Annotated in this window: 38 protein-coding genes; 18 read left to right on the top strand and 20 right to left on the bottom strand. The window is 43.1% G+C overall.

Features of this window, described 5'->3' with window-relative positions:
- Window positions 1–91: 91 nt before the first annotated feature.
- On the bottom strand, window positions 92–1,405 hold the full coding sequence (locus ACO1R6_RS11355) for a Gfo/Idh/MocA family protein (protein WP_486264829.1): 1,314 nt from the start codon (window positions 1,403–1,405) through the stop codon (window positions 92–94).
- Between the two features lie 407 nt (window positions 1,406–1,812).
- On the opposite strand from ACO1R6_RS11355, the gene ACO1R6_RS11350 reads away from it, so the two are divergent.
- Both ACO1R6_RS11350 and ACO1R6_RS11345 read left to right on the top strand, forming a co-directional pair.
- Window positions 1,813–3,753, top strand: a complete 1,941-nt coding sequence (locus ACO1R6_RS11350; RefSeq protein WP_486264827.1) for a PAS domain-containing sensor histidine kinase — start codon at window positions 1,813–1,815, stop codon at window positions 3,751–3,753.
- A gap of 439 nt (window positions 3,754–4,192) precedes the next feature.
- On the top strand, window positions 4,193–4,627 hold the full coding sequence (locus ACO1R6_RS11345; protein ID WP_486264826.1) for a cupin domain-containing protein: 435 nt from the start codon (window positions 4,193–4,195) through the stop codon (window positions 4,625–4,627).
- 115 nt (window positions 4,628–4,742) lie between these two features.
- On the opposite strand, the gene ACO1R6_RS11340 is transcribed toward ACO1R6_RS11345, so the two are convergent.
- Together ACO1R6_RS11340 and ACO1R6_RS11335 are read right to left on the bottom strand one after the other, a co-directional pair.
- Window positions 4,743–6,209, bottom strand: a complete 1,467-nt coding sequence (locus ACO1R6_RS11340; RefSeq protein ID WP_486264824.1) for a Gfo/Idh/MocA family protein — start codon at window positions 6,207–6,209, stop codon at window positions 4,743–4,745.
- Between the two features lie 580 nt (window positions 6,210–6,789).
- The gene (locus ACO1R6_RS11335) at window positions 6,790–8,340 is read right to left on the bottom strand and encodes an alkaline phosphatase D family protein (RefSeq protein ID WP_486264822.1); all 1,551 of its coding nucleotides are present in this window, start codon (window positions 8,338–8,340) and stop codon (window positions 6,790–6,792) included.
- 524 nt (window positions 8,341–8,864) lie between these two features.
- On the opposite strand from ACO1R6_RS11335, the gene ACO1R6_RS11330 reads away from it, so the two are divergent.
- Complete coding sequence (locus ACO1R6_RS11330; protein ID WP_486264820.1) at window positions 8,865–9,719, top strand: MBL fold metallo-hydrolase; 855 nt, start codon at window positions 8,865–8,867, stop codon at window positions 9,717–9,719.
- A gap of 235 nt (window positions 9,720–9,954) precedes the next feature.
- Here ACO1R6_RS11330 and ACO1R6_RS11325 read toward each other — a convergent pair whose 3' ends face one another.
- Window positions 9,955–12,414 (bottom strand): TonB-dependent receptor, encoded by a 2,460-nt coding sequence (locus tag ACO1R6_RS11325; RefSeq protein WP_486264819.1) that lies wholly within the window; start codon window positions 12,412–12,414, stop codon window positions 9,955–9,957.
- 444 nt (window positions 12,415–12,858) lie between these two features.
- Between ACO1R6_RS11325 and ACO1R6_RS11320 the strand changes: the two genes are divergently transcribed.
- Window positions 12,859–13,113, top strand: coding sequence for a hypothetical protein (locus tag ACO1R6_RS11320; protein WP_486264817.1), 255 nt, complete (start codon window positions 12,859–12,861; stop codon window positions 13,111–13,113).
- A 272-nt stretch (window positions 13,114–13,385) separates the two neighbouring features.
- On the opposite strand, the gene ACO1R6_RS11315 is transcribed toward ACO1R6_RS11320, so the two are convergent.
- From ACO1R6_RS11315 to ACO1R6_RS11305, 3 genes are all read right to left on the bottom strand, one after another.
- Window positions 13,386–13,784 (bottom strand): response regulator, encoded by a 399-nt coding sequence (locus ACO1R6_RS11315; RefSeq protein ID WP_486264815.1) that lies wholly within the window; start codon window positions 13,782–13,784, stop codon window positions 13,386–13,388.
- Window positions 13,785–13,811: 27 nt separating this feature from the next.
- Window positions 13,812–16,316, bottom strand: coding sequence for a PAS domain-containing sensor histidine kinase (locus ACO1R6_RS11310; protein ID WP_486264814.1), 2,505 nt, complete (start codon window positions 16,314–16,316; stop codon window positions 13,812–13,814).
- Window positions 16,317–16,662: 346 nt separating this feature from the next.
- Complete coding sequence (locus tag ACO1R6_RS11305) at window positions 16,663–18,117, bottom strand: alanine/glycine:cation symporter family protein (protein WP_486264812.1); 1,455 nt, start codon at window positions 18,115–18,117, stop codon at window positions 16,663–16,665.
- Window positions 18,118–18,438: 321 nt separating this feature from the next.
- On the opposite strand from ACO1R6_RS11305, the gene ACO1R6_RS11300 reads away from it, so the two are divergent.
- Together ACO1R6_RS11300 and ACO1R6_RS11295 are read left to right on the top strand one after the other, a co-directional pair.
- The gene (locus ACO1R6_RS11300; protein WP_486264811.1) at window positions 18,439–18,777 is read left to right on the top strand and encodes a hypothetical protein; all 339 of its coding nucleotides are present in this window, start codon (window positions 18,439–18,441) and stop codon (window positions 18,775–18,777) included.
- Between the two features lie 329 nt (window positions 18,778–19,106).
- A complete protein-coding gene (locus ACO1R6_RS11295) occupies window positions 19,107–19,685 on the top strand; it encodes a pseudouridine synthase (RefSeq protein WP_486264810.1) in 579 nt (192 codons plus the stop codon).
- A 77-nt stretch (window positions 19,686–19,762) separates the two neighbouring features.
- Here the strand turns inward: ACO1R6_RS11295 and ACO1R6_RS11290 are convergent, their stop codons facing one another.
- Both ACO1R6_RS11290 and ACO1R6_RS11285 read right to left on the bottom strand, forming a co-directional pair.
- A complete protein-coding gene (locus ACO1R6_RS11290; RefSeq protein ID WP_486264808.1) occupies window positions 19,763–21,385 on the bottom strand; it encodes an AGE family epimerase/isomerase in 1,623 nt (540 codons plus the stop codon).
- Window positions 21,386–21,675: 290 nt separating this feature from the next.
- On the bottom strand, window positions 21,676–23,385 hold the full coding sequence (locus ACO1R6_RS11285; protein ID WP_486264807.1) for an alpha-amylase family protein: 1,710 nt from the start codon (window positions 23,383–23,385) through the stop codon (window positions 21,676–21,678).
- A gap of 225 nt (window positions 23,386–23,610) precedes the next feature.
- Between ACO1R6_RS11285 and ACO1R6_RS11280 the strand changes: the two genes are divergently transcribed.
- From ACO1R6_RS11280 to ACO1R6_RS11260, 5 genes are all read left to right on the top strand, one after another.
- Complete coding sequence (locus ACO1R6_RS11280) at window positions 23,611–27,018, top strand: methylmalonyl-CoA mutase family protein (RefSeq protein ID WP_486264805.1); 3,408 nt, start codon at window positions 23,611–23,613, stop codon at window positions 27,016–27,018.
- A 224-nt stretch (window positions 27,019–27,242) separates the two neighbouring features.
- Entirely contained in the window at window positions 27,243–27,371 is a 129-nt protein-coding gene (locus ACO1R6_RS11275; RefSeq protein WP_486264804.1) for a hypothetical protein, read from the top strand.
- A 609-nt stretch (window positions 27,372–27,980) separates the two neighbouring features.
- A complete protein-coding gene (gene bamJ / locus ACO1R6_RS11270) occupies window positions 27,981–28,604 on the top strand; it encodes a BamJ family beta-barrel-assembly machinery protein (RefSeq protein ID WP_486264802.1) in 624 nt (207 codons plus the stop codon).
- Between the two features lie 336 nt (window positions 28,605–28,940).
- Window positions 28,941–30,887: a KUP/HAK/KT family potassium transporter gene (locus tag ACO1R6_RS11265; RefSeq protein ID WP_486264801.1), complete on the top strand. Its 1,947-nt coding sequence runs from the start codon at window positions 28,941–28,943 to the stop codon at window positions 30,885–30,887.
- 98 nt (window positions 30,888–30,985) lie between these two features.
- Window positions 30,986–31,606 carry a C40 family peptidase gene (locus ACO1R6_RS11260; protein ID WP_486264800.1) on the top strand — a complete coding sequence of 207 codons (621 nt, stop codon included), beginning with the start codon at window positions 30,986–30,988 and terminating at the stop codon, window positions 31,604–31,606.
- A gap of 487 nt (window positions 31,607–32,093) precedes the next feature.
- On the opposite strand, the gene ACO1R6_RS11255 is transcribed toward ACO1R6_RS11260, so the two are convergent.
- Window positions 32,094–32,477 (bottom strand): hypothetical protein, encoded by a 384-nt coding sequence (locus tag ACO1R6_RS11255; RefSeq protein WP_486264798.1) that lies wholly within the window; start codon window positions 32,475–32,477, stop codon window positions 32,094–32,096.
- A gap of 270 nt (window positions 32,478–32,747) precedes the next feature.
- On the opposite strand from ACO1R6_RS11255, the gene ACO1R6_RS11250 reads away from it, so the two are divergent.
- Window positions 32,748–33,176, top strand: coding sequence for a DUF2147 domain-containing protein (locus ACO1R6_RS11250; protein ID WP_486264797.1), 429 nt, complete (start codon window positions 32,748–32,750; stop codon window positions 33,174–33,176).
- 111 nt (window positions 33,177–33,287) lie between these two features.
- Here ACO1R6_RS11250 and ACO1R6_RS11245 read toward each other — a convergent pair whose 3' ends face one another.
- Window positions 33,288–33,770, bottom strand: coding sequence for a hypothetical protein (locus ACO1R6_RS11245; protein ID WP_486264796.1), 483 nt, complete (start codon window positions 33,768–33,770; stop codon window positions 33,288–33,290).
- 653 nt (window positions 33,771–34,423) lie between these two features.
- Window positions 34,424–35,062 (bottom strand): cytochrome c oxidase subunit 3, encoded by a 639-nt coding sequence (locus ACO1R6_RS11240; protein WP_486264795.1) that lies wholly within the window; start codon window positions 35,060–35,062, stop codon window positions 34,424–34,426.
- Window positions 35,063–35,696: 634 nt separating this feature from the next.
- Here ACO1R6_RS11240 and ACO1R6_RS11235 point away from each other — a divergent pair.
- Together ACO1R6_RS11235 and ACO1R6_RS11230 are read left to right on the top strand one after the other, a co-directional pair.
- Entirely contained in the window at window positions 35,697–38,240 is a 2,544-nt protein-coding gene (locus ACO1R6_RS11235) for an alkaline phosphatase D family protein (protein WP_486264793.1), read from the top strand.
- An 82-nt stretch (window positions 38,241–38,322) separates the two neighbouring features.
- The gene (locus ACO1R6_RS11230; protein ID WP_486264792.1) at window positions 38,323–39,420 is read left to right on the top strand and encodes a D-TA family PLP-dependent enzyme; all 1,098 of its coding nucleotides are present in this window, start codon (window positions 38,323–38,325) and stop codon (window positions 39,418–39,420) included.
- 68 nt (window positions 39,421–39,488) lie between these two features.
- On the opposite strand, the gene ACO1R6_RS11225 is transcribed toward ACO1R6_RS11230, so the two are convergent.
- The 8 genes from ACO1R6_RS11225 to ACO1R6_RS11190 all read right to left on the bottom strand — a co-directional run bounded on the left by ACO1R6_RS11225 (window position 39,489) and on the right by ACO1R6_RS11190 (window position 51,111).
- A complete protein-coding gene (locus tag ACO1R6_RS11225; protein WP_486264791.1) occupies window positions 39,489–40,640 on the bottom strand; it encodes a glycerate kinase in 1,152 nt (383 codons plus the stop codon).
- A 55-nt stretch (window positions 40,641–40,695) separates the two neighbouring features.
- Window positions 40,696–41,994: an MFS transporter gene (locus ACO1R6_RS11220; protein ID WP_486264789.1), complete on the bottom strand. Its 1,299-nt coding sequence runs from the start codon at window positions 41,992–41,994 to the stop codon at window positions 40,696–40,698.
- A 154-nt stretch (window positions 41,995–42,148) separates the two neighbouring features.
- Window positions 42,149–42,919 (bottom strand): 3-ketoacyl-ACP reductase, encoded by a 771-nt coding sequence (locus ACO1R6_RS11215; RefSeq protein ID WP_486264788.1) that lies wholly within the window; start codon window positions 42,917–42,919, stop codon window positions 42,149–42,151.
- Window positions 42,920–43,166: 247 nt separating this feature from the next.
- Window positions 43,167–44,318: a Gfo/Idh/MocA family protein gene (locus ACO1R6_RS11210; RefSeq protein WP_486264786.1), complete on the bottom strand. Its 1,152-nt coding sequence runs from the start codon at window positions 44,316–44,318 to the stop codon at window positions 43,167–43,169.
- A gap of 107 nt (window positions 44,319–44,425) precedes the next feature.
- Entirely contained in the window at window positions 44,426–45,256 is an 831-nt protein-coding gene (locus ACO1R6_RS11205) for a sugar phosphate isomerase/epimerase family protein (protein WP_486264784.1), read from the bottom strand.
- Window positions 45,256–46,638, bottom strand: coding sequence for a glycoside hydrolase family 88 protein (locus ACO1R6_RS11200; RefSeq protein ID WP_486264782.1), 1,383 nt, complete (start codon window positions 46,636–46,638; stop codon window positions 45,256–45,258). The genes ACO1R6_RS11205 and ACO1R6_RS11200 overlap by 1 nt, the downstream gene beginning before the upstream one ends.
- A 360-nt stretch (window positions 46,639–46,998) precedes the next feature.
- Window positions 46,999–49,971: an FAD-binding and (Fe-S)-binding domain-containing protein gene (locus ACO1R6_RS11195; protein WP_486264781.1), complete on the bottom strand. Its 2,973-nt coding sequence runs from the start codon at window positions 49,969–49,971 to the stop codon at window positions 46,999–47,001.
- A 111-nt stretch (window positions 49,972–50,082) separates the two neighbouring features.
- The gene (locus ACO1R6_RS11190) at window positions 50,083–51,111 is read right to left on the bottom strand and encodes a nucleoside hydrolase (protein ID WP_486264779.1); all 1,029 of its coding nucleotides are present in this window, start codon (window positions 51,109–51,111) and stop codon (window positions 50,083–50,085) included.
- 463 nt (window positions 51,112–51,574) lie between these two features.
- Here ACO1R6_RS11190 and ACO1R6_RS11185 point away from each other — a divergent pair, with 463 nt between their 5' ends.
- From ACO1R6_RS11185 to ACO1R6_RS11170, 4 genes are all read left to right on the top strand, one after another.
- A complete protein-coding gene (locus tag ACO1R6_RS11185; protein ID WP_486264777.1) occupies window positions 51,575–53,884 on the top strand; it encodes a glycoside hydrolase family 65 protein in 2,310 nt (769 codons plus the stop codon).
- An 85-nt stretch (window positions 53,885–53,969) separates the two neighbouring features.
- Window positions 53,970–55,802 carry an alpha-amylase family protein gene (locus ACO1R6_RS11180; protein WP_486264776.1) on the top strand — a complete coding sequence of 611 codons (1,833 nt, stop codon included), beginning with the start codon at window positions 53,970–53,972 and terminating at the stop codon, window positions 55,800–55,802.
- 238 nt (window positions 55,803–56,040) lie between these two features.
- Entirely contained in the window at window positions 56,041–56,901 is an 861-nt protein-coding gene (locus ACO1R6_RS11175; RefSeq protein ID WP_486264774.1) for an N-acetylglucosamine kinase, read from the top strand.
- A 176-nt stretch (window positions 56,902–57,077) separates the two neighbouring features.
- Window positions 57,078–57,671 (top strand): DUF2279 domain-containing protein (locus ACO1R6_RS11170; RefSeq protein ID WP_486264772.1); only part of this gene is annotated, 594 nt, incomplete at its 3' end.

The following is a 57,671-nucleotide window of genomic DNA, read 5'->3' as shown; positions in this document are numbered from 1 at the left end:
CATCTAAATGCAAGAGGTATCATTTTAAATTTACAAATCCATAACGTAAAAACATCCCAGATAAAATACCGGTAGTTACCGCCTCTTTTAGTTAAATTTTAATGGCCCACTCCTCCCGCATATTGCGGCCACGCAAGGCATTCGCTTCTTTATCGCCTTTAAACTTTTCATTTTTCGGATTCCATTTTAAGGGTCGTTTTAGTTCGTAGGCAATATTGCCCAGGGTACATACGGTGGCCGTGCGGTGGCCAACTTCTACATCGCAGATTGGTTTTTCGCGGGTGCGTATGGCTTGCAGAAAATTTTTATAATGATCTTCGCTTAAATAAACATGCTTTTCGTTGGGGCCAATAACCTGGGTTTCTAATGTGCTGGGCGTAGTTACTAATTTACCGCGTTGTACATCTATCTGGCCTTTAGTACCAATAAACCGGATGGCATTATTTTTACCAAAATCTTCGTGGGTCATGGTAATGCCGTTGGCGTATTTGTAAGTTAAATATTTAATTTCTTTGCCGTCGGGCGGAATAATGGCCACCGGGCCGCTGTTATCCATATCTAAAGCCCATTGCCCAATATCAAACATGTGTGCGCCCCAATCGGTCATGCCGCCGCCGCCAAAACCTTTGTAATCGCGCCACCGTGCCCAGAATGTAGCCGTGGGGTCGGGTGCCAGGTAATTATGGAAAGGTTTGTATTCGTTAGGCCCCAGCCACATATCCCAGTTTACGCCGGTCGGTACCGTTTCGGCCCCTAATGTATACGGCAACGGCGGCCCACCCACATTTACTTTTACCGTTTGTATATCGCCAATGTATCCATTTCTGATTAACTCTACGGCCTGCCGGAACTCTTTCCAGGAACGCTGCATGTTGCCCGTCTGGAAAACCCGGTTGTGTTTACGGGCAGCATTTACCATAGCGCGTCCTTCTTTTATGGAGAGCGAAAGCGGTTTTTCGCAGTAAATATCTTTACCGGCTTCGGCTGCCCGTACCGCCTGTACTGCGTGCCAGTGATCGGGGGTTACAATTACGACTGCATCCACATCAGGGCGAGCCAAAACTTCCCGAAAATCATTGTAAGTTTTACAACTCTCGTACTTTTCCTGCCCGGCTTTTTCGGCATAGAACTGATTTACTTTGCTGGTAAAACTATCTAATTTACTTTGGTAAACATCGCAAGCCGCTACAATTTGGGCTTCATTGGTTTTCAGAAAATTACCCCGCAAACCATTACTTTGCCTACCCGTGCCAATAAATCCCAGGTTTATCATGTCGCTGGGGGCTACGTAGCCTTTACCGCCCAATACATAACGGGGCACAATCAGAAAAGCCGAAATGGCCGCTGCTTTACCAATGAACTGCCGCCGGGAAATAGAAGCGCTTTTGTTGTAATCTTTTTGCATGATTTATTATTTGGTGGATATAAGAAAGTTTAAATTAAATAATTTAAATATAATTCGCCAATTATGAATGAATGTATCTTAATCCAATATAATCTAGCGTACTTAGTATCGGCATAGGCGTCGCCAAGCTTTTAAATAAAACCTTTCACCTTATTTATCCGTAACATAAAAGTTTTATTCAAAGCCATAATGCTTAGCCCAAAACTCAAAATATTCAGCATTGTTTATCAATGCAATATTTTTAATAGCAGGTTAATCTAATTTATTTCTGGTTAGCACAACTTGTTCAAAATATTTACCCGCATGACTTAGCTAAAGCTGGTATTCTTTAACCTTAGGGAAAATTCCCCACTACTTCCCTTTACAATTTAATTACCAGTAAAACCAACTTCTTCAATTAACTTTATATGGGCACAGACCTAGTTATTACCGCTTTACCATTTTCGAAAAACAATGATGAAATTTACCGTTTGTTGGTAGAAAATATTACCGACTATGCTATTTTTCTGTTAGATCCGGATGGTTATGTAGCAACCTGGAATGCCGGCGCTAAACGTATTAAACAATTTGATGCCGAAGATATTATTGGCCGGCATTTTTCTACATTTTACACCCCCGATGCCCAGGCCATTGATTATCCGGCTTATGAACTACAGGAAGCCACCAAGTTGGGCCGCTTCGAAGACGAAGGCTGGCGCATACGAAAAGACGGTACTATGTTTTGGGCCAATGTAGTTATAACACCACTCTGGGATGAGAATAAACGATTACTGGGCTATACCAAAATTACCCGCGATTTATCGGAAAGAAAAAAAGCCGAAGATGACTTGTTTAAGGCTTACGAAGAATTAAAAGATAGTGAAGAGCGCTACCGCCGCCTGGTTAGTGGGGTAAGCGATTACGCTATTTTTATGTTAGACCCGGCCGGCAATGTAACCACCTGGAACGAAGGAGCCCGTAAAATTAAAGGCTACGAAGCGCATGAAATCATAGGCAAATACTTTTCTAAATTTTATAGCCGCGACGCCATAAAACAAGGTTACCCGGAATATGAATTAAGAAAGGCTAAAGCCGACGGCCGCTTTGAAGACGAAGGTTGGCGCTACCGCAAAGATGGCTCGGCTTTTTGGGCCAGTGTAGTTATTACGGCTATTAGAAACCACCGGAACGAGCTAATTGGGTATTCTAAAATCACCCGCGACCTGACCGAAAAAAAACAACTGGAAGAACAGCTTTACCGGATAAACGAAGAGTTAAAAGAAAGCGATGAAAAAGCCCGGCTGTTAATAAACAGTGTGCAGGATTACGCCATTTTAATGCTAAACCCGGACGGTTTAATTGTAAGCTGGAACGGTGGGGCGCAGCGCATAAAAGGCTATGAACCCAAAGAAATTATTGGCCGACATTTTTCAATTTTTTATTCGCGCGAAGCCATTCAGAAAGGTTTTCCGCAGTTTGAGTTAAGCCAGGCGCTCGAAAAGGGTCGCTTTGAAGACGAAGGCTGGCGCATACGCAAAGACGGCACCGCCTTTTGGGCTAACGTAGTTATTTCGCCGGTTTTTAATTCAGATAAACGCCTGCTGGGCTACGCCAAAGTTACCCGCGACTTAACCGAACGCCGCCGCAACGAAGAGCTTATGCAAAAAAACCAGGAATTGAGTAGCATAAACAACGAACTGGATAATTTTGTATACACTGCCTCGCACGATTTAAAAGCCCCCATTGCTAACTTAGAAGGTTTGTTAATGGCCTTGCGCGAAGACTTAAGTGAGAATGTGTACCAGCACGAAGAAGTGCTGACTTTAATGGCCAACTCTTTGCATACCCTTAAAAATGTAATTACCGATTTAACCGAAATTACCAAACTACAGCAGAAAAGTGACAGTCCTGAAGATGTAAATATTCTGGATTTGATTAATGAAATAAAAGAAAGCTTAAGAGAACCTATCGCCAACAGCCATGCCGAAGTAATTATTCAGAAAGTTGATTGTAAAAGCCTGAATTATTCCCGCAAAAACTTACGCAGTATATTATTTAACCTTATTTCCAACGCCATTAAATACGCCGCCCCGTCAAGGCCGCCGCAGGTACTTATTAATACCCAAATATTACCAAATAAAACCTGCCTGATTTCCGTTGCCGATAATGGCTTAGGCATTGCCGCAGATCAGATAAACAAAATATTTACCATGTTTAAACGGGCTCATACTCACGTAGAAGGCTCAGGCATTGGGTTATATCTCGTTAAAAAAATATTAGATAATACCGGCGATAAAATTTTGGTACAAAGCGAAGAAGGCAAAGGCTCGGTGTTTAATGTTTATTTTAAACAAAATTCATATAAGTAATAATTACATATTTGGATTTATGCAATCAATTATTTATTCACAGGTATAAATAAGCTTTATTTTGCTTTAGACTTTAAGTAGCGGTTATAATTTATTCAGAAGTATTAAAAATAAAGGCGCTGGGTGTACAGCGCCTTTTCTGTTAAAGAGCTTGTTTCGTGTTTTCCTAAATAGACTAACCGCTGCCATTGGTGGTGTTATCACTGCCAATTATTTAGCTTTTTCTCAACTACTTGCCGGTGAAAACACGCGGCAAGGGCAAACGTTCATGCTATTTCCAAAACGCTAAATAACTTCCAAGTAAATATTAATACATTTTCTTCTTAGATAAAACCCTATACTGTTTAATAGAGAAGTAAGAAGTTTTAAATTTCATCCACTGTTTATTTTTATTAATTTAAATAATCGCATTTTAATTTCTAAAAATTTATCTTTCTGTATGCTTAAATATTATGTATTTCTTCTTTTGGTTGTAGTACTAAATATTGCTACCAATACCAATGCCCACGCCCAGCAAACCGAAACGGGTAAATATATTTTTGAACAGGATAAAAAAGTAGTTAAAGAGCAAGCGGGTCCGCATGCCGGCGGCGGCACGAGCGTAGGCTATAGTTTTTTTGATGATGTTAAGGATTTTTATACTGCTTTTAAAAAACGCGTGTTAAAACCCGGCTCCTCTATTGGGTACCATTTGCAAAAAGAAGATGAAATATATTATATCCTGAGCGGCACTGGCCAGATGAAAATGAACGGTAAATCTTTTGCGGTTAAACCCGGCGATGCTATTTTAACCCGCCCTGGCAGTTCGCACGGCTTAACACCCGACCCGAATACGGAATTAACCTTAATTATTGTTTATCCTAAAAATAAATAAGCGCTTTTTGGGCATAAAAAAAGCTCCATAGTTTAACGGAGCTCTTTTATGTAGATTAACTTATAATATTCTTAAAATACTAAGATTATATATTCCTATCTCTGCAAATGGCTAATTAAGCCAATTTCCAGCCATTTTGGTACTCACGTTTTACAAACTGGTTGGCTTCTTCAAAATTGGTAATGCGGGTATTGGCACCATCCCACAACAGCTTTTTACGGCCAGGGTAAGTAAAGCCTTTACCATCGGCAGTTGGGTTACGCAAAGTATAACTCCGGATAGCCAGGTTACCCATGAGCACCGTTTCGGTAAGCGGCCCGGCATAATCGAACGAAGATGTTAACGCTTTGTGCTGCGGACTGTTGTAACCGGCTTTACACGCTTCCTGCCAAGATAAATTATGTCCGAATTCGGGCACATTGGGCGTAGCCGGTACCGGCGTGCTGTTTATAACTTGCCCATTATTTAAAAATACTTTTGGGTTAAGGCCATAAGTGCCGCAGTTCATTACTCCTTTGGTACCAATCATAAATACCCCGTTAGCTCCATCGGGTTCGCTTAACTGGGCATCGGCCGGTATAATATCGGGCCGGAACGCGCGAATACCACCATCAGACCAGGTCATGGTAATCGGGGTTTTATTTTTAGCGGTAGCCGGAAATTTTAACTGCACGTGCGACGATGGCGGTGCACCTTCGGGTAAATATTCGGGAGTCCAGTCTTTCAGGAACACTGAACCAACACTAGCTTCTACTTCGGTGGGGTAACCTAAACCCAATACACGGAAAGGCGGGTCGATGAGGTGACAGCCCATATCTCCCAAGGCACCGGTACCAAAGTTCCACCAGCCACGCCACTTAAACGGGTGGTAAGCCGGAGTATAACCTACTTTAGTAGCCGGACCAATCCATAAATCCCAGTCTAAAGTATCGGGCGCTACGCCGCTTGGCTGCGGTACCGGAATACCTTGTGGCCAAACCGGCCGGTTGGTCCATACGTGTACCGTATGCACATCGCCAATTACGCCATCGTTAAACCACTGCATCATTTGCTTTTGCGTGGGGTTAGAGGCGCCCTGGTTGCCCATTTGGGTCACCACTTTGTATTTACGGGCAGCTTCGGTTAGTAAGCGGGCTTCATAAATATTATGGGTTAAAGGTTTTTGCACGTACACGTGTTTGCCCAACTGCATAGCGGCTAAAGCTACGGCCGCGTGTGTATGGTCAGCGGTAGATACCGTAACGGCATCAATGTGCTTCCTTTCTTTTTCCAGCATTTTCCGGAAATCTTTGTAAGGCTTGGCTTTGGGGTGTTTGGCAAACTGATCTTTGGCGAAGTTCCAGTCTACATCGCACAAGGCTACAATGTTGTTGGCCCCGTTGTTAAACGCATTATTTACGTCAGAAAAGCCTTTACCCGCAATACCTACACCGGCAATATTTAGTTTATCGCTGGGGGCAATAAATCCTTTACCCAATACGTGGCGCGGGAAAATAAAAAAACTACCGGCAGCAGCCAAGGCGCCGGTTTTAAGAAAATCCCGACGCGAAGTCGTTGTTTTTTCTTTTTCTTTATGTGTCATGATTTAAATAAGGTGGTGATGAGCAAAATTATTTTGTGATTCTGTAGAAAATTAGAAGAAAACTTTGAAAAAAACAGAAAAAATAAAATCCAGGTTTAAATTTTAGGAGGCAATATAATTAATAATCTAAAAAATAACCTTGTTTACATTAAAGTTTCAGAACATTAAAAATGTATTAAAAGTTTATAATTAAATAATACCATTTGTTGGTGAAAGAAACAAATGGCTTATAATAGGATTTTCTACCCTTTAGTTTAAGATTACCTTTATTTAAAGTTATTTTTATCAAACCTATCGCTATTAATGTTCCAATAGCTTAGACTAAAACCTTGATTATCTGCATTGATTGAGTTACTTAACCAGACAAAACATATCTTACATTATTGATTAGTTAATGTTCCGCAGCTGGCGCATTAGAATTTAATTTTAGGGTTCACTCTTCTACTTCAAGAATGATGGTTGAGAGGGTTTAAGCTGATTCATTTGTTGTGTAACATCAATTATTTATATAAATATCTTAATAGCAAACTCATAAGAGCTTATACTTTAAAACTGACTACTTATTTCAGAATTAATCATTTTAAACAGATGCTTGTTTGATGGGATTAATAATATCGGCAAAGGGCTGCTCTGCTCCTTCTACGTACCATTTTACATCAATACAAAATTGTTTATTTAAGGTTAAGGAAAGCCAGTTACGTGCCCCCAAGATGTGGCGCTCCGTACCCGGAAAATTTAATAAGCGAGCAGTAATATCCGGATCTAAAACTTCCGTTTTCCCGGCTAATAATTTTTCCATCATATACACTACTAAGGCCGGCGGCGGCAGGTTAACCATGGCCGAAGAAGTAAGCTGATTAATAATTTTAGCTTCGGAAGGTATATTTGGCGTAGCTGTGTTTTGTAAATAGCCCCTGAAAGCCACGTGCGCATCGCCGGAAACCAGGGTTACCCGGCAGCCAGTTTCTTGCATAAACTTAAATAAAGTTTGGATCAGGCTAAGTCGTTCGTGCTGGTGGGCGCGGCTGAGCCACTGGTCTTTTAAATCGTCTTCCATTCGTTGGCGGTTCGGCCAAAAATCAAGAAAAGATTCGAGTAAAGTTAAATCGGCGTTTACAATGGGTATGCCCGACATAACCAGCAAGTGCTTGCAAGCCGATTGGTCATTATTATCAGGTAAAGTTTTTTTGGTTAGTGCTCCGTATAGCCAGGTTTTTAAACGCTGCCAGGTTTCCGGGCTCATTACCTGCTGCAGCGTACGCTCCGAACGTAAATCCAGGGCTACAATCGCCAAATCGCCCAGGCGGTAAGCATAGCTAAAACCCTTGTGACCCAATAAAGTTGCCTCACCTAAGTCGTCGTCGTGTTTGGCTTGTAACTGAAACAACCGGAAGTGCTCCCGTGCCATGTTATAAATTCCTTTAAACACCGGACTATTCTGCAGTGCAGGTTCATAAGATCCCCAGCCATCAAAAATATTGTGGTCGTCCCACATCATCAACGTCGGAATCTGGCTTAAAATGGCGGCCGGTAGTTTCTGCTGCCACATTTGCAGGTACAATTCGAAATAAAATTGTGCTACCTGGCGCTGCATGTCGTCGGTAAAAGAAATTGGTAACCGCTTCTTTAACTTTATATTTAGCCAATGGCGCAGAGCCGGTACGTTTTCCCACAAAGAGTCGGAGTAAATTTGGTCGCCGCCTAAAAAGAAAAGATGATAAGGATGCTGCTGGTGTACCTTTTGTAAGTTTTTCCAGAGAGCATTTTTATTTTTAACTTTGTTTACATCTTGCAAATTGTGTACGCCAAAGCAGGAACCATAACTGATACGCAGCGCCAGGTTAGTTGCCGGCACTACATACTGGAAAGGTTGGCCACCATTTACGGTGTAATTAACTGTTTGCTCCGTATTATTTTGTTTAACCGACCACTCCAATCGCCAGAGATAATACCCGTTAAAAATTTTTAGCAGAACAGTTTTCGCAGCTGTGTAGGAATGGCCCAGAACCGAGAAGGTAAGCTGGGGCGGCTCCGGTGTATCGCGTTGTACCACCAGCGCCGAGGTACACCAGCAGCCATCTTTAATTCCGCGAAACCCCAAAACTGGGCCCATTAATAATTTACCCGACATAAGCTAAGTTTTTCCGGTATAAGCTTTTTGCCGGCAATTGTTACAAGTTTCTTTAAATGATTTGCGGGAGTATTTGGCTTTAGGCTTTTATCAGGGTAAAAGGAATATTGATATCGTGTGTTCTTAAGAACAATACTAATGAATATTAGTACTGATTTAGCAAGTTTATATATGCTTAATAATGCGGCTAAATTTCTATAATCAACCTAGAAATATTAAATCTTAAAAGAACTTAAATAATCAGAAGCAGTAAATTTTGCGTTCCGAAGCAAATAATACAGCTGTAACTAACTTTAGGTCCATTAGCTTGTGATAATTATAATATTGCTAGCTTTTTAAACGGGTAATAAAGTTGATGCTGATAACAAACATAAACTGCTACTGGCATTTATTTTTAATCAATTCACGTCTTCTTTATTTCTTTTCGTGTTATAAGCCAAGACCTGGCTAATCCGGCTTATGGGTTGCAACCCCTCCTATACTTTGGCGTTAAAATATTCTTAAACTCATAAAACTCCACAACTATGACCGAAGAGATGCACCAAAGTAAAGACGATAAATTTATTCCCATGACCTCGGTATCGAGCGGTAAAGGCCGCGAAGTGCGACCCGATGTTTATTATTACACAAACCAAATTGTAAACTTTGTATTAATTGGTAACCCGGCCAGTGGTAATTGGGTGTTAGTAGATGCGGGCATGCCCAAGTCAGCTAAAGAAATTCTGGCAGTATGCCGTAACCGGTTTGGGGAGAACAGTCGGCCAGCGGCCATTATTCTGACCCACGGCCATTTTGACCACGTTGGCGGCTTGGTTGGAATATTGGAAGAATGGCCGGTACCGGTTTATGCTCACCCTTTGGAGTTTCCGTTTTTAACCGGAGCCCAAGCTTACCCCGAACCCGACATTACGGTAGAAGGAGGACTATTGGCTAAAATTTCGGCTATTTACCCCCACGAGCCCATCAATATTTCTCCGGCTTTACAACCGCTGCCTGCCGATGGGTCCATTCCTTTTCTGCCGGACTGGCGCTGGGTACCCACACCTGGCCATTCGCCGGGGCAAGTAGCCTTGTTCCGCGATCAGGACCGTACGTTAATTTCGGCGGACGCTTTTATTACTGTACAACAAGACTCGATGTATAAAGTCTTGATCCAGAAAGAAGAAGTTTGCGGACCGCCGGTTTATTTAACCACCGATTGGGCTGCCGCGTTCGAGTCGGTGAAACGTTTAGAAGCTTTAAACCCCAATTTAGTTGTACCGGGGCACGGCACTTACATGGAAGGCGCAGCCCTAACCCAGGGCCTGCACCGATTGGTTCAGGAATTCCAAAAAATTGCAGTACCGGACTACGGCAAATTTGTCCCGAAAAATAGTTAAGTTATACCAAATCGTATTTATAAACTTCCATAGCTATTTTGTTCAAAGCGCTAACCCGCCAGGTTTTAAAACCTGGCGGGTTTAGATACGGCAGCTTCTTTTCACTATTGGGTGTTATCTAAATATTGCTTTAAAATAAAAAAGCACCGGCTTCCAGTAGCGGTGCTTTTTTATTGGAGTTAAAAAAGAAAAGCTGCTATTGGTTTAACAATCGGCTTTAACTTACTTATTATTTTTACAGGTTACGCTTAGGTCCGTTTACACCAAAAGTAAGGGTTCCGCTGCCCGGTTTACCATCGGCCGAAATACCTTCGGCAATTGCCCGGTAAGTAGTATTGCGGTCGGCGGTATAAAAGGTAACTTCAGCAACACCTTGTTCGTTGGTTTTAACGGCCGGGTTCCAGTACAGCGTAGTGCGTAAATCAGGTTCAGTTGCGCTGGGAGTAGGCGCTATATAGCGCGGACTGTAAAACTCCCGCACTTTGCTATAACCTTTAGCCTGGTGGGTAATAATGTACGTACCGGGCCGCACCTCTACGGGCTCCTCGTTGCCTCGTTTGGTAAATAAAGCAATAACCCCGCCCGAAGCCTGGCCGCCGTAAATACTGGCACTAGCCGCATTTTTCAAAATTTCGACGCGGCTAATATCAAACTGGTTGATGCTACCAACGGTACCTTCCGAAACCGGCATTCCATCCAGCAAATATAGCGGCGATTCCTGCTGTCCCCGAATACTGGCCCGGAACTGATTAGGCCCCGAGCGGTACACTTGCAAACCAGCTACGCGGCCCTGCAAACTTTCAATAATATTGCCGGAGGGTGCTACTGGTAAAGCATTGCCACTAATTATGGCATCGGCTTGCTGGTGTAATTTAAAAGGCTGCACCATATCTTTCTCTCCTTTTATTTCTACTGTTTTAAGTAAAACGCCCCGTAACGTATAAGCCTGGTCGGTTTGCGCAGCCGTTGCTAATTGCCGGTAACTGGCTTTTAAAAAATCGGGGCTGGTGCTGGCCATTAAGCCGGAAGTCCAGGGTGTAGTAAAGGACGGTAAAGCCGGCACAAAGGTATTATCAGCCATTTTAACTTTTAGGTTTTCCCGGCGGCCACGGGCATCGGTACCCTGTACTACAACATCTATAGTGCCGGTATAATCAAAACCTTCGAAGGCAAATCGGCCCTCTTGGTCGGTTTCGGTAGTAATAAAAGTTAGGTGCTGGCCTTGCAGGTATAATAGCGCTTCTCCTTCTGCGATTGCTTTTCCTTTGTTGGTTACCAACTGCCCCCGGATAGCTAGATCTAATTCGTTGTTGTATTTGATAGCCGGGAAATTACCAGTTGTAATCTCTTGCCAGCCAAACCGGCGCCAGCCCTGGGTAAGTAATAAATTAGTAAGGGCTTGTTTTCTGGCCAGGGTATTTTCCGCAAAATAATAACCTGGTTGCTCTACCTGGCCTTTTAAGTCAGAAGTAAGTAATAAATGCGTTTTTAAGTTAAGGCTATTTTGCGCAGGTTTAACCAATTCATCGTCGGTTATGGCCAAAGCAAAGTCGGTACTAACGGGTTTGCCTTGATTATCTTTTGCCGTTAAGCGCAGGGTTACCTGGTCGCGGCCCGCATACGTTTTTTTATTAGTGGCTAAGGTTAACTGCAAATCATCCTGCCGATCGACAAAAACCAACCTTTCGGCCAAAGGTTCGCCATTGGTGCGGGCCAGATTAAACTGCACAATTCCGGTCGGAAAATCTTTTTTAGCCACAGTAACACGGTAAGGCTCACCGGCTGGCACTTTAATTTGTTGGGCAAAAGGTAAATTTTGGCGGCTAATACCGGTTAATACCAATGCATCAGGCTTACCAGTGTTGCCAGTAACAGTAATCAAAATATTGTCTGCGTCGGCATTCTCCTCTATAGCCAACACATAACCGGTAGTCTTAACCGCTGGCAAAGAGAATTCCAGCGTTTGGCCAGCTTGGTTGTTAATCCGGGCTACATACTTCTTTCCCGCCGCCGGCTGCAATAAAAACGAACCCATACCCAAGTGTTGAACGGCAAAATCTACTACTTTTCTATTTTGATCGTCGTAAACAGCCCCTTTAATGGCAGTACTGGCTCCGTTACTACCAATCGCTTTAAAAGCTACCCGGCTATCTAAACCAGCTACCAAATCACCTCCTTCGGGAAAAAACTGCAAATCTATATTATTTGTATTTAGTGTAGCCGTGTTGGCTGGAGTATTGGAGCCCAGAACAGTTAACTCCCGACTAAAGAAATTCTCTTCACCAAAGTTGCGCATCCATTGGGTGTAAGCTACTAAACGGTAATTGCCCGCCGGTAAATCGGTAGGTAAAGCTATATCGCCGGTAGCGTGGCCATTTTCGGCTTTTAAGGTTAAACGTTCTACGGGTTGGTTTTGGGCGTTAAGTAAATCTACGTATAGTATGCCGCTTTTACCTGAAGGACGCAAACTACCGGCATCCAAGACGTAACCTTTCAGCCAAATATCCTGGCCCGGTGCGTAATACGGTTTATCGAGCTGCACGTAAACTTTCTCGGGGGCATACTGGCTGCGCCAGGTTTGCAGGTTAGCCTGAATCTTTTTTGTTATATCTCCCGGAGGAGCTACAAAAGCAGTTAATACCAAAAATAATATTGGTATTAAATATATTAATTTATTTAATTTAATTTTTTGCATATCTAAGTATATTAATAAACCCAAGGTTTGTATTTACTTCTTTTTATATACTTATACGTGCAATAATCATTCCTTAGTACAATATTTTTAAATTATTGAATACATATTTAAATCCTTACTTTCTCTAAACTGATATTAATAGGAAATAGTAAATGAAGTTAATATTTTGTGTTGTTCCTGCTGATGAAGTTTCAGGCAAAGAAGCTGTTTAGCATTTTATAAATTGAGTGGAGCAGCTGCACTTTGTGGTGTTTTTTACGAGTGGGTATGCTGGCAGTAGCGTTAGAAAGTAAATTTGATACACCTATTTTATTACTAATAAATGTAACTACATGAAAATTTAATATCATTTCTGATTGTAGTATTTATTCCGTTTCCTGTAGGTACCCAAATAAAGGGTCTTGATTTCAACTATCCTGAATCTAAAATAAATTTAGAATATTTTTGGGTTCACATATTAATACCGAAGATTTTCTTGGCGAAATAAGAAGACAACATCTTGTATTTGCGCTGGCAAAATTTACCATAACCCAGGAGGAAAAAGTAGAAGATGTTCAGGTATATTTAAGTACTTCCGATAAGCTAACAGAAAAGCTAATAGCTGCGATTAAGAAAAGTAGTGGCTTTTGGCAACCTTCAGATTCAACAGGTAAAATGTTAGCGAATAAACTTTATTTCTCCCCATCACTTACTCCGTAATGAGTGGCCTAATAGAAATAAGCACGCTCAAAGAAAGTAGCGCCTTCATGTACAACTATATTCTTAATATTTGGCCCCAATGTAAAGCAGACGAGTCTTGTTATATTTTTGATAAAATGAATTGATATAGTTTTAATTCATTAAATTAAATAACGCCCTTATAAGAATAGGCGAAGCTGGCGGAAGAATTCAGGTAAATACTAAAGCCGGATAGCAGCATTTTTACAACACTTCTTTAACCTGATTGTCTTTTTTTCTTTGCAGATACTTCGTTAAGCAAAATGCTCCGCCATAATTTCTTCCAACACTTTTTTGGTAAGGGGTTTATTTACCAAGCGGGCAATATTAGCCTGTTTTACTTTTTCTACATCGTACGGGTTTAATGAGGTAGTAAGCATAATAATTACAACGGTCTTTTTCTGGTCGAAGTTGAGATCTTTATAAGCCTCCAAAAATTCAAAACCGTCCATTACCGGCATATTAATATCCAGCAAAATAAGGTTGGGGCAGCTTGTACCGGGACAATTATCCTGAATAACACCCAATGCTTCTAACCCATTGCGGGCAACAAGCAATTTTTCGGTAGCGTCTAATCTTTTAAAAAGCAATTCATTTAAAAAATTGGCGGTATCATCGTCGTCTACCAGCAAAGTACAGGCTATTTTATTCATTTTAAATTAAGTTAAAGGGTATTTACTTCAGGTACACTGCAACTGGTTCGCAACAATGGGGAAATAAACATAAAAAACCGATCCTTCCCCTACTTTACTTTCTACTTCTATTTTGCCGCCGGCGTTTTGGATAATTTTTTTCACCATGTATAACCCTATGCCGGTGCCTTCAACGTGGTTGTGCAACCGCTTAAACATGGCAAAAAGCTTTTGTTCTTTTGCTAAATCAATGCCTAAACCATTATCCCGTACCGATAGCACCAAGAAACCTGGTACATTCCGGCAATATAAGTGTACCACTGGTTCCCGCAACGGAGACGAATATTTAATTGCATTGGATAGTAAATTATAAATAATACTACGTAAGTTTTTCCGGGAAAAACGTATGGTCGGGCATAGCCTTGCATCTACTTCTATCCGGGCCTTGGCCGTTGCAATTTGCGGAGCCAAGTCTAGCTGTACATCGTTTATTACCGCTAACAAATTAACCGGTGAAGCCGTCGGATTGTTTTCTTTTTGCAATTTGGTTATTTCGGTTAAATGGCTGATGGTCTCTTTAAACCGTTGCACCGACTCCTGAATTAATTCTATGGTACGCTGTACGGTTCTGGGTTGTAGGTGTTCGGCGGGTAAAAGATCTACTAAGGCTGCCATTAAGCCTTCTATATTCAGAATAGGTGCTTTTAAATCGTGTGATGCGGTATAAATAAAATTATCTAAATCTACATTGGTACGCATTAATTGCTCATTGGCATTGCGTAACTCGTGGTTTACCTGGGCCAATTCATCGGCTAACTGCTTGGCTTGCTGCTCACTTTCTTCTACGGCCTGGCGGGCCAGTACCTGGTCGGTAATATCGTGCACCATGGTATAAAAACCAATTACTACACCGTTTCGTACATCGGGCACATAACTGGTTCGGATATGTTTCACAAAATCTGGCCGGTAAGGCATATTGGCCTCAAAATCGAGCCTTTCTCCGGCCAGGGCTCTTTTAATATAAGCTTGAACATTCGCGTACGCTTTTTCGCCTATAATCACTCTGATTGGCTTACCCAAAAGCGCTTCGGGTTTTAAATTAAACCAAGCTTCGTAAGCCTGATTGGCAAACCGGTATTTCTCTGCCTGATCCAGATAACCGATTAATACGGGTAAGGCATCGGTAATAAGGCGCATTTGGCGGGCACTTGCTTCAATAGATTGGCGGGCAACAACCTGGTCGGTTACTTCAAATACAAAAACCAGAACGCCATCTATTTGCCCCTGTTCATTAAAACGTGCCTGCTGGATGTATTTAAAATAGCGGTCTTCTAATTTGCCGTCGCCAGGCCGGGCTAAGGGCACGAGCAATTCTTTTTCTACATGCGTATTGCCGGTTTCGTAAACTTCCCGAAAGGTTTTGTAAACCGGATGATGTTCTATTTCGGGTATTACCGCCAGAATAGGTTTACCCAATATACCGCGGTCCGGAAATAACGCTTCATACGCTGGATTAACCAATTCATATACCAGATCAGGGCCACTTAAGATAGAGATAGCAGTAGGCGCTTCCATAAAAAGCCGTTCCAGGCGTTTGCGTTGGTGGTCGGCTTCGGTCCGGGCCTGCTGCATGGCCTTGGTTCGTTCTACTATTTTGGCTTCCAGCTGCTCATTCAGGGTTTGTACCTGCCGGCGGGCCAGTACTTGTTCTGTTACTTCGTAGGCAAAAACCAGAATACCATCTATTTCGCCATCGGGGTTATGCGTAGGCTGATAAATAAAATTATAAAAATTCTCTTCTAAAGGTTTGCCCGTATTATCGTGGTCTAATTGTACCAATCTTTCGTGAGCACTAATGGTTTTTCCGGTTTGATAAACATTGTCCAGGAGTTCAAATATTCCCTGACCGGCTAATTCTGGCATTGCTTCGGCAATAGGTTTACCAATAATAGACCGGTTGCCGACTAAAGCCTGGTAAGGCGGATTAACTAGTTTAAAAACATGATTCGGGCCGGTTAAAATGCAAATCATAGCCGGCGTATCCATAAAAATGCTATAAAGCTGTTGCAGTATAAAATCAGCATCGGCCCGGGTGGCTTGTGATCTTATGTGACTATCGCGTAAAGCTTTGTCCAGAGCTTCCCGGTTCTGATTAAATACATCGGTATAGGCGGCAACCAATAACTGGCCACTACGATGCGCCGCCACATGGAAAAAGATCTCCTGCCCTTCGTTTATATAACTTATATCAAACTGGCTAGGAATATTTGTTTCAAAAACTTGTTTATAAAAATTAAAAACGCCGGTCTGATCGGTGTCCGGATAAGATTGTAACAATGATATTCCGGGTTGCTCGGGTAAACCCAACATACGTTGCCCAGCCGGATTTACGTACTCCATTATAAAATCAACAACTTCTCCTGCAGGGCCAAATACCGGGCGTAAAATGTTAACTGCCGTAAGCGAAACATTCAGGAGTGCCTGCAGCATATCTTCAGCGTTTGTTAAATCGGAGAGCAATGCTGTTAAGGGGTTAGCAAAGGAGTCAGGCATTCAATAATTAATTATTCAGTAAAAAGCGGTTGTAAATGGATAAAAATAAATCAGAAAGTTTTTGCGCAGTAGGGTTCATAAACCCTTCTCTTTCTGACCTAAATCTAAATTTTACTGTGTTAATTAACTGATAAAAGAATAAAATGTTTTTAAGAATTTTATTTTAATGCCTTAAGGAAAGGCATTGGTTAACTTCAGACTTTAAAATCTTCATGCACTAAGGTTTAAAGCCATAAAGCAGGCTTAACCAAATAATTATTTTTTAGAAATGTATTTTTGATAAAACAACAGTAACCGCTTAATTAGCGAGTTCTCGTTAATTCTTACAATGGTTGTATCAAACCCATTAAGCTGGAACTTTTTGGATTTCCGGAGCGGGCTTATGCCACTCATCAGCGTTTTTAATGCCTAGTTTCTGGGCATCGAATACCGGATCTAAGCCAGCTTTTTTCTGATTTTGATAATCTTTTAAGGCCTTTAAAGCTGGCTTCCGGAGTAAAATGATAGCAATAATATTTAGCCAAGCCATTAAACCGACCCCAATGTCGCCCAATGCCCAGGCCGATTCGGCGGTTTTAACGGAGCCGTAATAGGTAGCAACTAAAATAAGCGCTCTTAAAAGCCAAATCAGGTATTTGTTTTCTTTTTTAGCGGTTAAGTAACTTAAATTGGTTTCGGCAATGTAGTAGTAAGCCATAATGGTAGTAAAGGCAAACAGCAATAACGAAATGGCCACAAAGCCGCCACCCATGGCCGGGAAATGAACGTTTACCGCTTCCTGGGTAAATTGCGGGCCAACGGCTACGCCCGGCAGGTTTTCTACCAGGTAGCCGCCCGCAGGGTTCTGCACATTGTATTTGCCGGTAAATAATATCATAAAAGCCGTGGCAGTACAAACAAAAAGGGTATCTACGTACACCGAAAAGGCCTGCACCAAACCTTGCTTTACCGGATGACTAGTTTCGGCGGCGGCCGCGGCGTGAGGGGCGGTTCCCTGGCCGGCTTCGTTCGAATAAATTCCCCGCTTTACTCCCCAGGCAATGGCCATCCCAAACACGCCGCCAAAAGCAGGCTCCAGGTCAAAAGCCGACCGGAAAATAAGACTTACCACCGATGGTACCTGCCCAATATTTATTCCGATAATAATTAAAGCCATTAAAATATAAGCACCGGCCATAAAGGGCACGGCTATTTCGGCTACTTTTCCAATTCTTTTTACGCCCCCCAAAATTATGAGAGCAAGTGCCAAAGTAATTGCCCCACCCGTAATAGCTGGGTTTATGGCAAAAGCATTGTGCATGCCTAAAGCAATGTTGTTGCTTTGTACGCCCGGTAAGAGTAATGCCGTACTAATAACGGTAGCCACTGCAAATACTACGGCATACCATTTAATTCCCAAACCCTTCTGGATGTAATAAGCTGGCCCGCCCCGGTATTCTCCATCCTGTACTTGCTTGTAAATCTGGCCCAGTGTAGCTTCTATAAAAGCCGAAGCACTTCCTAAAAAAGCAATCATCCACATCCAGAAAATAGCCCCGGGTCCGCCCATAGCAATGGCCGTAGCTACTCCGGCAATATTGCCGGTTCCTACCCGTCCGGCAATGGCTATTGAAAAAGCCTGAAAAGAACTAACCCCTTTATCCGAAGATTTACCCTGGAACAATAAGCGGAGCATTTCGCGAATATACCGCACCTGCAAAAAACGGGTAACCACCGAGAAATAAATTCCCGCTCCCAAGCACAAAAATATTAACGCATTGCTCCAAACAAGATCATTAAGGGTATTAATAAAATTTTCCATTGAATGTAATTAATAGGCTTAATTTTTTAAGGCAGGATTATAGATTTCAGTTTATTTAAACTGATTTGCTTCATTTTTGAAACGAAATTAAGCAAAATATTTAATAGTATGTTTAAACGCAGCCGGTAGATTTAATGGTATACAGGTAATTTGTGGCTATATGAAACAGATATTTAAAAGCCAGTTTAATAACCTTTAATTTATGTTAAAAAAATTTGAAGAACAGTTTGTATAACCTTAAATTAGAAAATACCCGTACATACTACACCGGGCATAATCCGGAGCATTCATTTGTAAAATATTAAGAGAAGGAGAAAAACGATGAAGAATACAGATGGCAACAGACCAGAACAACAAAATGACAATTTTGGTAAAGGTGGCGTGAGTGGCCAACCAGTAGGGCCGCACGAAGGACCAGTAGCAGGCGGTGCCGATAATACCCGCGGTGAGAATGTACCCAGCCGCGAAGGCAGCAGCGGCGGCGCTAAACACGGTAAATCGCGACCCAACTCAGATTACCCGCAGGGTTCTAAAGCTAATCCGTCGGATACCTCGCGGGGTGCCGATAGTTCTGACAAAGAATTCCGGAACAACCAGCCCAATGCCAGTACTTTAAAAGGTAGTAAGAGCAACGAAAATTTAGGTTTAGATAAAGAATAATCTGTTACATAATTTAACTATATAAAAGAACCGGGCTAGTTCCGGTTTTTTTATATAGAACTTGTTTAGTGTTTTGTAAAATAGCAGTAACCGCTCCCATTGGTGGTGTTATCACCGCCAATATTTTAGCTTCTGCCGGACTACTTGCCGGTGAAAACACGCGGCAAGGGCAAATGCTAATACCATTTACAAAACCCTAAACAGCTTCATAGTTAAATTTTAAATTTATTTCGCCTGAGATAAATTATCAGGTTAATTTCACCAATTGGGTAAATAAGTAATGACATAATTAGTCACTAAAATTAATTTCTACTGTATAAATTTGCCGGATGAACCACCGGCATTTTATTTTACATAAACCTTATGGTTACCTAAGCCAGTTTGTGGGCGAATCTAAAAAGAAAAAGCGATTAGGCGAATTGTATCCTTTTCCAGCGGGCACCATGGCCATTGGCCGTTTAGACGAAGCCAGCGAAGGCTTATTGCTTTTAACCACCAATGGCAAAATGAGTAGCTTTGTAACCAGCCGGCACATTACCAAAGAATATTACGCTCAGGTAGATGGCCAGATTACCCCCGAAGCAATTACCCAAATTAGCAATGGACTGGAAATAACGGTAGAAGGAAATAGCTACCTAACCCAGCCGTGTGTAGCCCGCTTATTAGATACCCCGCCGTTACTCCCACCGCGTACCCGCAAAATTCGCGACGACCGTCATGGTCCTACCAGTTGGATTTCGGTAACCTTAACTGAAGGCAAAAATCGTCAGGTCCGGAAAATGACTGCAGCTGTGGGCTACCCTACTTTGCGCCTGGTTCGGGTTAGAATTGGCAATATTTTATTGCAGGATTTACAACCTGGCGAAGTACAGGAAGTGTCAGATTTTGGCTTTGATATAACACCATAATTCTGACTTACTTCCATTGGTTTCAAATCAATTTCTGAATATTTTATAAGAAATCGCGTGGGTATAAAAGAATATTATTAGAGAGAAACACCTGGGCTAAAACCTGATTGGTTGCCTTGATAATCTACGGCTTTCAGGGTAAATATATGCAATTGATTTTTACCAGGATGAGGTAAGGTAAACTGGGTAAGCGGAGTAAATCCAATCTTTTTTCCGTTCAGGAAAATATTATAGCCAATTAAATTTTGGTTATCGGTGGCTTGGTTCCATTTTAAGGTAATAACCTGATTGTTAACCAAACGGGTCAGGTTTTTAGGAACCGAAGGCGCTATTTTATCGGGGCGTAAGCGTTGTACCACGTTGGCCAGCGCTCGAAACTGGTGGTACGAGGCTTTCCAGATTTGGCCTTTTTGCGCCATTTTCATTTCGGGTTGTTTATCCAGCCCGCCCATAAACCACTCGCCGTGTTCATGATCAATAATATATTTACTTATGTAGGCCCACTGCTTTTTAAACAAGCCAAAATAATTTAGCTCGTCTTGCGGGAAATGATCAGCCATTAACAACAGCGTATTTAAACCCTCGGCCTGAGCCCACCAATTTTTCGTATCTTTTACAATCGTAATGCCCGGCTTATTTTTGAAGTAATAACCCGCATCATAAAAGCCGCCCACTTGTTTGTCAAACCCATTCTGGATGGTGTGGTCGGTTAATTTTTTGGCTACAGCCATGGTTTTAGCATCTTCCTGTAAACCTAAAACGTGCGAAGCTTCGAGTAATAAATAAGCGGTCTCAATATCGTGTCCGAAAGAAACTTCATCAAGCGATAAGTGCTTTTTTATGGCTGTTTCTCCTGAATCGCGGAAAGAAACGGGTTTCCAATCGGGTGTGAAAAATAAAGTTAAATGACCTTTTGGCGTTACCAAAGTATCGCGTATCAGCAAAAGCATTTCGGTTAAGCGCTCGCGCACCAATGGGTCCGGCCAAACTAAGTAAAGCTCGGTAAAAGCTTCTAACAAATGAATAGAACTGTTTTGGTCTTTGTAACCAATATCAGCAGTTGAAGGAATATTGGGGGTTCGAAGAATGGGTGTACCATCTTTAGCTAAAGCCTGGAAGTAACCCTTGTGTACCGGATCGTGACTGTGTTTTTCGAGCCACCAGAAAGTTTTCTTAGCCAGGTTTAAGGCACTGGTATCGCCGGAAGTTTGGTAATAAGCCGCTAAAGCGTAAATAGCAAACGCATTGCCGTAAGCATTTTTATAACCGCCGGCGTAACCACTGGTTTCTTTTACCTGACCTTGCCGGTTAACCAAGGTATAAAAACCACCATTTACCGGGTCCCACATTTTATCGCGTAAAAAAGCAATACCGTGCTGGGCGCTGCTCAAATAATGTTTTTCAGAAGGGTACAATTGGGCGGCTTTGGCATTCGACCAAATATGGCGAGCCTGCGTTACAATCATTTTATCTTGTGGCCCGGTGGGTTGCCAGTTGTACGTAAAGGTGCTCAGGAAGCCGCCAAATTCTTTATCTAGCGCCTGTGGGTACCACTTATTCAGCAGCTCGGTTTTGATTGATTTTTCTATTTCGGTGGCTAACTTTTCTTTTTCCGTTGGAATCGCCGCTGGTATGCCGGCTAAGTTTACCCAGGCCAACAATACTAAAAACAAGGCCATACCTAAAGCTTGAATTTTCATCTGGCAACCATTATATTAATTATTATCAAGGTAAAATATCAAGCACGCACCTGTCTGCTGCCAAACATCTCCCAACCTGGCGCTGGTAAGTGAATAAACTATTTCAAATTCAAATCAATCTGTTATGCAACTTATTAGTAGGCTGAATAAAATAGTAAAGCCTTAACTTGAAAGGAAATTAGCACCAGACCAGCTAAATTATCAGCAAACTCATCTATCAGATAGAACAAAAGTGGTTGTACGGATGCTAATTTTTAATGCATCATTTCTGATTTTTCATTCGAGCAACATTACCGCATAACATTATTTACCCGGTACCATTTGTAACCGTGGCCGGGTAAATCAACTTTAAATATTCCGTTTTGCAGGTTTACCTGATTTTGCTCCCACAAATTATACAAAATTTTATCGGTACCGGCGCTGGCGGGAATATTTATTTGCCGGGATTGCTCGCTAAAATTATGAACCATAATTACGGAACGGCCCTGGTAATCGTACCGGATGGTGAGCACATCGGGCGCGCCGGTATTCAGGATCTGCCATTCGCCTAAACCAATTTCCGGACATTCTTTCCGGAGCCGGATAATATTTGCCGTCCAGTTTAAGAGCGAACCAGGATCGCGGCGCTGGGTGGCCACATTTATTTTTTTGTAACTAAACTCCCTGTTGTCTATAACCGGCCGGAAAGGTTTTGGCCCTGTGGTAAAGCCAGCATTTATTACCTCCGACCATTGCATAGGGGTTCTTACGGCCAACCTTTCGGGCAAGCGCAAATCATCGCCCATGCCAATTTCTTCGCCGTAACGGATTACGGGGGTGCCGGGTAAAGCAAAAACCAAACTATAAGCCAGCTCTAGCATTTGCCGGTTATTGCCCAACATGGGTGCCAGCCGCCGCCGGATGCCGCGGTCGTAAAGCTGCATATTTTTATCGGGGCCAAAGCGCTGGTAAACTTTTCGGCGTTGTTCTTCGGTTAACCGGCCTAGATCTATTTCGTCGTGGTTGCGCAAAAAGTATGCCCATTGAGCGGTAGTGGGTTTTAACCGGGTGTCGGTTAAAGCTTTTACCAGCGGCTGAATATCGGCGGTAGCAAGGCCATAAAATAAATATTGGTTCGCGTAAAAATTAAACATGGTGTGCATGCGGTCGCCGGTTTCGCCAAAATATTCCTTGTTCTCGTCGGGCATTACATTGGCTTCGCCTAAAATTACGGCATCGCCTTTGCGCCACTGCACAAAACGCCTAAACTCCGAAATCAAAGAATACATGTGCTCTGGTTTTTCGGCACCGGTTTTGGGCAAATCAATAATAAAGGGTACCGCATCGAGCCGGAAACCACTTACGCCTTGGTTTAACCAAAAGCCCAGTATCCGTTGCGCCTCGTTTCGTACGTCGGGGTTTTCAAAATTTAAATCGGGCTGAAAATTATAAAACCGGTGAAAATAATATTCATTTGCTTTTTTGTCGTAGGTCCAGGTTTCTTTTTGCACGCCCGGGAAAGCCATGCCTTTGTTCCAGTCGGCCGGCCGTTCTTTAGACCAAACGTACCACGAGCGGTATTTGGAGTTTTTATTTTCGCGGGCATCTTTAAACCACGGGTGCTGGTTAGAAGTATGGTTTAATACAATATCCATAATTACCCGGATGCCGTGTTTACCGGCCTGGTACATAAACTCGGCAAAATCGCCGTTGCTGCCGTATTGGGGATCAACGCTGTAAAAGTCCGCTACATCGTAGCCATCGTCCTGGCGCGGCGAAGGATGAAAAGGAGCTAACCAAATGGCATCTACACCTAATGCTTTTAAATAATCTAACTGGCCGGTTAAGCCTTCGAAATCGCCGGTACCATCGCCGTTGCTGTCTTTAAAGGTGCCTACCTCTAAACTATAAATTACACAGTTTTTGTACCAGAGTTCTTCGTTTATGTCGGGGGCGGTATTCTGCGCTTGGGTTTCCCGGAAGAATAAGAAGAAAAGGCAACTTAAAAATAATTTCTTCATTAATTATTTAAGTTATACAGGCCGTTTAACGGCAAAAGCTTAGGTTAAGGTTTTGTATTAAGGTGAGTAGTTATTGGAAAGCAGCGCTTAAACAGGATTTCTATATTTGAAATAATTTATCTGAAACGTTCTTAAAGCAGCAGTTTTGAATATTTTTAAAATTCCGTGACCATTTTACTTATTTTTGTTCGTTTAATAGAATATACAGAATAGCCCAAGCCTGAAATGCCAGCACTACAAACAAACATATATAAACCTGTTAATCATATTCGGATTGTAACCGCCGCTTCTTTATTCGATGGGCATGATGCCGCCATCAATATTATGCGGCGCATTATCCAGGCGTCCGGGGCCGAAGTCATTCATCTGGGCCACAACCGCTCGGTGCAGGAAATTGTAGACTGCGCCATCCAGGAAGATGTGCAGGCTATTGCGCTAACCTCCTACCAGGGCGGGCATTTAGAATATTTTAAATATATGTACGATTTGCTGCAGGAACGCGGCTGCGGACATATTAAAATATTTGGCGGCGGCGGCGGCGTAATTCTGCCATCTGAAATAGCAGAACTGCACGGTTACGGCATTGCCCGCATTTATTCTCCCGACGACGGCCGCGCGATGGGCTTACAAGGCATGATTAATGATATGCTACAACGCTGCGACTTCCCGACCGGCCAAAACCTGAACGGCGAAGTAACGCACCTGAAAGAAAAAGACGCCAAATCGATTGCCCGCTTAATTTCTGCGGCCGAAAATTTTCCGGAAGAATACGAGAAAGTAAAAGCCCAATTAATAAATATCGAGGAAACCCGGACAACGAATAACGAACAACGAACAACTCCGGTCTTAGGCATCACCGGCACCGGCGGCGCGGGTAAATCTTCTTTGGTAGATGAATTGGTGCGCCGTTTCTTAGCGGATTTCCCCGAGAAAACCATTGCCATTATTTCCGTGGACCCCTCCAAACGCAAAACCGGCGGCGCTTTGTTAGGTGATAGAATCCGGATGAATGCCATTAGCAACGAGCGGGTGTATATGCGCTCGTTGGCTACCCGGCAAAGCAATTTGGCTTTAAGTAAATATGTGCAAGATGCCGTAGATATTGTAAAGGCCGCCAGTTTTGATTTAATTATTTTGGAAACCTCCGGCATCGGGCAATCGGATACCGAAATTATTGAGCACTCGGATATGAGTTTGTACGTGATGACGCCGGAATACGGGGCCGCCACGCAACTTGAAAAAATTGACATGCTCGATTTTGCCGATGTAATTGCCCTGAATAAATTTGATAAACGCGGCGCGTTGGATGCGATACGGGACGTTAAAAAACAATACAAACGCAACCACCAGCTTTGGGACACCCCCGATGAGCAAATCCCGGTTTTTGGCACTATTGCTTCGCAGTTTAACGACCCCGGCATGAACCAACTGTACCGGGCGGTGATGCAGAAAATAGCCGAAAAAACCGGCGTCAACTTTGATTCGCAATTATTGGCAACCGGCGAAATGTCGGAGAAGGTCTATATTATTCCGCCCAGTCGCACCCGGTATTTATCCGAAATATCCGAAACCAACCGCAACTATGATAAGTGGGTAGAAAAGCAAGCCGATATTGCTCAGAAATTGTACGGCATCCAAAAATCAAAAGAAGCGATTCAGGCCTTAACCCTTGAAGATAAAGACCGCTTAGTTAAACAACTTGACCAGGCTTACGCCGAATTGGAACTGCAACTGGACGGGCAGAATAAAAAGCTACTGGAACGCTGGCCGGAAAAAGTACAGTCGTACAAAAACGAAGATTTTATCTTTAAAGTGCGCGATAAGGAACTGCGGCTGAAAACGCATACCAAATCGTTATCGCAGCTCGATATTCCCAAAATTTCCCTGCCGCGCTACGAAGCCTGGGGCGATTTATTAACCTGGAATTTACAGGAAAATGTGCCCGGCGAATTCCCGTACACCGCCGGGGTGTTTCCATTTAAGCGCGAAGGCGAAGACCCCACCCGTATGTTTGCCGGCGAAGGCGGTCCCGAACGTACGAACCGCCGTTTCCACTACGTGAGCTTAGGCTTGCCTGCCAAACGCTTGTCAACGGCTTTCGATTCGGTAACCCTTTACGGCGAAGACCCCGATTTTCGGCCGGATATTTATGGCAAGATTGGTAACTCCGGCGTTTCGGTTTGCTGCCTGGATGATGCTAAAAAATTGTACTCCGGCTTTAACCTCGCCGACCCGAAAACTTCGGTTTCCATGACCATTAACGGTCCGGCGGCGGTCTTAACCGCTTTCTTCATGAATGCCGCCATCGACCAGCAGTGCGAACTTTATGTTAAACAAAACGGACTAGAGGAAGAAGTAAACCAGAAGATAGAAGAAATATACAAAGCAAAAAACCAGCAACGGCCGCGCTACCACGGCGAACTGCCGGAAGGCAATGACGGTTTGGGCTTAATGCTGCTGGGCGTTACCGGCGACCAGGTTTTACCTAAAGAAATCTACGAAGATATAAAAGCCAAAACCTTAGCGGCAGTGCGCGGCACGGTGCAGGCCGATATTTTAAAAGAAGACCAGGCGCAGAATACCTGTATTTTCAGTACCGAGTTCTCGTTGCGCTTAATGGGCGATGTGCAGCAATATTTCATTGATAAAAACGTCCGTAATTTTTATTCCGTGTCGATATCGGGTTACCACATTGCGGAAGCGGGCGCTAACCCGATTTCGCAGCTGGCTTTTACCCTGGCCAACGGCTTTACCTTTGTGGAATATTATGTGAGTCGTGGCATGGATATCAATGCCTTCGCCCCTAACCTTTCGTTTTTCTTCTCGAACGGCATCGACCCGGAATATGCCGTAATTGGCCGCGTTGCCCGGCGCATCTGGGCCAAAGCCATGAAGCTGAAGTACGGTGCTAATGCGCGTTCTCAGATGTTAAAATATCACATTCAAACCTCCGGCCGCTCGCTGCACGCCCAGGAAATTGATTTTAACGATATCCGCACCACGCTGCAAGCCCTGTACGCCATTTACGATAACTGTAATTCCCTGCATACCAATGCTTACGACGAAGCCATTACCACGCCCACCGAAGATTCCGTACGCCGCGCCATGGCCATTCAGTTAATTATAAACCGCGAATTAGGCTTAGCTAAAAACGAAAACCCGCTGCAAGGGTCTTTTATTATTGAAGAACTAACCGATTTAGTGGAAGAAGCTGTTCTGTTGGAGTTCGACCGGATTACTGAACGCGGCGGTGTGCTGGGCGCGATGGAAACCATGTACCAGCGCGGCAAAATCCAGGAAGAAAGTTTGTATTACGAAACCCTGAAACACACCGGCGAATACCCAATTATTGGCGTAAATACGTTCCTAAGCAGCAAAGGCTCCCCTACCGTTATACCATCGGAAGTCATCCGGGCTACAGAAGAAGAAAAGCAGTACCAGATTTCCATGTTGCAAAACTTACACGCGGCTAATCAAGATAAAACGGAGGAAGTGTTAGCGAACCTGAAGAAAGTAGCAGTGGCGAATGAGAATATCTTTGCCCAGATGATGGAAGCTGTGAAATATTGTTCATTAGGGCAAATTACGCATGCCTTGTTCCAAGTGGGCGGACAGTACCGACGGAATATGTAACATATTATAGAAAATAAAACTAGGTAAGAGAAAGGCTGAAACGGCAATTTTTAACAACTTTGCTATTTTAGGCCTTAATAATTAACAATTTATTAAATAGGCTCTTGTTTTTAACTAAAAAATTTTTTATTTTAGAATATAAAATTTAATATATTCTTAACATTCCGGTATAACAATATTTATAAATACCCGTTATATTAGTATTGTTATTAAAAGCATTCCCCATGAAAAATATAGTTACACTTTCCTCCTTTTTGGTTCTGGGCACGCTGGGTTATCTCGTTAAAGTTTGGATAACTCCTGAAGACATTCAGTTAAATTTAGCGGATGAAGACATTCACCTCTATTTGTAATTTCAAAGACATTAAATAAAAGGTCCGCTTTCCAGAAGGAAGTGGACTTTTTATTTTAAAAGTATTTGCTATTGCTATATTAATCGTACGTTTAGCCTTCGCTTGTTATCTAAATATCCTTTACAAAGTAAAATCAATCCATTTCCGTGTTTTAAGCAATAGTAATCATACACCGCTTTCCTAATTATACCTGCATCACTCCAGACATCTTTGGTATGTATATGATAAATCAGGTAGCGATATTCTTTTACTCTTAAGAAGCTGTTTAATATTTTAAAAATAGCATGTACGTTTGTCCTTGCTGTGTCTTTTCACCAGCAAATGATCGGGCAAAAGCTAAAAGAATGGCATGATAACACCACCAATGGCTGCAGTTTCTATTATCTTTTAAAACACTAAATGAGTTTTAATTAAAGTTACTTTCTACAAAATCAAACCCCATATTTCATCCCTTAGATAATATTCTTTAACCTTTCGTCCACAATATTTAAGCTCATAATCGAAAACCTCCCATCTTGCCCTGCGTTGAACAAGAAAAGACAGGTTGGCTACTATTGTTTATATTCGCGCCGGCAAACACAAACCTTTATAAGCCCAATTTAAAAAACTATGAAATTTGAGAATTTAAAAGACCGTATCAGTTACATTATTGGTCGCGACATGGCAACTAATTTCCAGAAACAAGGCCTGGATATCAATCCCGATGTTTTTGTACAAGGATTGAAAGAAGTAATGAGCGGAACCAAATCGAACCTAAGTCAGGATGAGGTACAGGAAGCCATGCTGGAATTACAGCAATTGATGCAATCGCGACAATCTGCTTCGCATAGCCGCATAGCCGAAATTAACCAACAAGAAGGAGAAGCTTTTTTAAACGAAAATAAAAATCGGGAAGGTGTAATTACTTTACCCAGCGGCTTGCAGTACCAGGTAATAAAAGAAGGTAACGGTAAAACTCCCGGTCGTACCGATAAAGTTACCACCCATTACCACGGCACTTTAATTGATGGAACTGTATTTGATAGTTCGTATGAACGCGGCCAACCCGCTACTTTCCCGGTAAATGGCGTTATTTCGGGCTGGACCGAAGCGCTTATGAAAATGCAGGAAGGGGCCAAATGGCGGTTATTTTTACCCGCTAACTTAGCTTACGGTGCCCAAGGCGCCGGCGACGATATTGGCCCGAACGCTACTTTAATTTTTGATGTAGAATTATTATCTGTAAACAAATAATTTTTTTTCTCGGGAGAACCTAAAGGGCAAAGACTTAAAAAACCTTTGCCCTTTATTTTTTAATTTATTATACTATTAAATTTAAATAATGCATTCTAGCCTTTAATAGTAACTACCATGCTAATAAATAGTTAATATCTAAACAGGCACATGGTATTTTAACCAGACGTTAAATTTTTATGAAACAATTTTAATTCAATTACAACTTTAAAGAAAGTGCGTAAATGAGCAGGTAAAAAGATTTTAAAAATATTTTTAAGGTGCATTAATATCTGCCCCAAATAGCAATATATTCCAGATTTCTGTTTTACCTTTGGCCGAAATTTTTTTGCATTTATGTCGGAAAACCATTCTGCGCACCGGATTTCAACTGCCGGTTTATTAATATCACTCGGAATTATTTACGGTGATATTGGCACTTCTCCGCTTTACGTAATGAAGGCCATTATTTTAGGGGGTGGCAATGTAATTAATTTAGATCTTATTTACGGCGGCATCTCCTGTATCTTCTGGACCCTCTCGCTACAAACTACTTTAAAATATGTTATTTTAACTCTAAGGGCCGATAATAAAGGCGAAGGTGGTATATTTTCGTTGTATACGCTGGTGCGCCGCAAAGCCAAATGGCTCACCATTCCGGCTATTATTGGGGGGAGCGCGCTCTTGGCCGATGGCATAATTACGCCGCCAATTTCGGTTTCTTCGGCTATAGAGGGTTTACGAATAGTATACCCCGATATACCTACCGTACCCATTGTAATTGCCATTTTAACGGTTCTTTTCCTGCTACAGAGTTTTGGTACCCAGATTGTTGGCAAAACTTTCGGGCCTATTATGCTGGTGTGGTTTCTGATGCTGGGTGTGTTAGGTCTGGTAAATATTTTACACCATCCGGAAGTTTTAAAAGCTGTAAACCCGTATTATGCTTATAAGTTGTTGTACGATTATCCGGGTGGGTTTTGGCTGTTGGGTGCCGTATTTTTGTGTACTACCGGGGCCGAAGCCTTATACTCCGATTTAGGGCATTGCGGCCGGGGCAATATTCGCATCAGCTGGATTTTTGTAAAAACCTGTTTGTTGCTCAACTATTTTGGTCAGGGGGCCTGGCTTACCCTGCATGTTGGCGAGTCGCTCTCCGCAAACAATAATCCGTTTTATGCCATTATGCCTTCCTGGTTTTTATTTATAGGCATAACCATTGCTACCATTGCTGCTATTATTGCCAGCCAGGCTTTAATTACCGGCTCTTTTACCCTTATCAGTGAAGCCATCCGGTTAAATATGTGGCCTAAAGTCCGGCTTATTTACCCCACCAACGTTAAAGGGCAATTGTATGTACCCAGCATAAACCGGTTGCTCTGGTTGGGTTGTGTAGCGGTAGTACTTTATTTTAAAGAATCCGAAAACATGGAGGCCGCTTACGGTTTATCAATAACCATAACCATGCTGGCCACTACCATACTGCTTAGCTATTATCTTTACCTTAAAAAGTTTTCACCATTAATTATATTTTTATTTTTAGCAGTATACCTGAGCATTGAACTCTCTTTCCTGGTAGCTAACCTCATTAAGTTTCCGCACGGCGGCTGGGTTTCGGTGGCCATTGGTCTCGCCTTGGTATCGGTTATGTATATTTGGTTAAAAGCATTTTATATTAAGCGGCGCTTAACCGAGTACGTTAAACTTAACCAATACGTAGAGTTTCTGAAGGAGCTAAGCGAAGACAATTCAATTCCTAAATATTCGACGCATTTGATTTTTATGACCAGCGCCGATCGCAAGAGTGAAATTGAATCGAAAATAATTTACTCTATCTTTCAGAAGAGACCCAAACGCGCCGATATCTACTGGTTTATTCACGTCGATACCATGGATGAACCGTATACTATGGAATACAAAGTGCACCACCTTGCTCCTAACGACGTTATCCGGATTGATTTTAAACTTGGATTTCGGGTAGAACAACGCATTAATTTATTTTTCCGGAAAGTAATCGAAAACCTGGTTAAAAATAAAGAAGTAGATATTACCAGCCGGTACGATTCGTTAAACAAAGCCAATGTAATCGGCGATTTCCGGTTTGTTGTTCTTGAAAAGTTTCTATCCCTGGAAAACGATTTACCTTTCCTGGAGAAATTAATTATGGAAGCGTACTTTTATATCAAAGAATTTACTCCTTCCGAAGATAAATGGTTTGGCTTAGATACCAGCTCGGTAAAAGTAGAAAAGGTACCATTAATTATTAATCCGGCCCGCGAGGTAGATTTGCAGAGAATTGAATAAATAAACCAGGTTTAAAGTAATTTCTCCGGAAAGTACCATTTGATTAACGTATTACTTCGTATATACCATACGTATTTTATTCACTTTAATGGTATCTTATGAAGTTTGCCTGGATTGTTTTTGGTTCTGTATTGCTACTCCTACTGGGTTATGGACTCTGGCAGAAAGATAATATCCGGCACGAAACTATTGCTTCGGATTCGCCGCAAACTTACGCCGATAACAGTCGAAACGGTGGCTTAAATTCGGATAAAAAGGAAAACTTATTTGATCGGGTTTTCAAAAAAAAGAATTCAAACAACAATTTAACCTTACAGGCTCCGGTATTAGCCGACAGCATTGTGGCTTATGGCTTAAGTTTAAGAGGCACTCCTTATTTACCGGCCGGTATTACCTGCGATGGCTTTGATTGCTCTGGTTTTATTTACCACATTTTTGATAAATATGGCATTGAACTTCCCCATTCATCGGCTTTATTGTTACAGCAAGGTTCGCCGGTGCCGGTACCCGAAGCCCGTAAAGGCGATTTAATATTATTTACCGGTACCAATCCGCAAGACCGCACCCCTGGGCATGTTGGCGTGGTAATTACCCAACCCGGCGAACCCATTGAATTTGTACATGCCTCCTCGGCTACCCGTAATGGAGGGGTTAAAATTAGTAAGGTAGACAGCACCGGCTACGCCCAGCGCTTTTTACAAATTAGAAGGGTACTATAAAAAAATACCTGATTGCCTTTTGGTAAAAACCAGCGGGCAATCAGGTAATAAATCCTAAAAATCTTACCAAGCCATAACCGGTTTTTAACCAGTAAGAATCTTATAATAAGATTGTCAGAATCAGGTTGTTTTGTCTATCAGACTTACGCCTGACCTTAAAACTTTAAACCAGTTGAAGGTACAACTTGATTCACGCTTGACAAAATTTGTTTCGGACTAGACATTTAGACCTCCTTTCTTTAAGTTCGACATCTCTTAACCGGGGTTTCCAAGCACCTTATGGATTCAGCCAGTAAGCCGTAGCACTCGCTACTATTCTATAAATATAAAATTTAGTTTTTAGGTTCAAAAATATTTGCACTTTTTTTTAACATATTTTATCTCATTAATTATTTTAGCTTAATCTGTTAAATATATAGAGTTTTTATATAGAATCAGAAAATTAAAAATTGCATTTTTAAAATAAAACTAACTGAATAACAAGCATTTACAAAACCGTTCTAAACCGGATTAAAATGAATACCCAGCAGCTAATAATAACGGCTTCGGCAACCGCATCGAGCAAATAAACATCGCTGATAATATCGTGGGTAGCATAATAAATATCTACGGCCATTAAACCCAAAGCACTGCCCATTCCCAGCAAAGCAATAGCCCCAGAATATTCTCGACGCCAGCCGGCAACGAGTAAAGTTAAACCAATTACTAAAATTAAAGCCGCTACTGTTTTTAACAGCCAGATATCTATTTTAGGCCCCGTAACAATTAAAAAGCTCTGTAAATGCACAAAGGGCCAAAGGCCAGTTAAACTAAAATAAAGCCCTTGCTGAATAAGCAGAATGGTTAAAGGTTTAGCAGGCTGTTTCGGCATAAATCATAAATTAAGTATTCAGACCAATAATAGGTTGATTTTCTATAAGTTTAACTTATACGGGCTGCTACTATATACAGGCTGCATTTTGGCGCAAAATCTAAAATTTTAAATAATTGCTTTCAATTTTAATTAAGATTTCGACGGGATAGCGGACGTTACGTATGCACCTTTTTGTATTATTCTTTTGGCTCAGTTACCGGTTGGTATTTTATTTCTTTTGAAAAGATGCTATATTTATAATTTAAAGAATTTAATATGCCTGCAAATATGCCTAAACTAATAGCTATTTTAGTATTATACTTTGTCTCGTGTGCGGCTAAAGCCCAAGATGTGCAACCCATTGGTACCTGGACCAATGCCGATAAAATGGCCCGTTTTGAAATTTATAAGTGTGGAGATAAACTATGTGGCAAAATTGCCTGGTTAAAAGAACCTACCCGGAACGGCAAACCCAAAACCGACGACAAAAATCCGGATGATAAACTCAAAGGCCGGCCCATTTTGGGTATGGTATTTATGAAAGACTTTACTTTTGCCAATGATACTAAATGGGAAAACGGCTCTATTTACGACCCGCAGAGCGGTAAAACCTATGATTGTTATATAAAACTCCTCGATAAAAATAAACTGGAGGTAAAAGGCTATATTGGCATTTCACTCATTGGCCGTTCGCAAATCTGGACCCGCGTGCAATAATTTAAAATCAGTTAGTATTCTGTTTTAAGTTACAAACTCATATAATATTACTAAGTAAAAACAAACGCACAGCTTAAGCAGCTGTGCGTTTGTTTTTACTTAGTAATATTTTTAAAAGATAGATTCAATGCGATATTTTTTATCGCGGAAAGTAAATTCTTCTCCCTCGGTTTTATTAACCATGGCTTTAAACAAAGGCGACATGGCCGAAATGGCAAAATATTTTTCACCATCAACGGTAATCTCACCTAAACTCACCGAAATAAAAAATTTCTCCAGGTTGGTAATAATTATACTACCCAACATAATATGTTTATTTTCTTTAGTAGCCACTATGCGGCGCAGAATAGATAAACTTATTATGGCTTCGTCTAGCTGTTTGGCAAACATATCGCGCTGAATCTGACAGGCTTCCCGAAAAGATTCGAATTTATCTTCTAAAGCGCCCTGGTGCTCATTCGCACTCTCCTGGGCTTCGTCCATGGCACTTTTGGCCGTCTGGATCTGTGAATTCTGAATTCTTAAGCACTCAGTGAGCAGCTGTTGTTTCAGAACTAAATTTTTTGCGGGTTTAGTTAAAGTATCAGATGTCATAGCGGAGTAATTTTAGCGTAAAAAAATTTCCTTATTCGCAAAAAGATTGATAAATGTTACCTGATTATCTATAGCCACCTATTTATTTCTGACAGTCTGGCCCAGATATTCTAAAGGCATTTAGAAAATAACCTTTAAATGCCAAATATGTTATTCTAAATTAAAATTATTTTTTAATTTTTGTGTAGTTATAACATAATTTATTGAACTCGTTTTGTGCTTTCCATAATGGGCTAATTGTTGCCATGGGTGGTATTATCACACCAATCTTATAGCTTTCATCCAACTACGTGCCGGTGAAAACACGCGGTAAAGGCAAACGTTCATGTTATTTCCATAAATATTAAACAGCTTCATTGTACATATTTGATAACTAAGCTGTTTAGCCTTAAATAATTGGCGACACAACTGCCCTGAATGGATAATAAATAGTCTTACATTTTTACTTGTAAACGTGCCTGGATTACTTAATCCGGGAATACCGTATTGCTAATCCCCAAGCATAAAATTTGAGGTTAACCGCTCTATTTAATTCCCGGGCGCAAAACTCAGCGGCCGGCTAACCAAATCAGCAAATATTATTTAAAAGCCCTTGGGTTTTGTAAAGAAGAAAGAATATGAAAGAAAATTCTTACGGCAATTGTTGGCGTAAATTAGGCTTTAAGGGTAAATACAAAAACCAGGAACAGAAACACCCATATAGCATCCATAAAATGCCAGTAAATGTGTAATAGTTTAATTTGTTGCCGTACATAAGGGTTGCGTATGTACAACAACATCCGGATGGGATCAGAGGCTGCGTGTTGCGTTTTAAAATAAAGGAAAGACATAAACAAAAACCCACCCAGTAAATGAACCGCATGTAACGCCGAAATAAGGTAAATATAAGTGCCCGCAGCTAAGCCCCTAAAACTAATACCACTCAACGATATTTCGTACCAACTGGCTACCTGCACCACCACAAAGCCTAACCCCAGCAGCATGGTTAACAAAAATGATTTTTTGAGCTTAACCAGGTTGTCTTTTTTGTAATGGCGCGGCGCATTGCCAATGGTATAGCTGCTGAGTAAAATTAAAATGGTACTTAAGCAAAAATATTTAGGTAAGGTTAGCTTTAAAAAACTGGTGTCGTAAGATTTGGTTTGTAAAAAAGCAACTACCAGCATCAGAAACAAAACCCCAATACCCATTAAAGCCAGATACAGCATCATCTCGAAGGGATGAATTTTCTCTATCCGGGAAAAAGCGGAATCTTTAGAGGAACCAACTTTATTTTTTTTATCAAAATTCATGCTTTCACTGGAAATACATACCCTGTTTATACATTAGACAATCAGGCGAATAAAAGGTTTTAAATGGCTTTTCCCTGTAATTTTCTATACTGGAAAATCGTGGGATAGTTTAAGAACTTTAGCCTGATACTGCAGATTTTAGCCGATAATCAGGTGTTTACCTTTGTTGTAGTTGGCTTACCTAAACTTGCCCGTAAAAATAATTTATAAATGTACCCGAGTACCAACTGTATTATAACTGCAAAAATCGGGTGGTTATTTTCTGAAGCTTAAGAAAATATAATCACCCGCCGAGGAACGTACATGGGTAATCAGTTAACATATATAGGGCTAATTAAATAAAATTTAACTTAAATAAATAACTTTTTTAAAGATTATTAAACCCTTTATTACCTGGTGGTTAAAGTATTTGATATTAGCTTAATAAACGCATACAAAAAAATATATACCCGCTTGCCAGAATTGCTTATTTTTTTGATGAGGTTATGCCCCTTATAGCGTTTGTAGGTATAAACTGCTGAATCAGTAAACTTTCATATTCCTCTAATTAGCAGATTACACTAGCTACTTTTATCATCTGTTTTACAGCAAGTTATTAATTGTAAACTAACCTTTTATTTAAAAACAAGGTAAAATGACTTTTAATCAAAGAAGAAGCTTCTTTAAAAAGTTAGGCTTAAGCCTGGCTACTTTGTCTGTTCCTACAAGCGGGTTTTCCTTTTTAAAAATTTCTCCTTTTCGTTTACCCCAAGAGCCTTCTCCGGCAACGGCATTTACCGATGATTTTTCGCAAACAAATAACCGGGTCTGGCCAGGCGAAAAATATATTTCTATACCCTTAGAAGATTGGGAGGTAAAAGATGGCCGTATGCTATGCCATGGCGCGCAACCTAATTCCCGGGTAAATATTTTAACCCAAATATTACGGGCCGGCAATGGCGAAATCCAGATGTCGGCCAATATGGGTTTACAAAATACAACTAAACCAAACGCTACAAACGGTTCGGTTGGTTTCTCCATCGGCATTCAGGACCCCGTTGATGCGGACATTAAATCTTTATGTTATTACGGAAAAGGTATACCGGCAGGCATTTCTCTTAAAGGCCAAGTATTTCTGGCGCAGGTAAGTAAGCCGCTGCCGGCCAACTTCGATTATTCAGATTTTAATCTCACTCTAAAAGGACAACGGGTAAACAACACTTCCCAACTGACTTTAACAGTGCGCAGCAAAAACGGGCAAATCGCCACCGTTACGCACCAACTTACCGAAGATTTTACAGGCATAACGGCACTGGTAAATAATTTTGAAGAAAAAAATGGCGCCCATTTTTGGTTCCGGCAAATACAATTGGCTGGTTCTAAAACCGAAAATAAACCAGAGCAGGCTTTTGGCCCTATTCTATGGACCATGTATACGCTTTCGCAGGGCACCTTAAAATTAATGGCCCAAATGCCGCCTCTATCGGCTCAGGACAATCAGGAAGTAGAATTGCACCTGCAGCGAGGAAATAATTTTGTAAAGGTGGCTTCCCAAAAGATTGATCCGGCTGCTTTAACGGCACATTTTACTTTGAACAATTGGGATAATACGATGGCAGTTCCTTACCGGGTGGTTTACCAGAATAAAGGCCAAACCTATACCTATGCTGGTTTAATCAGGGCTGAACCGCAAAACCGCCCTTTGGTATTTGGCGGTTTAACTTGCCAGGAATGGGGCGGCTATCCTTATAGTCCTTTAGTAAAAAACCTGCAAAAACATAACCCCGATATACTTTACTTTTCCGGCGACCAACTATACGAAGGCAATGGCGGCTACCCCATCAAACGCGAACCTGAAGCTACTGCTATTTTGAGTTATTTAGGCAAATGGTACATGTTTGGCTGGGCTTTTGACCATATTATGCGCGATCGTCCTACCATTTGTACCCCCGACGACCACGATGTTTTTCAGGGGAATTTATGGGGTGAAGAAGGCAAAACGGTTCCACCGGACCAATGGGAAAAAGTGAAAGATGCGCACGGGGGTTACGTACAAACGCCCCAAATGGTAAATGTAGTAGCTAAAACCCAGTGCGGTCATTTGCCCGCGCCCTACCAAAAGCAACCTTTAGATTCCGGCATTTTAACCTGGTATACCAGCCTTAACTACGGGCAGGTTAGTTTTGCCATTATCAGCGACCGCATGTTTAAATCAGGGCCTGAAATGGTAAGAAACGGCACTGGCCGTTTAGATCATATTAAAGAGCCGCTGCAGCCCAATCAGCTAGAAAAATCTGGTTTGCAGTTAGTCGGGCAAAAGCAAATGGACTTCTTAAAACATTGGGTAGAAGACTGGCACGGCACCCAAATGAAAGTATTACTTTCCCAAACGTTGTTCTGCAATGTAGGCACCCACCACGGCAACGACAAAATGTTTTTGTACGGCGATATGGATTCGGGCGGCTGGCCTAAACAAAACCGCGACGAAGTTTTAAAACTAATCCGGAAGGCTTTTGCTTTTCATATCAACGGCGACCAGCACCTGCCTTTCTTGGTTCAGTACAGCTTAGAGGGAGCCCGCGACGGCGGCTGGACCTTCTGCACGCCGGCCATATCTACCGGCTACATTCGTTGGGGCCAACCCGACAGTGTAAACATGCCGCACACCCACCGTCCCGAACATGGTTTACCTAACACCGGGCTGTACCAGGATATATTCGGCAATCAAAATTTTGTTTACGCAGTCGGGAATCCACTCGATGATTACCAGAATAAAAACCGTTACCAACGGGTGCAAAATAAATCATCGGGATTTGGTTTAATTACTTTTGATACCGGCAACCGCACCATTAAAATGGAGGCCTATCGTTTTCTGGCCGACAAAGACAAACCGCAGCCCGACGATCAGTTTCCGGGTTGGCCCTACGTGATTAAGCAAACCGATAACGATGGCCGCCAACCTTTAGCCTATTTACCCCAGCTACAAATAAACAAACCAGACCAGGTAATTAAAATAATTCACGAGCAAGACGGTGAATTAGTTAATATTTGCCGCATGAAAGGCCAAACCTTTCAGCCGGAAATTTACCGCGATGGCACTTACACGGTAACAGTTGGCGAAGGGCCTAATCAAAAAATTATTAAGGGTTTAAAACCTAGTAAAAAGCCAGGCAAAAAATCCTTGACGGTTCAGGTATAAAAAGAAAAAATATTCTGCTTACTTTGCCCGCAACTTACAGCCGTAATGTTTTTTATTTCCTTAATATTTACCTGCGCATTCGATGGAAAACTGGTACCGCATAAACAATGAAAACGAAGTAGATTCGCCGGCTTTATTAATTTACCCAGACCGGGTAAAAAACAATATTGATTTGGCGCTGCAGATTGTAAAAGACGTAAACCGCTTTCGGCCGCACGTTAAAACAAATAAAATGCGCGAAGTAACCGAAATGCTGTTGGCGGCGGGCGTTACCAAATTTAAATGTGCTACCATTGCCGAAGCTGAGATGGCCGCATTGGCTGGCGCTGCCGATATTTTATTGGCGTACCAGCCCAACCCAGTTAAAGCCAAACGGCTGAAAGCTTTGCAGCAGAATTTTTCGGATGTCCGGTTTTCTTGTCTCGTAGATAATGCCGGTACTATCCGGAGCCTCTCTGAAATATTTGGCGAAGAAAAACTGCAGGTATTTATTGATTTAAATGTTGGCATGAACCGAACCGGTATAAACCCTGAGAAAGTCAGCGATTTATATCAGGTTTTTGAGGAAGTTAAGAATATAGAACTAGTCGGGTTACACGCCTACGATGGCCATTTAAGAGACTCAGCTATTGCTGCCCGGAAAGTTAAAACTGATACAGTATTTGCTCAGGTAAGTGCCGTAAAAAACCAACTAGCAGCCTTAACGAATAAAAAGCTGATAATAGTAATGGGCGGTACGCCTACTTTTCCCTTGCACGCCCGCCAACCGGAGGTAGAAACCAGTCCGGGTACATTTGTGTTTTGGGATGAAGGGTACCGCAGCATTTTACCCGATTTGCCTTTTTTAATAGCCGCCGTGCTGCTGGTGCGGGTCATTTCAATCATAGATGAGAATACATTATGCCTGGATTTGGGCCATAAATCGGTAGCCGCCGAAAATCCGTTTCCCCGGGTATATTTCCTGAATGCGCCGGAAGCCACATCCGTTTCGCAGAGTGAAGAACATTTGGTGGTAAAGGTACAGGACAGTGCGCAGCATGCCGTAGGTGATGTTTGGTACGGAGTGCCGCATCATATTTGCCCCACCGTGGCCCTTTACAATAGTGTACAGGTAGTAGAAAAACAAAATTATACCACCAACTGGCAAGTAGTTGCCCGCGACCGCTATTTATCAGTTTAACCAGGCGGCTGTTTACCCGTACGATATTCTATTAAATTTTAAAATCTATTTAGCGTTTTAGAACCAGGTTAACCAGAAGCCCTGGCAAGACCTTTTGCTTCCTGCAGCAGCCTTACTACTGCCGTGGTCGTATTTTGAAGGTTGATATTGCCATTTTCTAAAGCTTCCTGCAACGGAACAACACCTGGCGTTATCCCAAAAACTGCCGTTAAACCTTGGGCGTACAGTTCGTCGGTGGCGGCTACTTTACCGGCAAATGCAATAACCGGCTTGTGATGTTTACGGGCCAGGGCTATTACGCCCGAAATGGTTTTACCATAAATGGTTTGGTGGTCGATGCTGCCTTCACCGGTAAAAATATAATCGGCCCGTTTAATTTTTTCTTCCAGCGCCGTATGTTTTAGTACTAAATCAATACCGCTAACCAATTTTGCCGGCAGAAAAGCCAGCATTCCGCCACCGGCCCCTCCAGCAGCTCCGGCTCCGGGTGTATCTTTAATATCTATCCCCAAATATTCCTTGATCTTGTCGCCGTAATGGTTCAGGTTATTATCCAGAAAGTTTAGCTGCTCGGGGGTGGCGCCTTTTTGCGGACCGTAAATGTGCGTTGCACCTAATTTGCCGGTTAAGGGGTTGGTAACGTCACAGGCAACTTCAACGGTTAAATCAGGGGGTAAAGAAATCATTCCTGAAACGTCGATGCGCGCAATTTGGTGGAGGTTATCTCCTACCGGATAAAGTACTTCGCCGGCCTGGTTAAAAAACCTTACGCCTAAAGCCTGGGCAATACCTGCTCCGCCGTCGTTGGTAGCACTACCGCCCAAGCAAATAATTAGCTTTTTTACCCCCAGCATAAGCACCTGCCTGATTAATTGGCCAGTACCCAAAGTAGTCGTTTTACCAGGATTGCGTTCGTTTAGCGGTACCAGGTGCAAACCACTGGCGCTGGCAATCTCTACCACACCGGTTTGTTTATCGCCCAAAATCCCGTATTCGCCGGTAACCCTATTACCCAAAGGGCCGGTTACTTCCTGCGTAAATATTTTGCCGCCGGTAGCCGTTACCAAAGCCCGCAGGGTACCTTCACCACCATCAGCTAATGGTACCTGCTCTATAATGGCAGTTGGAATTACTTTCTGTATGCCGGCCGCCATGGCCGCACAAGCTTGCTCAGCGGTGAGGCTTTCTTTAAAAGAATCGGGAGCCAGTAAAAATATCACTTAAGCTAAAAAGAGAAATGAAACTATAGTTTCGGAAAGCAATGTTTTTCTAGAATTATTTCACCTTTTCGACCAATGAATCGGGATTGGGTACTTCCGGCATAGCCAAGCTGGATCCCGCGGGGGCATCTAATTCCTCGTAATTTAAATCTTTGGTAAAGGTTTCTTCGAGCCACCATAAAGCCACCAAAGCTATGGCAATAATTAAGGTACCCACCATTATAGCCCCGGTAGTTATACCATAAGAGCTGCGCGCCAATAAAAACAACGCCGAAATAGGAATAACCGAAGCCCGGACAAAATTAGGCACCGTAGTAGCTACTGTAGCGCGTAAATTGGTACCGAATAATTCTGCCGCAATGGTAACAAACAATGCCCAGTAGCCATTAAAGAAACCTAAAGCCGCACAAATTATATAAAAGGTGGTAAGACTTTGGGTTTCGGTGAGGAGGTAAACCAGCATAAGGGCGTAAGACCCCAATAAAAACACCAACATACCTTTTTTACGGCTCCGGAAACGTTGGCTCAAATAACCACTTACAATATCGCCGAGTACCTGACCCGCAAAGGCCAACATAACCGCTTTACCCGCTACCACCGGTTCCGATACCCCCAAAGCGGCGCCAAATTCGGGCGAAAAGAATATTAAAACCCCTGAAACAAACCAGATAGGCGTACCAATTAAAATTGAAAGCATGTACTTAGAAAAGCGGGACCATTTGGTAAAGAGCATCAGGAAATTGCCCCGTTTAACTTCTTTGTTTTTAAGGTGCAGAAAAACGCCCGATTCGAATACACTTACCCGCATGAGCAGCAAAGAAATGCCTAAACCACCGCCCACAAAATAAGAAACCCGCCAGTCAAATAAATCGGCTACAAAATACGCCAGTATGGCCCCCATTACACCCACGGTGGCAACCAAGGTGGTACCGTACCCCCGAATTTCTTTCGGTAATATTTCGGCTACCAAAGTAATGCCGGCACCCAGTTCACCGGCCAAACCAATACCGGCAATAAACCGCAATATTAAATATTGGTTGTAGGTAGCCACAAAACCGTTAGCAATATTGGCCAGCGAATACAACAAAATAGAACCAAACAGCACCGATAAACGGCCTTTTTTATCACCCAATATTCCCCACAATAATCCGCCTATCAACATGCCTGCCATTTGCACATCTAAAATCAGCAGCCCTTTGGTAAACAATTCGTCGCCGGATAAACCCAGATCTTTTAAGCTGGGCACCCGTACAATGTTAAACAAAAACAAATCGTACATATCGACCAAATAGCCCAGGGCGGCTACAATAACGGGTACTTTAAGCAATTGCCGAAGCGTGGAATTGGAGGCCATAAGGGAAATTTTTAATTATTTTAGTAGTGTAAAAAGTGGTGGATAATATTTGTTCAAAAGTATTCATGCGGCCTGACCTGACGGAGCCAGATAGGTGCTTTTACTCTAATTTAGAAAAATTAAACTTAAAATCCTGCTGCCGAGTTAAAACAAGTTATAACCGCGGAATGGTTAAGCCGCCGTCAACCATAATTACCTGGCCGGTAGAGTAAGGAAAATAACCTAAGGCCAGCGCCGTTACAGCTTTGCCCACATCCGAAGATTCGCCCCAACGGGGTTGCACCATTAAGCCATCGGCAATTAATTTATCGTATTTTTCGGTAACACCGGCGGTCATATCGGTCCGGATTACACCCGGCCGAACCTCGTAAACCGGAATATTAAATTCGCCTAAACGGGTGGCAAATAATTGGGTAGCCATACTTAATCCGGCTTTGGCTACGCAATACTCGCCCCGGTTTACCGAAACCACCGTGGCCGAAATAGAAGACACATTTACAATGCAGCCTTTAAAATCCGGGGTTTGCTTTTGCTGAGCCACCATCCAGTTGGCTACAGTTTGTGTCAGAAAGTATGGACCTTGCAGGTTGGTGGCTAGTAAATGGCTAAAACTTTCTTCGGTAGCTTCCAGAATATCTTTGCGCTCTTTGGGAGCTATACCGGCATTATTTACCAATACATGTAGGGCCCCGAACATATCTTTAATTTGCTGTACCATGCGGTCCCGGGCTTCTTTCGAAGCCACATCACCCTGGCAATAAATTACCTCTCCGCCGTATTGTTTTAAGGCGGTAATGGCGTCGGCTACGGCTTCGGCCGGACGAACGCCATTGATGGCAATATCAAATCCGGCTTCGGCCAATTGAGAAGCAATCCCAAAGCCAATGCCCCGGCTGCCGCCCGTTATAAATGCAACTCTCCTCATTTATTACTTTATAATATCACTTATACTGTTATTTAAACCAATAACTTATAAACTTATATCAAATTTTAAAATAGCTATAAAGTGCCCGGTTATAAATCACTCTCAGTGTTCGTCATTCCAGAAAAATCTAACTGGTCTTCTGCCGATAAGATTCTTTCAGAATGACGAATTGGGCGTAATTTTAAACATACTTTTAGTAAAGCAACTGGTTTGTACTGTTTGTAGTTAATTATTACGGCAGGAATGATTATAATTCCGGCACATCTACCCAGCAGCGTTTTTCCCAGCTTTCCAGGCCTTTTTCGGCGAGTTGCACGCCTTTGGCTCCGTCGCGTAAATCCCATGGGAAAGGCGTATCTTTTACCACGTGTTTCAGGAATAACTCCCATTGTACTTTAAAAGCATTGTCGTAAGTCTCCTGTTCCGGCACTTTGGCCCAGCCCTCAAAGAAATTAATGGGCTGCGCAATATCGGGGTTCCAAACGGGTTTGGGGGTATTGCCGTAATGCTGGATGTAACACTCGCGTAAACCGGCTACCGCCGATCCTTTGGTACCATCAACCTGCAGGGTCAATAAATCGTCGCGGCGCACCCGCACGGTCCACGATGAATTAAAATGAGCGATAATGCCGTTTTCCAGTTCAAAAGTAGCATAAGCCGCATCGTCGGCGGTGCAACGGTAAGGCTGGCCGTTTTCGTCAATGCGTTCGGCAATGTGCGTAGCGCCTAAACACGAAACCGCTTTTACTTTCCCAAATATATGGTCCAAAACATACCGCCAGTGGCAAAGCATATCTACAATAATACCGCCGTCGTCTTCTTTGCGGTAATTCCACGACGGGCGTTGCGCCGGAATGGTCTGGCCTTCAAATACCCAATAACCAAATTCGCCCCGCACCGAAAGTATCTCCCCAAAAAAGCCGTTCTGGATTAAGCGTTGCAACTTAAGTAAACCCGGCAACCAGAGTTTGTCCTGCACCACGCCGTTTTTAATATTATTTTCTTTGCAAAGTCGGTACAGGTCCATGGCCACTTCGGTGCTTACGGCAGTGGGTTTTTCGCAGTACACGTGTTTGCCGGCTTTAACCGCTTGCCGTACCCCATCGGCACGACGGCCGGTAGTTTGGGCATCAAAATAAATCTGGTAATACGGGTCTTGCATTACGCTATCCAGGTCGGTAGTAAATTTGCTCACGCCCGATTGTTCGGCCAGTTTCTGCAGCTTTACGGCATCACGGCCTACTAAAACCGGGTCGGGCATAATAAATTCAGACGGGCTAACTTTAACGCCGCCTTGCTTTATTATTTCTACAATCGACCGCATCAGGTGCTGGTTCGTACCCATCCGGCCGGTTACGCCGTTCATGATAATGCCTACTTTATGTATGGTGGGAGTCATTTTTTTGGTGAATAATTTTAAGTGTATATTATTTAGAAATGTGATTGCTGGTTTATTCAGGTAAAACTTCTATCTAAAACCAAGCGGTAAGTGTTTTAAAGAATTAATTAAGAATATTTTAAATAACCTTCTTTTATCTTTTCCAGGAACTGGTGCTGATCCTGTTGCCAATAAATATTGGAGAATATTTCTACTTCGTTAAAGCCATCGAAGCCGGTTTCTTCTACCCAACCTCTTATTTTTTTCAGGTCGATGCAGCCTTCGCCCATTAAACCCCGGTCGTTGAGCATATCTAAAGTTGGCGTTTTCCAGTCGCAGATATGAAACGCCGATAAATTACCGTTTTGGCCGCACCGTTTAATCTGATTTTGAAGATCCGGATCCCACCATAAATGATAAACATCTACGGCAATGCCCACCCAAGCCGAATTGATGGCTTCGGTCATGTCGTTGGCTTGCCCCAAGGTGTTAATGGCCGAGCGGTCGCCGGCGTACATGGGGTGCAACGGCTCAATAGCCAATTTAACTCCGGCCGCCTGGGCGTGGGGCAAACAAGCCAATATACCTTCCTGAATTTGCTCGCGCGATTTTTCTAAAGATTGTCCGGGAGCAGCACCACAAACCAATACCACCATAGGCGCACCTAAAGCGGCTGCTTCGTCAATGGCTTTTTTATTGTCGTCGATGGCGGCTTGGCGGGCGCTTTGTTCCAGGGCCGGAAAAAAGCCACCCCGGCACAACGACACCACCGATAAATTTAAATCCCGGAGCATATTGCCGGTATCGGCAATATTGCGGCCCGCCAGGGCATCGCGCCAAACGGTAATACCGCCAATACCAGCTTTCGAAAATTCCTGTGCGGCCTGCTCAATGGGCCAGGGCTTAGTGGTTACGGTGTGCACGCACATCCGCGAGAAATTAATTAACTCTTTGGCCATTATTTTACGCAGTTATAAAAAGTATAATAAGGCTCCTGGTTTATTATTTTCTGAAGATAAAGCGCCACTTCCCGGATGTGGTAGTCGCCCCACATACTTGATTCGCCGAGCGGAATGGTGCTGCCTTCGGGAACATAATCCCAACCGTTGGGCCAGTGGTAAACCGAGTGCAGTAACAAACCCTGGTGGTTCGGGTCGGTGCTCAGGTAAGGCTCCTGCAACAATGTTTCCATTACCGTTAAACCGGTCTGCCAATATTTGGTACCGGCTTCGGCCTCGCCGTTTTCCTGTAAATATTTACCTAAACGTAATAAACCTTGGGCGCCAATGGCGGCCGCTGAGGCATCAATGGGTTCCTGGTTGTTAAAAGGGTCGGAGGCGCGGTTGAGGTAATCGCCTAGTTTATAAAGATTAGGTGCACCGGTATCCCAAAAAGGTACGCCGTCGGTGGGGGTATGCGCAATATAAAAATCGCAGGTGGCCTTGGCTGCTTTCAGCATAAAGGCCTCTACAGCACCCCGGCCACCGAAGGGTTGCAAATCATCTTCCGGAATGGTTTTTAAAAATTCCAGTTCTTCGGCAAAGCCGCACATGGCCCAGGCCAAACCGCGGGTCCAGGTACTAAAACCGGTGTAGCCCTGTTGCGAGTTGGGCGCGCGGTAATTGCCGTCTTTGGTGTTAAACAAACTTTCGTGGGCCGTGCGGCCCCAAACATCGTAGGTATCGCGGCCTTCGCCGTAATAAACCGCATAATTGGCCGTGGCTTCGCAATGCTGCAAGGCCCGCTCCAGTAAGCTAATTTTTACATCATTTTCGGCCTGAAAAACGTGGCCCAGTTGGTAGCTCACCATTAGAGACCGGCAAGACCGGATGGTATCGACAAACAATGAGTGCGGACCGTTAAAGGAATGAATAAAACCGCCATTTTTAGTGGGCGTCCAGCGACTGGCTTGTACAGCACCAGATATTTTAAGGGCCAACTCATAGAAATTTTTCTCCCATTCGTTGTACTCGGTTTTGCCTTCGTGCATCAGGCGCAACAAGTTGCCGTAGGTACTTACGTTGTTAAAACCGTGATCGTGTACGCCAATATGGCTCACGTGCGGGGCCATTACGTTAAGCGTTTTATCACGCCCCGATTCCAGGAAAGATCTCTCGCCGGTGGCATCGAACTGTAAAATAGCCGAACCAAACTGAAATCCCTGGGTCCATTCGGTCCAGCCCCGGGTGGTGTACCGGCCTTTTACCGTAAATACCGGCGACCCTTTACTAACATCATAATTCTGCTCAATATTTTTAACTTTTTCGCCGGAAAGCTCCCAGAAACGGGAAAGCAATTTGTTTAAATCTGCAGGTTTTAAATCGTTTTTAATCTTAATCATTAGCGGTGTTTATTCGGGTATATTTTAGATGTACTTAAATATTTACTTTACTAGTATTACCTTAAACTGCTTCTAAATCAGTTGCCTCCCGCACGTTTGTATATTTAATTAATGAGATAAATCTTTATTTCTCATTCATATCCATACAATCTTCCGATGTAAATTATTTATGTCTTGGTATTATTCAGGTTTCTTAAACAAACATAGTATGACCAGGCGTAAACCTTTTATTATTGAGGTTTCAAACAAATATTTACCTGTTTTTAACCAGATTCTTTTTTCTGAATCTGCTTAGCGACTCTAAACAAAAGGAAAAAATAAATAGATAAGAAATTATTTTTTGTTTTTTTCAGCAGGCGCTCAATTTTCCGGTTTATTTTTTAGCGCATTGTATAAAATTTGGACTGGGTGCAGCGCCACTTTTTGCGTTCCATCTTTAATCTGGTGGCGGCAACTGGTACCATCAGCGGCAATTATTGCATCTGCGGGGGCCTGGCGTACAGCCGGAAACAAAACCAGTTCCCCAATATTCATGGACACTGCATAATGCTCTTCTTCGTAGCCAAAAGAACCCGCCATGCCGCAGCAACCCGAAGGAATTACTTCTACCGAATAGTGTTGCGGCAAAGCCAGAATATTTTGCGTAGCGCCCATTATCTGAAAGGCTTTCTGGTAGCAATGGCCATGCAATTTAATACGCTTTTTTTCGGTGGTAAACTGGCTGGCTGTAATATTACCTGCCTGGGCTTCCTGCCACAAAAATTCGTCGATTAAAAAACTCTGCTGGGCCAAACGGCGGGCTTGGGATGCTAATTCAGGTGGTACTAAATCGAGGTATTCGTCGCGGAGGGTTAGTATCGCCGAAGGCTCAATACCAACCAGCGGCACTCCGGCCGGCAAAGCCTCGGTTAATAATTTAACATTCTGGATGACAATATTTTTAGCATCGCGCACTAAACCTTTAGATAAATAAGTGCGGCCACTCTCCCGGTGTTCGGGCAGGTATACGGTATAACCCAGGGCGGTTAGTAATTGTACCGCCGCCTTTCCAATTTCGGCATCGTTGTAATTGGTAAATTCGTCGCAAAAAAGGTAAACCGCCTTACCGGTGGCAGAGGTATTGGCCGCCTGTGTTTTATTAAATTTTTGGAACCACTGCCGCAAAGTTGTTTTACTTACTGTGGGTAAAGAACGCTCCGGGGCAAAACCCATTACCTTTTTTGTAAGTTTACCGGTTACCGGGTTATTAATTACAAAATTATAGAAGCTGGGTACGACGGAAGCTAACCGCTGCGATTTGGTAAAATTACCTACCATGCGCGTCCGGAAAGGCACACCGTTGACATCGTAATAATGTTGCAGAAATTCGGCTTTCATTTTAGCAATATCTACCCGCGACGGGCATTCTGATTTACACGCTTTGCAGCTTAAGCACAAATCCATTACCTCCTTTATTTCGGCATGGTCAAAGCGGTTCGCTTTATCAGAATCGGTGAGGAACTGGCGCAAAATATTGGCCCGTGCCCGGGTGGTATCTTTTTCCTGACGGGTGGCCATGTAACTGGGGCACATGGTACCGCCAGTAACGTGCGTTTTACGGCAGTCGCCGGAGCCCGAGCATTTTTCGGCCAGCCGTAAAATGCCTTCCTGCTGGGTAAAATCAAACAAAGTTTCTACGGGAATTACCGGTGTGTCGGGTTGGTAGCGCAAATCTTCGTTCATGGGTGGCGTATCCACTATTTTATGGGCGTTAAATACCCGATGGGGGTCGAAGGTTCTTTTAACCGCCTGTAACAACCGGTACACCTCCTCGCCCAACACGTACCCAATAAATTCACCGCGCAAGCGCCCATCGCCGTGCTCCCCACTTAAAGACCCATTGTATTTTTTAACCAAAGTAGCGGTTTCGGCAAGTACCGTCCGGAATAAATTTTTACCTGCGGTAGTCTTTAAGTTAATCATGGGTTCTACGTGCAGTTCGCCGGCACCAGCGTGCGCGTAGTAAGAGGCATGTAGCTGGTGCTTTTGCAATAAAGCCTGCACCTCGGCAATATAGGCCGGCAAGTTTTCCGGCGACACCGCGCAATCTTCGATTAAATTTACCGGTTGGGTATCGCCGGGCAAATTACGGATAAGGCCAAGGCCCGCTTTGCGCACATCCCAGGCCAACTTGGCTTCGGCACCCCGCAGCACCGGGTATGCGTAACCCAGGCCGGCGGCTTTTAAATTCAAAATTAACCGTTCGGTTTGGGCGGTAATTAATTCGGGGGTTTCGGCCATAAACTCCACCATCAGCAAAGCCGCCGGATCGCCCTGAATAAAAAACCGGTTAAACTGGTACGTGGGGTGCCCCACCGTAAAGTCCATAATGTATTTATCTACCAACTCCGAGGCCATGGGGGCATGCTGCAAAGCAATTAAATTAGCCTGTAAAGCATCAGTTAATGAATTAAAATGAATACACACCAAACCATCGGCCTGCGGCGGCAAGGGCAATAAGTTTAATTTAGCTTCGGTAACCAGGGCCAGGGTTCCCTCCGACCCCGCGAGTAACTGACATAAATTTAATTCTGGCGCCGGGGAATTTTGGTCGTAACCCTGCAATAAAAAATCTAAAGCGTAGCCAGTATTTCGGCGGGTTAAAGTTGGCTTAGGATAATTTTGCCGGATGGCGGCCTGGTTTTCCGGGACTCGCAATAACTGATTTATCTCCCGGTAAATGTTTCCTTCGATATTTTGTAAGTTTAACTTTTGGCTTAATTCAGCGGGTGCTAATGCTTTAAATTCAGCTTCGGAGCCATCGTGCAACAAAACCGCGGCCGACAATAAATGACTACGGGTATCGCCCCAAACAATAGAATGTAGCCCCGAAGAATTGTTCCCGATCATGCCGCCCACCATGGCGCGGCTGGCTGTGGATGTTTCGGGCCCGAACATCAGGCCATAAGGCCTTAGCGCGGCATTCAAATCGTCCCGAATAACACCCGGCTGCACCCGCACCCATCTTTCGGCGGCATTTATCTCTAAAATTTGGGTAAAATATTTCGATATATCTACTACTAAACCATTGCCCACTACTTGTCCGGCCAAAGATGTACCGGCTGCCCGCGGAATAAGGGTAACGTGGTGCTCATTGGCAAACCCAATTAACTTCTGTAAATCGAATTTATTTTTCGGGATTGCCACAGCCACGGGCATTTCCTGGTAAACTGAGGCATCGGTGGCGTACACCCGAATCTGCGCCTGGTGTTCGGCCGAGTGATTGTAATACAACTCTCCGGCAAATTCGTTCGCTAAATGAGTAAAGGCGGTAAGCGCAATATTTGTATGCATGGGTAATTAAATCGGGGTAAACAGCGTAATGAACCGGCGAAAAAGGCTTAAGATTTAAAATAACTTTTTACCGAAAGCTATCTTGTTTAACCACTAAAGTAAGATATTATTTTATTCCTTTTCGGCTAACTGATACTCGTTCATGGCGCGATAAAAATCGGCCATTATTTTCTCTTTATCAAAATTTTCCCAAACCGTTATTTTGCGATTGTTGTTGGGCCGTTCTACCCAGCGGTTTTGTTCTAGAATAGGAGCCGGAATTTCTTGGGCGGTAGCCCAGGCCGGATTTTTAATGATAGCTACCGCCGCCATATCGAACAAAGCCCGCGACGGCGGATTGCCATTTAGCTTAATGTGCTGGAAAAGATTAACCGAGTAATCGCCAAAGTTGGTAAAAGCCACGCCATGCCGGCCGGTAACCGGACTTACCTGCGGACCTTTGCCGGGCATATTCGCGTTTATTTCGGTTTGGGTAGTTCGTACGGCATCGGTACCCGAGGGTTTGCCGTACCGCACAGTTACCATTTCGAAGGGGACCTGGGTGTTTAAAACAAAGTTCATGGCGGTGGTATCGTTGTCCTGGTTGTACTCGCCGGGCTGCGGGTAATTAGAACCCAACCAAACTACGCGCACTTTTTGGGCTAATCCCGGTTCTTTTTTCAAAGCCAGGGCCACATTGGTAAGTTTACCCAGCGCAATAATTACCAAAGGTTGTTTTTGCTTTTTATTTGCTTCCTTAATAATAAAGTCAACCGCTTCGGCACCATCAAAATCTTTTGCTTTCACCTGGTCTCTAATCTGGGCAAAACCGGCATCGGCCCCTTTCAGCAACGGAATTTTACCGTATCGGTCGCAAAGTTTCATAACCCGTTCGGCCTCGGTGTATTGCTCCTGAATATTGCCGCCGTTGCGGGTGGTATTTACCGTTACACCGGCTATTGCAAACGTAGGTCCGTTAAACAACAAATAAGCCAGGGCGTGCTGGTCGTCGAGTTCATTGTTGGCATCGGTATCAAATATTACCCTTATTTTTTGGGTCATAGTGTTTTGTTTTTTAGACTTCTGGGCGGCAACCGGGGTTTGCCCAAACGGGTTAAAACAAATCAGGAAAGCAAAAAACCAAACTTTATACATATTCATGTTTGTGGTAGGAAGGTGTAGGAAATGTAATACCTGCAAATTATCGGTTTAAATATAAGGAGCAAATGCTGAGGAAAAAGCTTAACCCAGCATATTTAAAACTTAAATTGAGTAAGTTGTTTTAAGGCTCAACCTAACAAAATTTAACCAGGCTTAAGTAGCACCCCGCCCCCGGCACATGCTTTCATTTACTTTGCCAGGATAATATTGCCGTTCACTTCCTTTAATTTTGTTGCGATAAACCATTCAAAGCTAATCATTTATGTTTATTTAACCTGAGAAAAGAATAAATGGAAGCCAGGTAATATTTAGGTAAATCTAACAGCCTGCCCCAGGTACCTGAATATTTTAGAACATTAATTTTTGGTGGTGGTTAGGTAAATCTGTCTAAATTGCGTTACCAAGCTGGCGCCAGTTGCGCTTGAAATTACCTCGGTATACATATTAAGCAGGCTTATTCTTAATGAAAAACTATTTTACCTTAAACGAGTGGTCGGTTATTGAAGAAGGATTTTACCCAGAATACAACAAAATAAGCGAAAGCGTTCTCAGCATTGGCAATGGCCGCATGGGCCAGCGCGCCAATTTTGAGGAAAAATATTCCGGCGACACCCTGCAGGGCCATTATGTAGCTGGTATTTATTACCCCGATAAAACCCGCGTGGGGTGGTGGAAAAATGGATACCCGGAATATTTTGCCAAAGTGCTAAACGCCCCCAGTTGGATTGGTATTAACGTACATATAGATGGCTACGAGCTGGATTTGGCCACCTGCACGGTAAAAGAATTTAGGCGCGAATTAAATATGCGCGAAGGATATTTGTACCGGCGGGCCGTGGCACAATTGCCCGACGGCAAAGAAGTAGAAATAAATTCGTTGCGCTTTACCAGTCTGGCCGACGATGAATTGGGTGCTATCCGTTACGCAGTTACGCCGCTTAACTTTACCGCGCCCATTACTTTAACGCCTTACCTCGATGCGGATGTGGTAAATGCCGATGCCAATTACGACGAAAAATTCTGGCTGGAAGTAAACCGGCACGCCGAGGCCGGCGAAGCGTACCTAACCGCTGAAACTAAGAAAACGGCCTTTCAGGTTTGTACAGGTATGCGCCTGATGCTCGAAAAAGATGGCACCGGCGTAGAGACAACCGTAGAAACCATAAACCGGGAAAAATATGTAGGCAATGCCTTAACGGCTACCGTAGAAGCTGGACAGGAATTGGCGCTTTATAAATATGCGGCGGTGGTATCATCGGAAAACTACCCGAAAGAAAAACTCCAAATTGCCTGCGAACTGGCACTGGACCGGGCTACCAGTATTGGCTTTGCTCAGCTCTTAGAAGTACACAACGAGGTATGGGCCGAGAAATGGCAGCAGAGCGATATTATGATTAAAGGCGATGTGGCGGCGCAACAAGGTATCCGGTTTAATATTTTCCAGTTAAACCAAACGTATACCGGCGAAGACGAACGCCTGAATATTGGTCCCAAAGGTTTTACCGGCGAAAAGTACGGCGGCACCACTTACTGGGATACCGAAGCTTATTGCCTGCCTTTTTACTTAGCCACCGCCGACCCGCAGGTTGCCCGGAATTTATTGTTGTACCGGTACAAACACTTACCCAAAGCCATTGAGAATGCCCAAAAGCTAGGCTTTACCCAAAGTGCGGCTTTGTACCCCATGGTTACCATTAACGGCGAAGAATGCCACAACGAATGGGAAATTACCTTTGAAGAAATTCACCGGAACGGCGCCATTGCTTTTGCCATTTATGATTACATCCGGTATACCGGCGATACCGAATATTTAACCCAATTTGGCTTGGAAGTATTAATAGGCATCAGCCGGTTCTGGGCGCAACGGGTAAATTGGAGCGAAGCCAAACAGCAGTACGTCATGCTGGGCGTTACCGGCCCAAACGAGTACGAAAACAACGTAAACAACAACTGGTATACCTCTACCATTGCCACCTGGACTTTACAATATACTTTGGCTGCACTCAGCGAAGTTAAACAAACCCAGCCGGAGCAGTACCAAGCATTAAGTAAAACTTTGGCTTTAAACGAAGCTACCGAAACAGCTCTGTGGCAAAATATTATAGATAATATTTATTTACCCGAAGACAAGAACCTGGGTATATTTTTACAGCAGGAAGGTTACCTTGATAAAGAACAAATATTGGCTAAAAACCTGGATCCGGCCGAGCGCCCGTTAAACCAGAAATGGTCTTGGGACCGGATTTTACGCTCTTGTTTTATTAAACAAGCCGATGTGTTGCAGGGAATTTATTTGTTTGAAGAAAGGTACGATTTGGAAACCATTCGGCGTAATTTTAATTTTTACGAACCCCGTACCGTCCACGAATCGTCTTTGTCGCCGTGCGTACACGCTATATTGGCCGCTAAAATCGGCGACGAAGACCGCGCTTATGAATTTTACCTCCGCACCGCCCGCCTGGATCTGGACGACTACAACCACGACACCGAAGACGGCTGCCATATTACCAGTATGGCCGGCACCTGGATGGCCGTAGTAAAAGGGTTTGGCGGCATGCGCGTGTTAAATAATCAATTACAATTGAATCCGTTTATCCCGGCAAAATGGGAGAAATATTCCTTTAAAATCCGCTTTCGGGAATATTTACTAAATATTACGGTTACCCAAAAAGAAGTAAAAATATTCAATGAATCGGCGGCCGAAATAAATTTGCTGATTTACGGTAAACCCGAGCATATCTCCGGTAATAATATTTTAACCATCCAGCGCTAATGGTCGTTAAGCACCAGCAGTATTTGTTCCTGGCATTAGCCACTATAAATTGATTAAAACTTAACCGCACGCTTTACATTCTTTCATGCCGCTTTCTACCGCCAGCCATACTACCGGAGTTCCCGCAAACACAAATACAAATGCTGCTTTTGTTTTTCCGGATGATTTACCGAAAGAAAATTATTCCGACGAACCGGTTAAACCAAATAAGTTAATTATATATCAGTTAATGCTGCGGTTATTTGGGAATAAAAACAGCAACAATGCTTTTTATGGCACCTGTGCCGAAAATGGCGTCGGGAAGTTTGCGGATATTACCGAAAAGGCTTTAAGCGAAATAAAAAAGCTGGGCGCTACCCACGTTTGGTACACAGGTTTACTTGAACACGCCACCACCACCGATTATTCGGCCTACGGTATTGCCCCCGATAACCCGGTTTTGGTAAAAGGGCTGGCCGGCTCGCCGTACGCTATTAAAGATTATTACGATATTAATCCCGATTTTGCGCTAGATGTAAACAGTCGTATGGCCGAATGGCAGGCGTTGTTAAACCGGACGCAGGCGCTCGGTTTAAAAGTTATCATCGATTTTGTGCCCAATCACGTGGCCCGCTCCTATTCTTCCGATGTTAAACCTGCGGGTATTACAGATTTTGGCGCTACCGATAATACATCGGTTTCTTTTTCGCCGGAAAACAATTTTTATTACCTGCCCGACGAGGAGCTGGTACTACCGGCTCGCACCGATTTACCGCCCCAGGTTGGTGGCTTTAACTTACCTGATTATAAGGAGTATCCGGCTAAAGTATCCGGCAATGATGTTTTCTCGGCTTACCCCTCGGTAAATGATTGGTTCGAGACAATAAAGCTAAACTACGGCATCGACCTGCAGCACCACCATACCCGCCACTTTACGCCCGTACCCGATACCTGGCACAAAATGCTGGATATTCTGACTTACTGGACAAACCAGGGAGTAGATGGTTTCCGGTGCGATATGGCCGAAATGGTACCGGTTGAATTTTGGGCTTGGGTTATTCCGCAAATTAAAGCTATTAACCCGCAGGTAATATTTATTGCCGAAATTTACCAGCCGCACCATTACCATGCCTATATCCACGAAGGTTGTTTTGATTATTTATACGACAAAGTAGGTTTGTACGATAGTTTACGCCGCCTGATGGAAGGCCACGGCCACACTGCCGATATTTCGCAGGTTTGGTCGCGCGAGTCGCTCGGCATAGCCTCACACATGCTGCGCTTCCTCGAAAACCACGACGAACAACGCATTGCCTCCAGCTTTTTTGCCCATGATGCCTGGGCCGCCGTACCCGCCATGACGGTTACTGCCACTTTAAACACCGGTCCGGTACTTATTTATTCTGGACAGGAAGTTGGTGAACCCGCTTTGGGTTCGGCCGGTTTTCAGCGGTCAGATGGCCGTACCACTATTTTCGATTACTGGGGCGTACCGGAACACCAAAAATGGATGAACAACGGCTTATTTGACGGTGGACAATTAAGCGAAAGCCAAAAACATTTACGGGAATTTTACAGTAACTTGTTAAACTTATCAAAAACCCAGGAAAGTTTAAACGCCGGCCACTTTTATTACTTAAAACCAGTTGGGTACCACGCTGCGGGTAAAATATACACGTATGCTCGCTTTACTGCCGCTCAGACCATCCTGGTAGCTGTAAACTTCGATCGGCACCATGCCCACCCGGTTCATCTTTCCTTATCTAATCCGGAAAGCCAATTGCTGTTTGGCCAACACCAGGAAATTAATTTAACCGACCTGTTAAAAATATCGCCGGCCATTAAGCCCCAAGTAAACCAGGAGCATAACCACTTGCATATTAAGTTAAACCTGCCCCCCAACGGTGCTTACCTTTGGGTAGTAGCCAACGGCGTTTAGTACCCAATTTAAGGTTTATAACAGGTAACCAGTAAAATTCAAAATATTTAATAAAGGCTAGAAAATTTTATAACTACTGTTATTTTATAAAAAATTTGTTGTTGAATTACCATTTATTTGAATAAGTTTACAAGCCCGAATCTTTTATCTGCTTTTACTTTCGCGAAAGCCCAAAAATAAGGGGTAATACAAAAGCCTTTTTTTCATAAAATATCATCCAAATATTTTAATATAACTTATGATTATTATTGCTGATGGTGGTTCAACCAAAACTAGTTGGTGCCTGATTACGGAGTCTAATTCTAAGGTTTACTTTAACACCGAGGGATACAATCCCTATTTTATCAATACACCTACTATTATTTCTTCTTTGCAGAAAAATCTGCCCGAAAATTTACAAAAAGAAGCGGTAACCGAAGTTTATTACTACGGTGCTGGCTGTTCTACCCCAGAAAATAATGAAATTGTAGCTGCAGCTATGCGGGCGGTTTTTACCCAAGCCAATGTAAAAGTAGGCCACGATTTACTCGCGGCGGCGCGGGCTTTACTGGGCGTTGAGCCAGGTTTTGCGGCTATTTTGGGTACTGGAACCAACACTTGTTTTTACGATGGCTACGATGTTACCCTCAACATCGATTCGTTGGGCTATTTTTTAGGCGACGAAGGTAGTGGTTCCTTTTTAGGTAAACGCTTGTTGCGCGATTACATGCGGGGTTACTTGCCCGACGGCATGGCGGCCATATTCAAAGAAACGTACGAGCTGGATAACGAAGCCATTTTCGACGCCCTGTATAACAAGCCCCTACCCAACCGGTTTTTAGCCAGCTTCAGCAAATTCTTATACGAAAACAATAATTTCGCTTACTCTCGCGAGGTGGTAAAAGAAGCTTTCGATACTTTCTTTAAAAACCTGGTTTGCCATTATCCCAATTACCAAAATTATACTTTTAACTGCGTAGGTTCGGTTGCTTACAATTTCCGGGATATTTTAGAAGAAGTATCGCTCGAAAATGGCATGCAAATGGGTACTATTATTCGTTCGCCAATCGATAATCTGGTGTATTATCACCAGGTTTTATCACCAAAAGAAAATATCTAATTTAGTTAAAGCTAACCTATTCAAGAGAAAAAGGCTTCTGCTGACGGCAGGAGCCTTTTTTTGTTTCGGGCAATATTTAGTTACCTTTGGGGCTGTAACGCGCACCGGATAATATTTTGCCAGCTAAAGATACCTTCTGCTTAAAACCAACTGGTTTATTTCGGTTAAAACTTAAGTTGGCTATTTTATTGGTGCTGTTTACTTTTCCTTTCCGCGCCTTGAGCCAGGTAGCACCATCTGCCGCCGATTCTTTGCCCAACATCAAACAAATTAAATTAGCTGCCGCTGGTTTAGCCGTGGGGTATACGGGTATGCTGCTGGTATTAAGCCAAACCTGGTACGCCGAAAATGAAAGAACCCGTTTTCATTTTTATAACGATAACCACCAGTGGAAGCAAATGGATAAAGCGGGTCACTTTTGGGGTTCTTTTCAGGAAAGCCGTTTAGGCATAGCGGCCCTGCGGGCGGCCCACGTACCCGAAAAAAAAGCCATTATTTACGGGGGCTTACTAGGAGTCGTGCTGCAATCGCCGATTGAATTGCTGGATGGTTATGCTGCCGACTATGGTGCTTCCTGGGGCGATTTAGGGGCTAATGCTTTGGGTTCGCTAGGGGTAATCTCGCAAGAAATGGCTTGGGGAGAAGTTAGAATTTTGCCAAAATATTCTTTCCGGAAAACCAGTTTTGCGGGTTTGCGACCAAACGTATTAGGCAGCAATTTACCCGAGCAACTCTTAAAAGATTATAATGGGCAAACGTATTGGCTTTCT

The organism is Adhaeribacter sp. (assembly GCF_057359045.1).
This window is presented reverse-complemented; position numbering and strand designations above follow the sequence as displayed.

Bases quoted from the DNA above. Each gene is read 5' to 3' on its own strand.
- ACO1R6_RS11210 (WP_486264786.1), bottom strand. From the start codon at position 44,318: ATGACTCCCACCATACATAAAGTAGGCATTATCATGAACGGCGTAACC.
- ACO1R6_RS11200 (WP_486264782.1), bottom strand. From the start codon at position 46,638: ATGATTAAGATTAAAAACGATTTAAAACCTGCAGATTTAAACAAATTG.
- ACO1R6_RS11175 (WP_486264774.1), top strand. From the start codon at position 56,041: ATGATTATTATTGCTGATGGTGGTTCAACCAAAACTAGTTGGTGCCTG.
- ACO1R6_RS11260 (WP_486264800.1), top strand. From the start codon at position 30,986: ATGAAGTTTGCCTGGATTGTTTTTGGTTCTGTATTGCTACTCCTACTG.
- ACO1R6_RS11305 (WP_486264812.1), bottom strand. From the start codon at position 18,117: ATGGAAAATTTTATTAATACCCTTAATGATCTTGTTTGGAGCAATGCG.
- ACO1R6_RS11190 (WP_486264779.1), bottom strand. From the start codon at position 51,111: ATGAATATGTATAAAGTTTGGTTTTTTGCTTTCCTGATTTGTTTTAAC.
- ACO1R6_RS11290 (WP_486264808.1), bottom strand. From the start codon at position 21,385: ATGAAAATTCAAGCTTTAGGTATGGCCTTGTTTTTAGTATTGTTGGCC.
- ACO1R6_RS11275 (WP_486264804.1), top strand. From the start codon at position 27,243: ATGAAAAATATAGTTACACTTTCCTCCTTTTTGGTTCTGGGCACGCTG.
- ACO1R6_RS11235 (WP_486264793.1), top strand. From the start codon at position 35,697: ATGACTTTTAATCAAAGAAGAAGCTTCTTTAAAAAGTTAGGCTTAAGC.
- ACO1R6_RS11330 (WP_486264820.1), top strand. From the start codon at position 8,865: ATGACCGAAGAGATGCACCAAAGTAAAGACGATAAATTTATTCCCATG.
- ACO1R6_RS11195 (WP_486264781.1), bottom strand. From the start codon at position 49,971: ATGCATACAAATATTGCGCTTACCGCCTTTACTCATTTAGCGAACGAA.
- ACO1R6_RS11285 (WP_486264807.1), bottom strand. From the start codon at position 23,385: ATGAAGAAATTATTTTTAAGTTGCCTTTTCTTCTTATTCTTCCGGGAA.
- ACO1R6_RS11230 (WP_486264792.1), top strand. From the start codon at position 38,323: ATGGAAAACTGGTACCGCATAAACAATGAAAACGAAGTAGATTCGCCG.
- ACO1R6_RS11240 (WP_486264795.1), bottom strand. From the start codon at position 35,062: ATGAATTTTGATAAAAAAAATAAAGTTGGTTCCTCTAAAGATTCCGCT.
- ACO1R6_RS11250 (WP_486264797.1), top strand. From the start codon at position 32,748: ATGCCTAAACTAATAGCTATTTTAGTATTATACTTTGTCTCGTGTGCG.
- ACO1R6_RS11205 (WP_486264784.1), bottom strand. From the start codon at position 45,256: ATGGCCAAAGAGTTAATTAATTTCTCGCGGATGTGCGTGCACACCGTA.
- ACO1R6_RS11345 (WP_486264826.1), top strand. From the start codon at position 4,193: ATGCTTAAATATTATGTATTTCTTCTTTTGGTTGTAGTACTAAATATT.
- ACO1R6_RS11340 (WP_486264824.1), bottom strand. From the start codon at position 6,209: ATGACACATAAAGAAAAAGAAAAAACAACGACTTCGCGTCGGGATTTT.
- ACO1R6_RS11245 (WP_486264796.1), bottom strand. From the start codon at position 33,770: ATGACATCTGATACTTTAACTAAACCCGCAAAAAATTTAGTTCTGAAA.
- ACO1R6_RS11335 (WP_486264822.1), bottom strand. From the start codon at position 8,340: ATGTCGGGTAAATTATTAATGGGCCCAGTTTTGGGGTTTCGCGGAATT.
- ACO1R6_RS11310 (WP_486264814.1), bottom strand. From the start codon at position 16,316: ATGCCTGACTCCTTTGCTAACCCCTTAACAGCATTGCTCTCCGATTTA.
- ACO1R6_RS11185 (WP_486264777.1), top strand. From the start codon at position 51,575: ATGAAAAACTATTTTACCTTAAACGAGTGGTCGGTTATTGAAGAAGGA.
- ACO1R6_RS11180 (WP_486264776.1), top strand. From the start codon at position 53,970: ATGCCGCTTTCTACCGCCAGCCATACTACCGGAGTTCCCGCAAACACA.
- ACO1R6_RS11350 (WP_486264827.1), top strand. From the start codon at position 1,813: ATGGGCACAGACCTAGTTATTACCGCTTTACCATTTTCGAAAAACAAT.
- ACO1R6_RS11220 (WP_486264789.1), bottom strand. From the start codon at position 41,994: ATGGCCTCCAATTCCACGCTTCGGCAATTGCTTAAAGTACCCGTTATT.
- ACO1R6_RS11315 (WP_486264815.1), bottom strand. From the start codon at position 13,784: ATGAATAAAATAGCCTGTACTTTGCTGGTAGACGACGATGATACCGCC.
- ACO1R6_RS11355 (WP_486264829.1), bottom strand. From the start codon at position 1,405: ATGCAAAAAGATTACAACAAAAGCGCTTCTATTTCCCGGCGGCAGTTC.
- ACO1R6_RS11255 (WP_486264798.1), bottom strand. From the start codon at position 32,477: ATGCCGAAACAGCCTGCTAAACCTTTAACCATTCTGCTTATTCAGCAA.
- ACO1R6_RS11280 (WP_486264805.1), top strand. From the start codon at position 23,611: ATGCCAGCACTACAAACAAACATATATAAACCTGTTAATCATATTCGG.
- ACO1R6_RS11295 (WP_486264810.1), top strand. From the start codon at position 19,107: ATGAACCACCGGCATTTTATTTTACATAAACCTTATGGTTACCTAAGC.
- ACO1R6_RS11265 (WP_486264801.1), top strand. From the start codon at position 28,941: ATGTCGGAAAACCATTCTGCGCACCGGATTTCAACTGCCGGTTTATTA.
- bamJ (WP_486264802.1), top strand. From the start codon at position 27,981: ATGAAATTTGAGAATTTAAAAGACCGTATCAGTTACATTATTGGTCGC.
- ACO1R6_RS11215 (WP_486264788.1), bottom strand. From the start codon at position 42,919: ATGAGGAGAGTTGCATTTATAACGGGCGGCAGCCGGGGCATTGGCTTT.
- ACO1R6_RS11325 (WP_486264819.1), bottom strand. From the start codon at position 12,414: ATGCAAAAAATTAAATTAAATAAATTAATATATTTAATACCAATATTA.
- ACO1R6_RS11300 (WP_486264811.1), top strand. From the start codon at position 18,439: ATGAAGAATACAGATGGCAACAGACCAGAACAACAAAATGACAATTTT.